Origin of the sequence: Brevundimonas sp., assembly GCF_032017145.1 — a bacterium.
Classification (GTDB): domain Bacteria; phylum Pseudomonadota; class Alphaproteobacteria; order Caulobacterales; family Caulobacteraceae; genus Brevundimonas.
Map to the genome: position 1 here is coordinate 1 of NZ_DALZQC010000008.1, position 51,099 is coordinate 51,099.

Annotated in this window: 78 protein-coding genes and 1 pseudogene (1 of these 79 only partly in view); 39 read left to right on the forward strand and 40 right to left on the reverse strand. The window is 65.2% G+C overall.

Going from position 1 to position 51,099, the window contains the following annotated elements:
- From RTU05_RS02440 to RTU05_RS02455, 4 genes are all read right to left on the reverse strand, one after another.
- Positions 1-717, reverse strand: a 717-nt coding sequence (locus RTU05_RS02440) for an ABC transporter ATP-binding protein (protein ID WP_312595380.1), incomplete at its 3' end; no start/stop codon positions are given.
- On the reverse strand, positions 714-1,703 hold the full coding sequence (locus RTU05_RS02445; RefSeq protein ID WP_312595383.1) for an iron ABC transporter permease: 990 nt from the start codon (positions 1,701-1,703) through the stop codon (positions 714-716). The genes RTU05_RS02440 and RTU05_RS02445, both read right to left, overlap by 4 nt.
- Positions 1,700-2,506: an ABC transporter substrate-binding protein gene (locus tag RTU05_RS02450; RefSeq protein ID WP_312595385.1), complete on the reverse strand. Its 807-nt coding sequence runs from the start codon at positions 2,504-2,506 to the stop codon at positions 1,700-1,702. Before RTU05_RS02450 ends, RTU05_RS02445 begins: the two co-directional genes overlap by 4 nt.
- On the reverse strand, positions 2,503-3,132 hold the full coding sequence (locus tag RTU05_RS02455; protein WP_248116614.1) for a TetR/AcrR family transcriptional regulator: 630 nt from the start codon (positions 3,130-3,132) through the stop codon (positions 2,503-2,505). Before RTU05_RS02455 ends, RTU05_RS02450 begins: the two co-directional genes overlap by 4 nt.
- Before the next feature lie 117 nt (positions 3,133-3,249).
- On the opposite strand from RTU05_RS02455, the gene RTU05_RS02460 reads away from it, so the two are divergent.
- From RTU05_RS02460 to RTU05_RS02470, 3 genes are read left to right on the forward strand one after another with little or no spacing between them, the layout of a single operon-like run.
- On the forward strand, positions 3,250-4,653 hold the full coding sequence (locus RTU05_RS02460) for a glycosyltransferase family 2 protein (RefSeq protein WP_312595387.1): 1,404 nt from the start codon (positions 3,250-3,252) through the stop codon (positions 4,651-4,653).
- A gap of 18 nt (positions 4,654-4,671) precedes the next feature.
- Positions 4,672-5,583: a class I SAM-dependent methyltransferase gene (locus RTU05_RS02465; RefSeq protein ID WP_312595389.1), complete on the forward strand. Its 912-nt coding sequence runs from the start codon at positions 4,672-4,674 to the stop codon at positions 5,581-5,583.
- Positions 5,580-6,389: an RNA methyltransferase gene (locus tag RTU05_RS02470; RefSeq protein WP_312595391.1), complete on the forward strand. Its 810-nt coding sequence runs from the start codon at positions 5,580-5,582 to the stop codon at positions 6,387-6,389. The genes RTU05_RS02465 and RTU05_RS02470 overlap by 4 nt, the downstream gene beginning before the upstream one ends.
- Here RTU05_RS02470 and RTU05_RS02475 read toward each other — a convergent pair.
- Complete coding sequence (locus RTU05_RS02475) at positions 6,386-7,663, reverse strand: MFS transporter (RefSeq protein WP_312595393.1); 1,278 nt, start codon at positions 7,661-7,663, stop codon at positions 6,386-6,388. The genes RTU05_RS02470 and RTU05_RS02475 overlap by 4 nt on opposite strands.
- 58 nt (positions 7,664-7,721) lie before the next feature.
- Positions 7,722-10,154 (reverse strand): ATP-dependent helicase HrpB, encoded by a 2,433-nt coding sequence (gene hrpB / locus RTU05_RS02480; protein WP_312595395.1) that lies wholly within the window; start codon positions 10,152-10,154, stop codon positions 7,722-7,724.
- A 148-nt stretch (positions 10,155-10,302) separates the two neighbouring features.
- Between hrpB and RTU05_RS02485 the strand changes: the two genes are divergently transcribed.
- The gene (locus tag RTU05_RS02485) at positions 10,303-11,847 is read left to right on the forward strand and encodes an amino acid permease (RefSeq protein ID WP_312595397.1); all 1,545 of its coding nucleotides are present in this window, start codon (positions 10,303-10,305) and stop codon (positions 11,845-11,847) included.
- Between the two features lie 109 nt (positions 11,848-11,956).
- Here the strand turns inward: RTU05_RS02485 and RTU05_RS02490 are convergent, their stop codons facing one another.
- The 30 genes and pseudogenes from RTU05_RS02490 to RTU05_RS02630 all read right to left on the reverse strand — a co-directional run bounded on the left by RTU05_RS02490 (position 11,957) and on the right by RTU05_RS02630 (position 24,999).
- Entirely contained in the window at positions 11,957-13,057 is a 1,101-nt protein-coding gene (locus RTU05_RS02490) for a tyrosine-type recombinase/integrase (protein WP_312595399.1), read from the reverse strand.
- Between the two features lie 17 nt (positions 13,058-13,074).
- Positions 13,075-13,233 (reverse strand): annotated as a pseudogene (locus RTU05_RS18270) (helix-turn-helix domain-containing protein); the annotation flags it as partial.
- Positions 13,230-13,649: a thermonuclease family protein gene (locus tag RTU05_RS02495; RefSeq protein WP_312595401.1), complete on the reverse strand. Its 420-nt coding sequence runs from the start codon at positions 13,647-13,649 to the stop codon at positions 13,230-13,232. The gene RTU05_RS02495 and the pseudogene RTU05_RS18270, both read right to left, overlap by 4 nt.
- Positions 13,646-13,978: a hypothetical protein gene (locus RTU05_RS02500; RefSeq protein ID WP_312595403.1), complete on the reverse strand. Its 333-nt coding sequence runs from the start codon at positions 13,976-13,978 to the stop codon at positions 13,646-13,648. Before RTU05_RS02500 ends, RTU05_RS02495 begins: the two co-directional genes overlap by 4 nt.
- The gene (locus tag RTU05_RS02505; RefSeq protein ID WP_312595405.1) at positions 13,975-14,445 is read right to left on the reverse strand and encodes a hypothetical protein; all 471 of its coding nucleotides are present in this window, start codon (positions 14,443-14,445) and stop codon (positions 13,975-13,977) included. Before RTU05_RS02505 ends, RTU05_RS02500 begins: the two co-directional genes overlap by 4 nt.
- Complete coding sequence (locus RTU05_RS02510; protein WP_312595407.1) at positions 14,442-14,690, reverse strand: hypothetical protein; 249 nt, start codon at positions 14,688-14,690, stop codon at positions 14,442-14,444. The genes RTU05_RS02505 and RTU05_RS02510 overlap by 4 nt, the downstream gene beginning before the upstream one ends.
- Complete coding sequence (locus tag RTU05_RS02515) at positions 14,687-15,217, reverse strand: hypothetical protein (protein WP_312595409.1); 531 nt, start codon at positions 15,215-15,217, stop codon at positions 14,687-14,689. The genes RTU05_RS02510 and RTU05_RS02515 overlap by 4 nt, the downstream gene beginning before the upstream one ends.
- 1 nt (position 15,218) lies before the next feature.
- Positions 15,219-15,446, reverse strand: a complete 228-nt coding sequence (locus RTU05_RS02520; protein ID WP_312595410.1) for a hypothetical protein — start codon at positions 15,444-15,446, stop codon at positions 15,219-15,221.
- A complete protein-coding gene (locus tag RTU05_RS02525; RefSeq protein ID WP_312595411.1) occupies positions 15,447-15,632 on the reverse strand; it encodes a hypothetical protein in 186 nt (61 codons plus the stop codon). It abuts the gene before it with no gap.
- Positions 15,633-16,547, reverse strand: coding sequence for a hypothetical protein (locus RTU05_RS02530; protein ID WP_312595413.1), 915 nt, complete (start codon positions 16,545-16,547; stop codon positions 15,633-15,635).
- Positions 16,537-17,007 carry an HNH endonuclease gene (locus tag RTU05_RS02535; protein WP_312595415.1) on the reverse strand — a complete coding sequence of 157 codons (471 nt, stop codon included), beginning with the start codon at positions 17,005-17,007 and terminating at the stop codon, positions 16,537-16,539. Before RTU05_RS02535 ends, RTU05_RS02530 begins: the two co-directional genes overlap by 11 nt.
- Positions 17,004-17,489 (reverse strand): hypothetical protein, encoded by a 486-nt coding sequence (locus RTU05_RS02540; RefSeq protein ID WP_312595417.1) that lies wholly within the window; start codon positions 17,487-17,489, stop codon positions 17,004-17,006. Before RTU05_RS02540 ends, RTU05_RS02535 begins: the two co-directional genes overlap by 4 nt.
- On the reverse strand, positions 17,486-18,334 hold the full coding sequence (locus RTU05_RS02545; protein WP_312595418.1) for an HNH endonuclease: 849 nt from the start codon (positions 18,332-18,334) through the stop codon (positions 17,486-17,488). Before RTU05_RS02545 ends, RTU05_RS02540 begins: the two co-directional genes overlap by 4 nt.
- Positions 18,331-18,567: a hypothetical protein gene (locus RTU05_RS02550; RefSeq protein WP_312595420.1), complete on the reverse strand. Its 237-nt coding sequence runs from the start codon at positions 18,565-18,567 to the stop codon at positions 18,331-18,333. The genes RTU05_RS02545 and RTU05_RS02550 overlap by 4 nt, the downstream gene beginning before the upstream one ends.
- Entirely contained in the window at positions 18,564-18,746 is a 183-nt protein-coding gene (locus tag RTU05_RS02555) for a hypothetical protein (RefSeq protein WP_312595422.1), read from the reverse strand. Before RTU05_RS02555 ends, RTU05_RS02550 begins: the two co-directional genes overlap by 4 nt.
- Complete coding sequence (locus RTU05_RS02560; RefSeq protein ID WP_312595424.1) at positions 18,743-19,126, reverse strand: hypothetical protein; 384 nt, start codon at positions 19,124-19,126, stop codon at positions 18,743-18,745. Before RTU05_RS02560 ends, RTU05_RS02555 begins: the two co-directional genes overlap by 4 nt.
- Positions 19,127-19,250: 124 nt before the next feature.
- The gene (locus RTU05_RS02565; protein ID WP_312595425.1) at positions 19,251-19,436 is read right to left on the reverse strand and encodes a hypothetical protein; all 186 of its coding nucleotides are present in this window, start codon (positions 19,434-19,436) and stop codon (positions 19,251-19,253) included.
- Positions 19,437-19,440: 4 nt separating this feature from the next.
- A complete protein-coding gene (locus RTU05_RS02570) occupies positions 19,441-19,875 on the reverse strand; it encodes a hypothetical protein (RefSeq protein ID WP_312595427.1) in 435 nt (144 codons plus the stop codon).
- Positions 19,875-20,315 (reverse strand): recombination protein NinB, encoded by a 441-nt coding sequence (locus RTU05_RS02575; RefSeq protein ID WP_312595428.1) that lies wholly within the window; start codon positions 20,313-20,315, stop codon positions 19,875-19,877. Before RTU05_RS02575 ends, RTU05_RS02570 begins: the two co-directional genes overlap by 1 nt.
- Positions 20,312-20,779, reverse strand: a complete 468-nt coding sequence (locus RTU05_RS02580; protein WP_312595429.1) for an HNH endonuclease — start codon at positions 20,777-20,779, stop codon at positions 20,312-20,314. Before RTU05_RS02580 ends, RTU05_RS02575 begins: the two co-directional genes overlap by 4 nt.
- Positions 20,780-21,520, reverse strand: a complete 741-nt coding sequence (locus RTU05_RS02585) for a hypothetical protein (RefSeq protein WP_312595430.1) — start codon at positions 21,518-21,520, stop codon at positions 20,780-20,782. It lies immediately after the preceding gene.
- A complete protein-coding gene (locus RTU05_RS02590) occupies positions 21,513-22,163 on the reverse strand; it encodes an HNH endonuclease signature motif containing protein (protein ID WP_312595432.1) in 651 nt (216 codons plus the stop codon). Before RTU05_RS02590 ends, RTU05_RS02585 begins: the two co-directional genes overlap by 8 nt.
- Positions 22,163-22,855, reverse strand: a complete 693-nt coding sequence (locus RTU05_RS02595) for an ERF family protein (protein WP_312595434.1) — start codon at positions 22,853-22,855, stop codon at positions 22,163-22,165. The genes RTU05_RS02590 and RTU05_RS02595 overlap by 1 nt, the downstream gene beginning before the upstream one ends.
- Before the next feature lie 80 nt (positions 22,856-22,935).
- On the reverse strand, positions 22,936-23,172 hold the full coding sequence (locus tag RTU05_RS02600) for a hypothetical protein (RefSeq protein WP_312595436.1): 237 nt from the start codon (positions 23,170-23,172) through the stop codon (positions 22,936-22,938).
- A complete protein-coding gene (locus RTU05_RS02605; protein WP_312595438.1) occupies positions 23,169-23,411 on the reverse strand; it encodes a hypothetical protein in 243 nt (80 codons plus the stop codon). The genes RTU05_RS02600 and RTU05_RS02605 overlap by 4 nt, the downstream gene beginning before the upstream one ends.
- Positions 23,408-23,614, reverse strand: coding sequence for a hypothetical protein (locus tag RTU05_RS02610; RefSeq protein ID WP_312595440.1), 207 nt, complete (start codon positions 23,612-23,614; stop codon positions 23,408-23,410). Before RTU05_RS02610 ends, RTU05_RS02605 begins: the two co-directional genes overlap by 4 nt.
- Positions 23,614-23,916: a hypothetical protein gene (locus tag RTU05_RS02615; RefSeq protein WP_312595442.1), complete on the reverse strand. Its 303-nt coding sequence runs from the start codon at positions 23,914-23,916 to the stop codon at positions 23,614-23,616. The genes RTU05_RS02610 and RTU05_RS02615 overlap by 1 nt, the downstream gene beginning before the upstream one ends.
- Positions 23,913-24,272 (reverse strand): hypothetical protein, encoded by a 360-nt coding sequence (locus RTU05_RS02620; protein ID WP_312595444.1) that lies wholly within the window; start codon positions 24,270-24,272, stop codon positions 23,913-23,915. Before RTU05_RS02620 ends, RTU05_RS02615 begins: the two co-directional genes overlap by 4 nt.
- Positions 24,269-24,679, reverse strand: coding sequence for a hypothetical protein (locus RTU05_RS02625; RefSeq protein ID WP_312595446.1), 411 nt, complete (start codon positions 24,677-24,679; stop codon positions 24,269-24,271). Before RTU05_RS02625 ends, RTU05_RS02620 begins: the two co-directional genes overlap by 4 nt.
- The gene (locus RTU05_RS02630; protein WP_312595448.1) at positions 24,679-24,999 is read right to left on the reverse strand and encodes a helix-turn-helix domain-containing protein; all 321 of its coding nucleotides are present in this window, start codon (positions 24,997-24,999) and stop codon (positions 24,679-24,681) included. Before RTU05_RS02630 ends, RTU05_RS02625 begins: the two co-directional genes overlap by 1 nt.
- 184 nt (positions 25,000-25,183) lie before the next feature.
- On the opposite strand from RTU05_RS02630, the gene RTU05_RS02635 reads away from it, so the two are divergent.
- Entirely contained in the window at positions 25,184-25,429 is a 246-nt protein-coding gene (locus tag RTU05_RS02635; protein ID WP_312595450.1) for a hypothetical protein, read from the forward strand.
- 3 nt (positions 25,430-25,432) lie between these two features.
- Here RTU05_RS02635 and RTU05_RS02640 read toward each other — a convergent pair whose 3' ends face one another.
- The gene (locus tag RTU05_RS02640) at positions 25,433-25,738 is read right to left on the reverse strand and encodes a helix-turn-helix transcriptional regulator (protein ID WP_312595452.1); all 306 of its coding nucleotides are present in this window, start codon (positions 25,736-25,738) and stop codon (positions 25,433-25,435) included.
- Between the two features lie 96 nt (positions 25,739-25,834).
- On the opposite strand from RTU05_RS02640, the gene RTU05_RS02645 reads away from it, so the two are divergent.
- From RTU05_RS02645 to RTU05_RS02735, 19 genes are all read left to right on the forward strand, one after another.
- Positions 25,835-26,044 (forward strand): helix-turn-helix transcriptional regulator, encoded by a 210-nt coding sequence (locus tag RTU05_RS02645; RefSeq protein WP_312595454.1) that lies wholly within the window; start codon positions 25,835-25,837, stop codon positions 26,042-26,044.
- A complete protein-coding gene (locus RTU05_RS02650; protein ID WP_312595456.1) occupies positions 26,041-26,391 on the forward strand; it encodes a hypothetical protein in 351 nt (116 codons plus the stop codon). Before RTU05_RS02645 ends, RTU05_RS02650 begins: the two co-directional genes overlap by 4 nt.
- Before the next feature lie 314 nt (positions 26,392-26,705).
- Positions 26,706-27,026: a hypothetical protein gene (locus RTU05_RS02655; protein ID WP_312595458.1), complete on the forward strand. Its 321-nt coding sequence runs from the start codon at positions 26,706-26,708 to the stop codon at positions 27,024-27,026.
- Entirely contained in the window at positions 27,023-27,262 is a 240-nt protein-coding gene (locus RTU05_RS02660) for a hypothetical protein (RefSeq protein ID WP_312595460.1), read from the forward strand. The genes RTU05_RS02655 and RTU05_RS02660 overlap by 4 nt, the downstream gene beginning before the upstream one ends.
- Entirely contained in the window at positions 27,259-28,242 is a 984-nt protein-coding gene (locus RTU05_RS02665) for a ParB/RepB/Spo0J family partition protein (RefSeq protein ID WP_312595462.1), read from the forward strand. Before RTU05_RS02660 ends, RTU05_RS02665 begins: the two co-directional genes overlap by 4 nt.
- The gene (locus RTU05_RS02670) at positions 28,239-28,490 is read left to right on the forward strand and encodes a hypothetical protein (protein ID WP_312595463.1); all 252 of its coding nucleotides are present in this window, start codon (positions 28,239-28,241) and stop codon (positions 28,488-28,490) included. Before RTU05_RS02665 ends, RTU05_RS02670 begins: the two co-directional genes overlap by 4 nt.
- On the forward strand, positions 28,484-30,055 hold the full coding sequence (locus RTU05_RS02675; protein ID WP_312595464.1) for a DEAD/DEAH box helicase: 1,572 nt from the start codon (positions 28,484-28,486) through the stop codon (positions 30,053-30,055). The genes RTU05_RS02670 and RTU05_RS02675 overlap by 7 nt, the downstream gene beginning before the upstream one ends.
- On the forward strand, positions 30,052-31,035 hold the full coding sequence (locus RTU05_RS02680; protein WP_312595465.1) for an HNH endonuclease: 984 nt from the start codon (positions 30,052-30,054) through the stop codon (positions 31,033-31,035). The genes RTU05_RS02675 and RTU05_RS02680 overlap by 4 nt, the downstream gene beginning before the upstream one ends.
- Positions 31,032-31,958 carry a hypothetical protein gene (locus RTU05_RS02685; RefSeq protein WP_312595466.1) on the forward strand — a complete coding sequence of 309 codons (927 nt, stop codon included), beginning with the start codon at positions 31,032-31,034 and terminating at the stop codon, positions 31,956-31,958. The genes RTU05_RS02680 and RTU05_RS02685 overlap by 4 nt, the downstream gene beginning before the upstream one ends.
- A 499-nt stretch (positions 31,959-32,457) precedes the next feature.
- On the forward strand, positions 32,458-33,162 hold the full coding sequence (locus RTU05_RS02690; protein WP_312595467.1) for a hypothetical protein: 705 nt from the start codon (positions 32,458-32,460) through the stop codon (positions 33,160-33,162).
- Between the two features lie 117 nt (positions 33,163-33,279).
- The gene (locus RTU05_RS02695) at positions 33,280-33,471 is read left to right on the forward strand and encodes a hypothetical protein (RefSeq protein WP_312595468.1); all 192 of its coding nucleotides are present in this window, start codon (positions 33,280-33,282) and stop codon (positions 33,469-33,471) included.
- A gap of 13 nt (positions 33,472-33,484) precedes the next feature.
- Positions 33,485-33,928, forward strand: a complete 444-nt coding sequence (locus RTU05_RS02700; RefSeq protein ID WP_312595469.1) for a hypothetical protein — start codon at positions 33,485-33,487, stop codon at positions 33,926-33,928.
- A 343-nt stretch (positions 33,929-34,271) separates the two neighbouring features.
- On the forward strand, positions 34,272-35,513 hold the full coding sequence (locus RTU05_RS02705; protein WP_312595470.1) for a phage terminase large subunit: 1,242 nt from the start codon (positions 34,272-34,274) through the stop codon (positions 35,511-35,513).
- The gene (locus RTU05_RS02710; RefSeq protein WP_312595471.1) at positions 35,510-36,895 is read left to right on the forward strand and encodes an anti-CBASS protein Acb1 family protein; all 1,386 of its coding nucleotides are present in this window, start codon (positions 35,510-35,512) and stop codon (positions 36,893-36,895) included. The genes RTU05_RS02705 and RTU05_RS02710 overlap by 4 nt, the downstream gene beginning before the upstream one ends.
- A gap of 26 nt (positions 36,896-36,921) precedes the next feature.
- Complete coding sequence (locus RTU05_RS02715) at positions 36,922-38,103, forward strand: hypothetical protein (RefSeq protein ID WP_312595472.1); 1,182 nt, start codon at positions 36,922-36,924, stop codon at positions 38,101-38,103.
- A 1-nt stretch (position 38,104) separates the two neighbouring features.
- On the forward strand, positions 38,105-38,554 hold the full coding sequence (locus RTU05_RS02720; RefSeq protein WP_312595473.1) for a hypothetical protein: 450 nt from the start codon (positions 38,105-38,107) through the stop codon (positions 38,552-38,554).
- Positions 38,555-38,568: 14 nt separating this feature from the next.
- Positions 38,569-39,618 (forward strand): major capsid protein, encoded by a 1,050-nt coding sequence (locus tag RTU05_RS02725; RefSeq protein ID WP_312595474.1) that lies wholly within the window; start codon positions 38,569-38,571, stop codon positions 39,616-39,618.
- 54 nt (positions 39,619-39,672) lie between these two features.
- A complete protein-coding gene (locus RTU05_RS02730; protein ID WP_312595475.1) occupies positions 39,673-40,002 on the forward strand; it encodes a hypothetical protein in 330 nt (109 codons plus the stop codon).
- 3 nt (positions 40,003-40,005) lie between these two features.
- Positions 40,006-40,497, forward strand: coding sequence for a DnaT-like ssDNA-binding protein (locus RTU05_RS02735; RefSeq protein WP_312595476.1), 492 nt, complete (start codon positions 40,006-40,008; stop codon positions 40,495-40,497).
- Here RTU05_RS02735 and RTU05_RS02740 read toward each other — a convergent pair.
- The gene (locus RTU05_RS02740) at positions 40,448-41,014 is read right to left on the reverse strand and encodes a hypothetical protein (protein ID WP_312595477.1); all 567 of its coding nucleotides are present in this window, start codon (positions 41,012-41,014) and stop codon (positions 40,448-40,450) included. The genes RTU05_RS02735 and RTU05_RS02740 overlap by 50 nt on opposite strands.
- 27 nt (positions 41,015-41,041) lie before the next feature.
- Here RTU05_RS02740 and RTU05_RS02745 point away from each other — a divergent pair, with 27 nt between their 5' ends.
- The 9 genes from RTU05_RS02745 (at position 41,042) to RTU05_RS02785 (ending at position 45,013) form a co-directional block, all read left to right on the forward strand.
- On the forward strand, positions 41,042-41,797 hold the full coding sequence (locus RTU05_RS02745; protein WP_312595478.1) for a phage minor head protein: 756 nt from the start codon (positions 41,042-41,044) through the stop codon (positions 41,795-41,797).
- Positions 41,794-42,168 (forward strand): hypothetical protein, encoded by a 375-nt coding sequence (locus tag RTU05_RS02750; RefSeq protein WP_312595479.1) that lies wholly within the window; start codon positions 41,794-41,796, stop codon positions 42,166-42,168. The genes RTU05_RS02745 and RTU05_RS02750 overlap by 4 nt, the downstream gene beginning before the upstream one ends.
- An 11-nt stretch (positions 42,169-42,179) precedes the next feature.
- Entirely contained in the window at positions 42,180-42,539 is a 360-nt protein-coding gene (locus RTU05_RS02755) for a hypothetical protein (RefSeq protein WP_312595480.1), read from the forward strand.
- 224 nt (positions 42,540-42,763) lie between these two features.
- Entirely contained in the window at positions 42,764-43,162 is a 399-nt protein-coding gene (locus tag RTU05_RS02760; RefSeq protein WP_312595481.1) for a hypothetical protein, read from the forward strand.
- Positions 43,159-43,590: a hypothetical protein gene (locus RTU05_RS02765; protein ID WP_312595482.1), complete on the forward strand. Its 432-nt coding sequence runs from the start codon at positions 43,159-43,161 to the stop codon at positions 43,588-43,590. The genes RTU05_RS02760 and RTU05_RS02765 overlap by 4 nt, the downstream gene beginning before the upstream one ends.
- Positions 43,591-43,592: 2 nt before the next feature.
- Positions 43,593-44,015: a hypothetical protein gene (locus tag RTU05_RS02770; RefSeq protein WP_312595483.1), complete on the forward strand. Its 423-nt coding sequence runs from the start codon at positions 43,593-43,595 to the stop codon at positions 44,013-44,015.
- Entirely contained in the window at positions 44,016-44,405 is a 390-nt protein-coding gene (locus RTU05_RS02775; RefSeq protein WP_312595484.1) for a hypothetical protein, read from the forward strand.
- Complete coding sequence (locus tag RTU05_RS02780; RefSeq protein WP_312595485.1) at positions 44,363-44,686, forward strand: hypothetical protein; 324 nt, start codon at positions 44,363-44,365, stop codon at positions 44,684-44,686. The genes RTU05_RS02775 and RTU05_RS02780 overlap by 43 nt, the downstream gene beginning before the upstream one ends.
- A 24-nt stretch (positions 44,687-44,710) precedes the next feature.
- Positions 44,711-45,013, forward strand: a complete 303-nt coding sequence (locus RTU05_RS02785) for a hypothetical protein (protein ID WP_312595486.1) — start codon at positions 44,711-44,713, stop codon at positions 45,011-45,013.
- On the opposite strand, the gene RTU05_RS18275 is transcribed toward RTU05_RS02785, so the two are convergent.
- Positions 44,967-45,161, reverse strand: a complete 195-nt coding sequence (locus tag RTU05_RS18275; protein ID WP_409411587.1) for a ribbon-helix-helix protein, CopG family — start codon at positions 45,159-45,161, stop codon at positions 44,967-44,969. The two genes, RTU05_RS02785 and RTU05_RS18275, sit on opposite strands and share 47 nt — an antisense overlap.
- Before the next feature lie 89 nt (positions 45,162-45,250).
- On the opposite strand from RTU05_RS18275, the gene RTU05_RS02790 reads away from it, so the two are divergent.
- The 4 genes from RTU05_RS02790 (at position 45,251) to RTU05_RS02805 (ending at position 47,184) form a co-directional block, all read left to right on the forward strand.
- Positions 45,251-45,421, forward strand: coding sequence for a hypothetical protein (locus RTU05_RS02790; protein ID WP_312595487.1), 171 nt, complete (start codon positions 45,251-45,253; stop codon positions 45,419-45,421).
- Positions 45,415-45,705 carry a hypothetical protein gene (locus tag RTU05_RS02795; protein ID WP_312595488.1) on the forward strand — a complete coding sequence of 97 codons (291 nt, stop codon included), beginning with the start codon at positions 45,415-45,417 and terminating at the stop codon, positions 45,703-45,705. Before RTU05_RS02790 ends, RTU05_RS02795 begins: the two co-directional genes overlap by 7 nt.
- Complete coding sequence (locus RTU05_RS02800) at positions 45,705-46,244, forward strand: hypothetical protein (RefSeq protein ID WP_312595489.1); 540 nt, start codon at positions 45,705-45,707, stop codon at positions 46,242-46,244. The genes RTU05_RS02795 and RTU05_RS02800 overlap by 1 nt, the downstream gene beginning before the upstream one ends.
- Positions 46,245-46,404: 160 nt before the next feature.
- Positions 46,405-47,184 carry a hypothetical protein gene (locus tag RTU05_RS02805; RefSeq protein WP_312595490.1) on the forward strand — a complete coding sequence of 260 codons (780 nt, stop codon included), beginning with the start codon at positions 46,405-46,407 and terminating at the stop codon, positions 47,182-47,184.
- A gap of 223 nt (positions 47,185-47,407) precedes the next feature.
- Here the strand turns inward: RTU05_RS02805 and RTU05_RS02810 are convergent, their stop codons facing one another.
- Positions 47,408-47,629 (reverse strand): hypothetical protein, encoded by a 222-nt coding sequence (locus RTU05_RS02810; RefSeq protein WP_312595491.1) that lies wholly within the window; start codon positions 47,627-47,629, stop codon positions 47,408-47,410.
- 84 nt (positions 47,630-47,713) lie between these two features.
- Here RTU05_RS02810 and RTU05_RS02815 point away from each other — a divergent pair, with 84 nt between their 5' ends.
- Positions 47,714-50,584 carry a hypothetical protein gene (locus tag RTU05_RS02815; RefSeq protein ID WP_312595492.1) on the forward strand — a complete coding sequence of 957 codons (2,871 nt, stop codon included), beginning with the start codon at positions 47,714-47,716 and terminating at the stop codon, positions 50,582-50,584.
- Positions 50,584-51,099, forward strand: partial view of a hypothetical protein gene (locus tag RTU05_RS02820; protein ID WP_312595493.1) — the 5' portion only. Its footprint extends 111 nt past the window's final position; 516 of the gene's 627 nt are visible here — the first part of the coding sequence; the start codon lies at positions 50,584-50,586; the stop codon falls past the right edge of the window. The genes RTU05_RS02815 and RTU05_RS02820 overlap by 1 nt, the downstream gene beginning before the upstream one ends.

Consider the following 51,099-nt stretch of genomic DNA (forward strand, 5'->3'; position numbering starts at 1 on the left):
CCCCTCGACCCAGCCGCCGTCCAGCCCGAACGTCCGACGCAGGACGTCGGGCGCCAGCGCCTGCATCGGTGCAGCGTCGGCGACCACCCTTCCGTGATCCAGCACCACAATCCGGTCTGCGACGGTCGCGGCCAGCGTCAGGTCGTGCAGGCTGACCAGCACCCCCGCCCCCCTGTCGGCCCGCGCCCTCAACCGATCCAGCACCAGCCGCTGGGCGTCCGGGTCCAGACCGGCGATGGGCTCGTCAGCCAGCAGCAGCGGCGCATCGACCACCAGCGCCCGCGCCAGCAGGACGCGCGCCCGTTCGCCGCCCGACATTTCCGCCACGCCGCGATCCGCCAGATGACCCGCGCCCACCTCCTCCAACGCCGCTCCGGCCCGCGCCAGGGCTTGGGCACCCGACAGGAAGGGCGCGCCAAGGGCCGCCACCTCGACGGCCGGCAGGTTCCAGGCGATGCGTCGTTCCTGCGGCAGATAGGCCGCCTGCTCCGCGCGCTGACGATGGGACAGGTCGGCGATTCGCGTCCCGCCCAGCCTGACCTGACCGCCGGTGGTCGCCAGCAGGCCCACAGCCGCGCGAATGGCGCTGCTCTTGCCCGCCCCGTTCGGCCCGCACAGGGCCACGACCTCCCCGGCGGAAACCGACAGATCGATCCCATCCAGCACGACGGCCTTGCCCAGCCGCGCCTGAACACGCTCCAGAGAAAGCAGGCTCACAGCAGCCACTCCCGCGCCGCGCGCCAGGCGATCAGGGCGAACAGCGGCGCGCCGATCAGGGCCGTGAAGACGCCCAGCTTCAACTCCTGATCCGTCGGCGTCAGCCGCGCCAGCAGGTCCGCGACGACCAGCATCAGTCCACCCGCCAGCGCCGAGGGGGCCAGGATCCGCTTCGCATCGCCCCGAACCGCCGCCCGCACCAGATGGGGAGCAGCTAAGCCCACGAAACCAATGACGCCCGCGGCCGCCACCGCCGCGCCGGCAGCCACCGCCGCCGCGATCAGAGCGAACGCCCTGAGCCGACCCATGTCGAGGCCCGACGACCCCGCGCCCTCGTCGCCCAGGGTCAGCATTCTCAGACCGTCGCCAGACAGAACGGCGAGTACGGCCGAGACGATCACCGCCGGCGTCACCCAGGCCACGTCGATCCAGCTTCTGTTCTGCACCGATCCCAACAGCCACGACATCACCTCGGCCTGTGCAATCGGCGACGGCGACAGGTTGAAGATCAGGGCCGTCGCCGCGCCGGCGAAGCTGGACAACGCGACCCCGAACAGGATCAGCGCTTCCGGCGCCCGCATCGCTCTGGACGCGACGATCAGCAGCCCGCCCGCCAGCGCCGCCCCTGCCAAGGCCGAAACCTCGATCAGGCCGGGCACGGCCGCCGCGCCCAGCACGATGGCCAAGGCCGCGCCCAGCGCCGCCGTCGCCGACACGCCCAGCACGCCCGGATCGGCCAGGGGATTTCGCAACAGCCCCTGCATCACCGCGCCGGCCAGCCCCAGGGCCGCGCCAACGACCAGGGCGCAGACCGCGCGGGGCGCCCGCACCTGCCACAACACTTCCGCCGGTCCCGACGTCGGATCGCCAAAGGCGGCGCCATACTGGGCGCTCGTAAACGCCGTCTCACCCACCAGGATCGCCAACGCCAGGGCCGCCGCGATTAGCAGTCCCAGGATCAGGCATAGTCGCACCGTTCCGCTCATGGCCGCCCCTGGGCCATCATCGCCACCGCATCGGCCGCAAACCAGGCCGGGCAGGTCAGGGTCGCGGCGGGCAGTCGCGCCGCCGTCCGGCCGTCCGCCGCCCGACGAACGACCGGATGCCGGCCCGGTCCGCGCAGGTCGGCCCGCAGTTGATCGAAGAAGCCCAGGATGAATCGCGCCGGCGGGTTCATGGCGATCCGTTCGACGCTGATCGCGCCGAATCCGGGCGCCGTCGTCAGATTGCGGAAACCCGCCGCCCGCATCATGGCGTCCATCAAGGTGCCAGGGCCCGAGGTGAAGCCGCCCGAGGTCAGATAGACCGCCCCCGGCGCCTGGGTCGTCCCTCGCGCGGGCGCGGCATGGGCTAGCTTGGCGTCCATCTGCTGTTGCAGCCTGTTTCCGCGCTCCACCTGGCCTAGCTCGCCGGCCACCGTGCGGATGTTGCGGCGAACGCCCTCCAGATCAACCGCGTCCTCGATGGTGATAACCTTGATCCCGCGGCGCTCAAGCGCCGTCAACAGCCGTGGCTCGCCGCCCCAGTAACGCACCACGACATCCGGCCGAAACCCGACCGCCGCTTCCAGCGTCGGCCGCACACGCAGCCGCCCGGCGGCCTCGCGCCGCAGCCAGGCGTCGGGATCGTCGGCGCGCGGCGACAGCGCCAATTGTTCATCCGGCGCGAGCGCCAGCACATATTGATCCGCACACTGATCAAGAGCCATGATGCGTAACGGCTTGGCCTCCGCGAGACCGGCGACGCCCAGCAGCATCAGGCCCGCCAAGCCCCCCCAGGTCCGCCTCATGGTCTGGGCAGGCCGGCGAACACGGCGTCCAACATCGTGCCGACGAGCAGCTGACGATCCGCCCACGGAAAATACGGCTTGGTGATCATCAGCGACACCACGCCATGCGCTGTCGCCCATATGGCCTGGGCCAAAAGACTGGGGTCGCCCGTCAGCTCGCCCGCCGCCACCGCGTCGGCCACCGTCGCCTGCAACGTCGTGAACAGGCCGGCGCCCAGTTCGCGCGCCATGTCCTGGGCGCCCTCTCGCGCTTCCACCGGCCGCGTCAGATAGATCAGGCGATAGGCGTTGGGATGGGCGAAACCGAACGCGACATAGCCTTCGATCATGCGGCGCAAACGCTGAATCGGCGGCCAATCCTCGTCGGCCACCGCGGCATTGGCGGCGATCAGGCGGGCGAAAGCGTCGCGGCAGATTTCCTGCAGGATCGCGCCCTTGTCCGGGAAATGCATGTAGAGGGCCGTCGAAGACAGGCCGACCTCGTCCGCGATCTTGCGGATGGTGGCGCCTTCATAGCCGTGCTCGACGAAGATTCGCTCGGCCGCCGCCAGGATTTCGCCGCGCCGAGAATGCCCCTCGCCCTTGGGCTTTCGGGTCGTGCGCGAGGATGTCGAGGCGTCGGACAAACGGCTGCTCCAGATCGAGCGTCCTGAATAGCGACAATCCGTCCACGGCGCCAACCGGCTTGCCGAACGCGGTTGTTTGTAATAGCGATTAAAGGTTGAACACGGCGCGGGGGCGAGGTGGCGAAGGACTGGACGCATCCGGGCATCACGCCGCGCACCAGTGGGGCGTGGCGGCGTGCGCCCAGCGGATTTCAAGTCCTGGCGACGACGGTGATCGTCGGCGGCTACGCCTTCGCGGTGATCCGCTGGCCCGAAACCGCCTTCATGGCCGGACTGCTGATCGTTCAGGCGGCCTTCGTCCTGTCCGCCGTGTGGAAGACGGTCGTCGCCATCGCCAGCCTGCGACGCCCCAGGCCCACGCCCGTGCCCCTCGAATGGCCGCGCTACACCATACTGGTCGCCCTGCACGACGAAGCGGCGGTCGCGCCGGACCTGATCGCCAATCTGGCGCGCATCGACTATCCGGCTCATCGGCTGGAGGCTTTCATCGTGCTGGAGGCGCACGACGCCGCGACCTTGGCGGCGGTCGAGGCGGCGACCAAGCCGGCGTGGCTGAAGACCTGCATCGTCCCGCCCGGCCATCCGCTGACCAAGCCGCGCGCGCTGAACCATGCGCTGGCCCAGGCAGGCGGTGACCTGGTCACCATCTATGATGCGGAAGATCGCCCCCATCCACAGCAGTTGCGTCGCGCGGCCGCGCGCTTCGTCGCCCAACCTCGGCTGGGCTGTCTGCAGGCGCCCTTGAGGATCAGGCCCTCGGGCCGCGCGGGCTCGACCTTTCTGGATCGCCAGTTCGCCTTCGAATACGCCGCCCTGTTCGAGGTGACCCTGCCCGGCATGGCGCGCCTCGGCCTGCCCTTTCCGCTGGGCGGGACCAGCAACCACGTCCGCATGACGGCGCTGCGCGCGGCGGGCGGGTGGGACGCGCACAATGTCACCGAGGACGCCGACCTGGGGTTTCGCCTGTGGTCGCTGGGCTGGACGCTGGATGTCATCGATTGCCCGACCTGGGAGACGCCGCCCGGTCCCCTGGACCGCTGGCTGCCTCAGCGCACGCGCTGGCTGAAGGGCTATATGCAGACCTGGGGCGTCCATACCCGAGGTCCGCGCCGGTTAGGGCGGCGCGGTCTGCTGTCGCTGGTCATGACCCTGGGGACGGCGATCCTGGCGGCGGGAGCCCATGCCCCCACTCTGGCGTGGCTGGCCTCTGCGGTGCTGGTCGGATTGCACGCCGGAATCGCCCCGGCGACGCCGGTGGCCTCCATCGCCGTTCTGGCGGCCGGGGTGATCGCCGCCTGGATGGGGTGCGCGGTCGGGGCGCGGCGCGCCGGGCTGGACTATCGGTTGGGAGACATGTTGGCGGCGCCCGCCTATTGGTCGCTGCTCAGCCTGGCCTTCGTCCACGCCGCCTGGCGGCTGATGGTCGAGCCACACGTCTGGGACAAGACCCCGCACGACGGCGAGGTCCAACCGCTGGAACTGGTCGTGATCGCTGACGACGCTGGACGCGAGGTGGCTTGAGCGCCTATCAGCCCGACGATGGCGCCCGTTCTCTCCAAGACCCCCGAAACGCTCGTGACCCGTGGCTGGTCGGACTATGCCTTGCTGGACAGCGGCCACGGCAAGAAGCTGGAACGCTACGGCCGATATACGGTCGTCCGGCCCGAGCCGCAGTGTTTCTGGTCCCCGCGTGATGCCGCCGCCTTCGACGCCGCGACCGCCCTGTTCGATCCGCAGCAGGAGGAAGAGGATTCGGGCCGCTGGAAGTTCGACAAGCACCGTCCCGTCGACGCCTTCCCGCTGAAATGGCGCGACGTGAAGTTTACCGGCCGCTTCACCCCTTTCCGCCATCTGGCCTTCTTCCCCGAACAGGCCGCCAACTGGGAATGGCTGGACAAGCGGGTGCGGGATTTCTCGCACTCAGCCGGCCGCGCCCCCAAGCTGCTTAACCTGTTCGGATACACCGGTGTGGCCAGCCTCGCGGCGGCTGCGGCCGGCGCCGAGGTCACCCATGTCGATGCGTCCAAGAAGTCCGTCGCCTATGCCCGCGAGAACGCGGAACAGTCCGGCCTGGCCCAGCATCCGATCCGCTGGATCGTCGAGGACGCCCGCAAATATGTCGCGCGAGAGGTTCGGCGCGGCTCGAAATACGACGGTATCATTCTGGACCCGCCTAAATACGGTCGCGGACCGACAGGCGAAGTCTGGCGGCTGTTCGAGGACATGCCGGACCTGCTGAAGGACTGCGCCGCCCTGTTGGCCGACGACGCCGACTTCCTGCTGCTGAATGCCTATGCGGCGCGGGTATCCGGTCTTTCCCTGGCGCATTTGATGGCCGAGGCGACCCAGGATCGCGGCGGGCGTATCGACTGGGGCGAACTGGCTCTGTCCGAAGACGGCCCGGACGCCCGCGCCATCGGCCTGTCCTTCTTCGCACGGTGGTCGCGATGAGCGCGCGGGACGAATATCGCGTCATCACCTCGCTGACGAACGACACCATCAAGGCCGTCCGCGCCTTGCATATGCGCAAGGAACGCGACCTGACCGGAACCTTCCTGGCCGAGGGTCTGAAGTTCATCGGCGAGGCGGTGGATCAGGGCCGCGCGCCGAAGATGCTGCTGGTCGGCGAGGACGCCCGCCCCCACCCTCTGCTGGACCGCGCCAAGGCGGAGACACGAAAGGCGGGCGGCGACATCATCATCGTCACCCACGCCATTCTGGAAAAGATCAGCCGGCGCGATAATCCGCAGACCGTGCTGGGCGTGTTCGAACAGGCCTATGCGCCGCTGGACAGCCTGAACCCGGTTTCGGCTCCTTGCTGGGTCGCGCTGGAGCAGGTGCGTGATCCGGGCAATCTGGGCACCATCATTCGCACGGCCGACGCGGCCGGTTGCGGGGGCGTCATCCTGATCGGCGACTGCGTCGACCCCTATTCGGTCGAGGCCGTGCGCGCGACCATGGGTTCGGTCTTCGCGGTCTCGATCACCAAGACGACGCCCGAAGCCTTCCTGGCGTGGCGTCAATCATGGCCTGGCAGCGTGGTCGGCACCCGCCTGGACGCCACGATCAGCCATCGTTCGGCGGTGATGCACAAGCCGGCCCTGATCCTGATGGGCAACGAACAGGCTGGCCTGACCGATCAGTTGGCCGCCGCCTGCGACGTCAACGTCAAGATTCCGATGCGCGGCCGAGCCGACAGCCTGAACCTGGCCATCGCCACCGGCATCATGGTCTATGCGGCGACGGACGAAGCCTAGGGTTTCTCTTCCGGCGCCACCCGACCCATGCCCCACAGGGCGGCGATGGTGATCAGGGCGGACACGGCGAGATAGCCGCCGACCGCCGCCGGTCCGAATCGCTCGGCCAGTTTCAGCGCGATATAGGGCGCCAGCGACGCGCCCAGAATGCCCGCCAGATTGAAGGCCATCGACGCCCCGGTATAGCGCACCGCCGTCGGGAACGGTCGCGCCATGGCCGCGCCGATGGGGCCGTAGGTGCAGCCCATCAGGGCGAACCCCAAGGCGAAGAAGATCAGCAGCCCGGTCAGCCCGCCCCCGAACAGGGCGGTGAACAGAAAGCCGAACAGGCCGATTCCGATGGACGACGCGATCAGCACCCTCACCTGACCGTGCCGATCCGCCAGCAGGGCCGTCACCGGAATGAAGGCGGCGAAGAACAGAACGCCGATCAACTGGATCGGCAGCACGTCGGCCCGCGCCAGCCCCATCCCCGTCGTCGCCCACCCCAATGCGAAGACCGTCATCAGATAGAACAGGGTGAAGGTCGTCACGCCGCTGAAGGTGCCCAGAACCAGTGCGGCCTTGTGATGCGAAAAGAGAGTTACGGCCGGCGCCTTGACCCGCTCGTCGCGGTCCACCGCCTTCTGAAACTCGGGCGTCTCGGTGATCTTCAGCCGCACCCACAGGCCGACGAACACCAGCACGGCGCTGGCCAGGAAGGGGATGCGCCAGCCCCAGCCCTCGAACGCGGCTTCGCTCAGGGTCGAGGTCAGGGCGATGAAGGCGGTGGTGGACAGGAGGAAGCCGATGGGGGCGCCCAGTTGCGGGAACATGCCGAACCAGGCCTTCTTGCCTGGAGGCGCGTTCTCGGTGGCGAGCAGGACCGCCCCGCCCCATTCGCCGCCCAGGCCCAGCCCCTGTCCGAATCGGCAAAGCGCCAGCAGCAGGGGGGCCAGCAGACCCACCTGCTGGTGCGTCGGCAACAGGCCGATGGCCACGGTCGATAGTCCCATGGTCATCAGGGCCGCAACCAGGGTCGCCTTGCGCCCCACCCGGTCGCCGAAATGGCCGAACGCCAGGGCGCCGATGGGCCGCGCGAAGAAGGCGATGGAGAAGGTGGCGAACGACGACAGCAGCGCCGTCCCTGGATCCTCGCCGGGGAAGAACAGCGTCGGAAACACCAGCACCGCCGCCGTGGCGTAGATGTAGAAGTCGAAGAATTCGATCGTCGTGCCGATAAGGCTGGCGAACAGCACGCGGCCGGTGGAGTTCTTGGGCAGGACTTCGGACATGGTTTCGGCTCCCAGCAGTGCCTGCGATGCCCGCAAGGCGGCCATGCCGTCAAGCCGATCAGGTCCCGCGCGGCTTCACCCGGTTCGTCGCCTGCGCCTCGGCCGGGTTCTCGGGCCAGGGGTGGCGGGGATAGCGGCCCCGCATCTCGGCCCGCACCGCCGCCCACGACCCGGACCAGAAGCGCGGCAGGTCCTTGGTCACCTGCACTGGCCGGCGCGCGGGCGACAGCAACGCCAGGGTCAGAGGCACGCCGTTCGCCACGGTCGGATGGGTCGTCACCCCGAACAGTTCCTGCACGCGAATGTCAACGCGCGGCCCGCCCTCGGCCGAATAGTCTATGGCCGCCGATCCCAGCGGCGTCACCAACCGCCCCGGCGCCAGCTCGTCCAGCCGACGCTGCCGGTCCCACGGGATCAGTCCCCGCAGCGCCTCCGCCAGACGCGCGTCGCCGATGGCGTCCAAAGCCTTCGCGCCCTCCAGCAAGGGCCACAGCCAGTCTTCGCGCGCCGCCAGCAGGGCGGCGTCCGATACATCCGGCCAGGCGGCGTCCTGGTCGTGCAGAAAGGCCAGTCGCGCCCTGAGGCCGGCCGCCTGTTCGCCCCACCGCAGCGCGCCGAGCCCCTCGGCCTCCACCTCGGATCGCAGGGCGGCGGCCAGCGTCTTCGCGTCCGGCGCGCCGACAACCTTTTCGTCCAGCACGATGGCGCCGATCCGTCGCGACCGCCGGATCACCGCCCGACCGGACGGTTCGCGCGCCATCCGGTCCTCGGTGGTGATCAGACGCGCCAGCTCGGTTTCCACCTCCTCAGAATCCAACGCCGCCGCCAGCCGCACCCGGTCGCGCACATCACCGCCGCCCAGTTCGGCGACCGCCAGCCAAGGGGCGCGCGCCAGATGATTCGACGCCTCCAGCACGGCGCCGCGTCCGCTGGCCAGCAGGAACTCGCCCGACCTGCCCCGCGCCCGCGCAATACGCTCGGGAAAAGCCTCGGCCAGCAACAGCCCTGGATGGACCGCCTCTCCCGACCCGCCGCCCGCCGCCCTGGCCCAGCGATCCGCCAGTTTAAGCGCATCGCGCGCGCGCGGCGACCGATCCCGCGTCAGGCCGACCAGACGGTCCGACAGATCGACGCCCGATCCGCCCAGGCCCGGCTCGCTCAACACCGCCGCGATCCGCGCGCCCGTGAGGGCGTCGCCTCGGTCCGAGGCGACCGCGACCATATGGGCCAGGCGCGGCGACAGCGGAATCTTCGTCAGCCTCATCCCATGCGCCGACAATCCGCCATCGGCCCGAAGCGCGCCCAGACGGGTCAGCACCTTGCGCGCCTTGGCCATCGCGCCGGCGGGCGGCGGGTCCAGCAGCGCCAGACCCTCGACCGACCGCGCGCCCCACCGCGCCAGATCCAACGCCAGGCCGGTCAGGTCCGCCTCCTGGATCTCGGGCCGCTGGTGCGCGACCAGGCCGCGTGTCTGCTCCTCGTCCCACAGGCGATAGCAGACGCCAGGGCCTGTCCGCCCCGCCCGTCCGCGCCGCTGTTCGGCCGAGGACCGGCTGACCTTGACCGTCGCCAGTCGCGTCAGGCCGCTGGACGGTTCGAAACGCGGCACGCGCGACAGACCGCCGTCGATCACCACCCGCACGCCCTCGATGGTCAGACTGGTCTCGGCCACCGAGGTGGCCAGCACCAGCTTGCGCCGCCCCGGCGCCGCCGGTTCGATGGCGCGGTCCTGCTCAGCTCGGTCCAGCCCGCCGTAAAGCGGGGTGACGTCGACATCAGTCAACCTCAGCCGTTCCTTGACCAGACGCGCGACGCGGTGGATTTCCCCCTGCCCCGGCAGGAAGACCAGGATCGACCCGCTCTCTGCGCCCAAGGCGGTCAGGCAGGCCCGCGTCACCGCCTCTTCGAACCGCTCGGCAGGATTGCGGCCCAGGTATCGGGTTTCGACGGGAAACACCCGCCCCTCGGCCTCGATCACCGGCGCGCCGTCCAACAGACGCGAGACGCCGACGACATCCAGCGTCGCCGACATGACCAGCAGCCGCAGATCGTCGCGCAACAGCCCTTGCGTCTCGCGCGCAAACGCCAGGCCCAGGTCGGCGTCCAGACTGCGTTCGTGAAACTCGTCGAACAGGACTGCGCCCACGCCCTCCAGCCCCGGATCGTCCAGGATCATGCGCGTGAACACGCCTTCGGTGATGACCTCGATCCGGGTCGTCGCCCCGATACGGCTTTGCAGCCGTGTGCGATAGCCGACCGTCCTGCCGGCCTGTTGGCCCAGCGTCGCCGCCATCCGATCCGCCGCCGCCCGCGCAGCCAGCCGCCGCGGCTCGAGCACCAGGATCTTGCTGTCATCCAGCCACGGCTGATCCAACAGGGCCAGCGGCACGACGGTCGTCTTGCCCGCGCCGGGCGGCGCCGCCAGTACGGCCGTATTTCCGGCGCTCAAGGCGGCCTTCAGCGGTTCAAGTACGGCGTGGATCGGCAACATATCCGGCCTGTAGCCGACCCTGGGGCGATCACGAAAGCGTCGTCCGGCCTTTACTGCGCCGTCATGCGCGTTGCGCGCCGTCCCATCCGCCGCTAGCGTCCGCCCAAACCCAGCCGAGGGGCTGGCTTATAATGTGGGGAATAAATCTATGTGGCGCGTCAAATCGTTGGATGCGATTCTCGCATCCGCGGAGAAAAAATCGCTAACCCGAACCCTGGGCCCCGTTCAGCTGACCTTGCTGGGCGTGGGCGCGATCATCGGCACCGGCATCTTCGTCCTGACCTCAGAGGCCGCCCAGAAGGCCGGCCCCGGCATGATGTGGAGCTTCGTCATCGCCGCTGCGGTCTGCGCCGTGGCGGCGCTTTGCTATTCGGAAATCGCTTCGATGGTGCCGGTCTCCGGCTCCGCCTACACCTACACCTATGCGGTGATGGGCGAACTGCTGGCTTGGATGGTGGGCTGGGCGCTCATTCTTGAATACGCCGTCGCCGCCTCGGCGGTCTCCGTCGGCTGGTCCGGCTATTTCATCGGCCTCCTGCAGAGTTGGGGCATAAGCTTGCCACAGGCGATAGCCGTCGGTCCCTACGCCGGCGGCATGATGAACCTGCCCGCCCTGCTGATCGCCCTGGTGATCACTGGCCTGCTGATGATCGGGACCAGCGAAAGCGCGCGCGTCAACGCCGTTCTGGTCGCCATCAAGGTCACGGCCCTGACGGTCTTCATCGTCCTGACCGTGCCGGTGCTGAAGGGGGCCAACTTCACGCCGTTCACGCCCAACGGCTGGTTCGGCGATGGTCATGGCGCGGGCCTTGGCGTCGTCGGGGCCGCAGCTTCGATCTTCTTCGCCTATGTCGGCTTCGACGCCGTTTCCACGGCGGCCGAAGAGACCAAGAACCCGCAACGCAACGTGCCCATCGGCCTGATCGCCTCGCTGGGCATCTGCACCATCTTCTATCTGCTGGTCGCCGCCGGCGCGATCGGCGCGGTCGGCGCCCAACCGCTGCTTGGCCCGAACGGCGAAGTGCTGCACGCCGGTTCCTCTGCCCTGGCCGCGCAGTGCTCCACCTTCTCGTCGATGCAGGAGCCTCTGGTCTGCTCGCGCGAAGCCCTGGCCCACGTCCTGCGCGTCGTCGGTCATGAGCGGATCGGCGACCTGATCGGCATCGCCGCCTTCCTGGCCCTGCCGTCGGTCATCCTGATCATGCTGTTCGGTCAGACCCGCATCTTCTTCGTGATGGCGCGTGATGGTCTGCTGCCCGGCTTCCTGGCCGCCATCCACCCCAAGTGGAAGACGCCGCACATCGTCACCATGATCACCGGCGCGGCCGTGGCCGTCTTCGCCGCCTTCCTGCCCGTCGGCCAGCTGGCGGACATCTCCAACTCCGGCACCCTGTTCGCCTTCTTCATGGTGGCGATCGCCGTCATGATCCTGCGCGTGACCCAGCCGAACCGTCACCGCCCCTTCAAGACGCCCCTGGTGTGGATCATCGCCCCGCTGGCGGTGCTGGGCACCCTGGGACTGTTCTTCAACCTGCCGACGGAATCCAAACTGGTTCTGCCGATCTGGGGCGCCGTCGGCCTGCTGGTCTATTTCGCCTACGGCTATCGCAAGAGCCACGTCGGACGTGGTCTGGTCGAGGTCCACGAGACGGACAACGACGCACCTCCGCCGCCTGTGCCGCCGATCAAGTAAGAAGAAAGGCCCCGGAGCGATCCGGGGCCTTTTTTTACTTTGGTGCGGATGAGAGGACTCGAACCTCCACGCCTCTCGGCGCTGGAACCTAAATCCAGTCGAACAACGCCTAACCCTCGGCTTCCTTGGGATTTTCCGGCGTCACATTCTCGATTGTGCCGTATGCGTGACGCAGAGCGTCGCGAAGGTCATCTCGTGACGTGTGGGCGTAGCGCATGGTCGAGGATATGACCTCGTGCCCAAGCAGCTTCTTCACGGCCGCCAGATTGCCGCCTGTCTTGCGGAGAAGGGTCGTGCCGGCGTGGTGGCGGTCGTCGTGAACGGCCCGGGCCTGAACACCTGAGCGACGATTGGCGGCGCTTGCTGCGGACTGATAGGCGCGCCAGTGGATGGCGGTCAGAGAGCCGTCCTTCATCTCCCTGAACCACACCGTGTCGAGCCCAGCGGCTACCGCCCGACCGATTCGCGCCCGCATCTCGGCGGCGTCCTCTTCCAACAGCGTCACGACGTGGGGGCCGTTCTTCCGAACCGCAGTATAGATGTCCATTGTCTTGCCGTCGTCGTGGACGGCCGAGAGCGGGAAGAAGGCCTCGCGCAGGCGGACCCCATATCGCTGGATGAAGCGCTGGATCGGCTGATGCCAATGGGGCAGATGATCGGAACGAGCCTTGAGCTCTTCATCCGTGAACCAGCGAACGACCTCCCGCGGCTCTTCCAGGCGCAGCTCTGACCAGTCGATCTCGCGCATCTCGACTTCAAGGTTCTTGCGCGCATACCGGATGATCGGCCGAAGGGTGGTGTCGATGATGTCGCGGTTCACCGTCGCGGCGCTGGGCAGCTTGTCGATCGGCTTGCGGTTCTTGCCGCGGCGGATGGCTTCGACCCGGCGCGAGTTCACGGCCTGGGTGACCTTCAGCGGGCCGATGTCAGTCAGCTTCGTGCGCGGCCCGAGATGGCGAAGCATGATCTCGACGCGATGCGCCGTCGTCTTGGCGCTCTTGCGGCCGGCGACTTTGGCGGCGAACCAGAGATCCGCGGCCGCCTCTAGGGTGATGTCCTGGTGTAGACCTCCCATGAGCGCCTTGCGGAACTCACGGTTTTCAATCTTGGCTGCGTCTTCCTTGAGGCGCGCGCCGGTCGAGCCGCGGTATCGCTCACCGTTGACGGTGAAGTCGTACCACCAGATGTCGCCGCGTTTATAGACCGGCACGTCAGGGCCTCCAGATAGGCATTCAGGTCGTCGCGCCTCACGCGCCACTGGCGCCCGATCTTGCCGGCGCGCAGGGAACCATCGGCAATGATGGCGCGCAAGGTGTGCTCTCCTACTTGGAGCTCACGACAGGTTTGGTCGAAGGTCAGAACGAAGTTGTCGTTCGCCGCGCTCATCTCCACACTCCCCTGCGTTCTCTCTGGGCCTGGTCCTCTTGACGCCGGTAAGGGTCTCCGAAGTTCATCTCGCTGATGGCCAGCCCCTCACGGACCAGCTGGGCGCCCAGGTCGCGGCCCCGGACCATGCACACCGCGACATTGCGGCGATACCGATCGATGTCGGTGATTGTGCAGCGGGCGCCGGCGCTGGCTAGCTGACGCGCACGGGCTGCCGCGCCCGAAGCCGTGGAGCGAGCGACTGGCGAGCAGGCCCAGACATCCGGCCGGTGGCGGCAGCGAGTATGAGGTGCGACCTCCCCGGCATCGATCCCAGCCAGGCGCACCCGGTGGCGCTCGCCGTCGGCGGTGACGCACCGCCCGCTGTCCCCGTCGCTCATGAGCAGGGTCGCGCAGATCAGGACGACGGCGCTCATCCCTCCCCCTTCCCATTGCGGGCGAGGAAGGAGCGGGTATCACCGGCCACAAAAGACACCCCAATCGCACACGGATCATCTGAACACAGTCTCGTCCATCCCTCCAGCAGCCCCCTCGCCTCCTTCAGTTCAGCGATCAGGGCCTTGATGGTGGCGGGGTTGGCAGCAGCGATGAAGGCCCGATCTTGAGGGAGAAACTGCCCGAAGTTTTGTCGTCCGAGCAGGTTCTCTTCCGTATACCACGGATCACCAAACGAGCAGCGATCCGCCAGCTTCTCCAGCGCGTCTAGGTCGATCATTGTGGCGGCCTTACCGATATGATCCGTCATGCCGGGCCTCCTGACGGGGCGGCGGGGAGCGGACGAAGGCGACGCGACTTGTCGTTCAGTTGTTCGCGCAGGATTTTCGTCATGCCCTGTCTGGTGTGTGGACAATCGGGATGATCTGGCTCGGGCTGCAAGACGTAGCCAATGTTGGCGGCGATCTCTGTCGCAAGCGCGAACTGTTCATCACACGTCATGTCCTGCCAGCCCTCCGACTTCTTTGCATTTTCTGCAAACAACTCAGGGTTCAGTTCACCGGGAATCCCGGAGGACTGCCCCGATTTCAGTTGTCCAAGATTCTTGGATAACTGACCGGCTTCCGGCAGCGGCGATGCGGGGGCGGCTGCTAGGAGGTTGTTGAGCGTCAGGGCGAGCGGTCCGTAGCCCTCGCAGTCGAGAAGGCCCGCAGCCTCGCTCAGAACGACATACGGCACAGGCACCAGGCGCAGCGCATCGGTGGGGGTCTGGGTCATTGGGGCGTGTCCTTGAAAACGCGCCGCATTGCCTCGAAAGCCGCGCGCTGATTTTCGAAGTATGTGGCTTCGCGCTCTTCGGAGACTTCGCCCTCGCCGTGGCAGGTCGGGCAATCGCGCTCGCCATAGTTTGCGCAGACGCACAGGTCGCCGCCGCAATGGCAGTCAACCGTTCCGTCGCCCTGACAGCGGGGGCATGGAATGCCGTCCGGTTCATAATCGTAGAAGTCATCAGGATCGCTCACGGCTGTGTCTCCTGCTGTAGGGCGGCGCGGTATGGTTCAGCATCCTTCATCATGAAGCCGACCCGCGACCGTAGCTCTGGCTCAGCCGTTCGGTTGTCGATGAATGGATAGTCGAGCCAGGAAATCGCCGCATCCAACTTGCTTGCGATTTCAGCCAGCCTATCCGCTCGGGCTTCGGCGGCTACCCTCGCCTCAAACTCGGAATGAGCATGGGCAGCGTGGCCATCGCGGGAGCCGCGTAGATATTCGACCCTTGCTTCTAGGTCCGCGATCCTGGCTTGAGCGGATGCGGCGGTGACGAGGGAGCGAACCGGGTAACCTTGCTCTTCCCAAAACGCCACATCGTCAGGATCGTTGATCAGAAACCATGAGCCAGAAGGACCGCCTGACTGTGCCTCAAGCCTCACCACCTCCAGCCCCGACGTGTTCGCGTTAGAGGGGGCGGTCTGCTGCGACATAGGGCCGGTCGCGCAAAAGTCGTTGACGTGGTGAGTGTCGCCGCAATGCGGGCAGTCGAACATACTCATCTCACCCACCCCCTTCCTTCGCGGCGGTCGATTTCAGGGCGGCGAACGGGACTTTTTTGATGTCAACCGAGCATCGGTTCATGCCGCGAATAGGGTCCGTGGGGCTGGCAAACTGCCGATGGTAACCGCGCACGGCGTGATCCAAGTACCAGCGGATGCGGTCTTCGCTCACTTCCACGGATGAAGGCACGAAGACGCGCACCTCGTAATAATGGTCACGCTGGGCCATCTACTTCCCCTCCGATTTCAGGGCGGCTACCCGCTTGGCTATCTGGGCGCTGACCCATTCGCTGGCAGCTTCCAGATCGTCGCGGGTGACAGCTTCGTCCCAATCGCCCGTGTTGTCCTCGCCCGCGAGCATCGCAGACAGAGCGTTGTCCATCGCGTTTAGGCGTCGAAGCGTGAGGCGGGCCATCTACTTCCCCTCCGTTTTCAGGGCGGCGAGGGCTTCTTTCAGACCCGCAATGCGTCCTCGGTCCCATGCCCCATGCGTTGGACCCGTCAGGGGTGCATTAATCTCGGCCTTGATCGCCTCGACCGCGATCCGCACCCTGTCTTCATCGGCGGCGGGCGGCGGGGATGAAGGGGCGCGGCGAATGGCGAGGATGGCGTCAGCCGCATGGTCGTGACCGATGAAGTGAACGCCCATGACCTCGATATTCTCGCGTATGGCGCGGATGATCGCTTCCCGCTCCCCCGCCGCCTCTTCGTCCTGCGAGACGTAACGATCTTCTGCCCCTCGGTCAGTGAAAGCCGCAGAGCGCAAATCGTCCTGTTTCGGTGACAGCGACCAATCGTGATGCCATGCAAAGGCGCAATAGGCGGCGACATCACGCGGGTCGCCCTTCTGGATGTGACGCAATAGGTCTTCGATCAGCTTGTCGCGCCAATCATCGGCCTTCCACGCGTCGTCAAAGCCATATTTCTCGCCAGCCGCACGCAGCTTGGCTTTCAGAGCGACCGCAAACCGATCAACCAGATCATCAGTAGCCGCCTCTTCGTCTGGGGCCTCGGCTCGGGCGGGGGTGGTGAGACCGCACACGGCACATGGGTTGTTGCCCGGAGCAGGCTTGTCCTCACAGGCCACACACGAAGGCCATTCGGCTGCTTTTCTATCGGCCTCCCCGCCGCCCTGCTGGCCTCCCAAGGCGAGGTCGAGGATGCGGTCTGCGAGTGCAAAGCAGCCCGCTTCATGGTTCATATTTGCGTCGGTGGTGTCGCCCGGATCAGCGAACAACTGAACACCGCCCGGCATCGACGCATCAGGGAAGCGCTCGTCGAGGAAGTCGTAAATCTCGTGTGCCACCGCCTCTCGTAGGTCATTTTGCATTTTTGATTTTCCTTCTGACGGTCGCTGGATCGATGCCGAACTTGCGCGCTGCGGCGCGGACGCTGACCGCTTTGGCGAAAGAGACGATTGCTTCGTTCTCAGTTTCGCTAAGCCGCCTGTAGGGGCGCACCTCACCAGAGAACCGCCCGCGTTCCCGCGCTTCCTGTTGGTTCTCGCCTCTGCTTCCAGGACGCAAATGATCTGGATTGATGCAGGCTGGCGTGTCGCAGGAGTGCAAAACGTGCTCGTCGTCGCGAAGAGGCCCGTTGTGCGCGATGTAAGACAGGCGATGGGCTAGGGTTTTCCGCCCGTCGATTTTGGCCGAGCCGTAACCGCCTCGACAGTTCTGGCCTTCCCAGAGCCAGCATCCGCTGTTGGCTTCCATCTGAACGCGATGAAGAATCTCCGCGACGAAATCCGACATGGTCTTTTCGCCGCGAGCGCCATGATACCAAGTCATCGCGTCTCTCCGCTCGGTTGGGGGCGGAGGTCTGTCGAGCCGCAATAGCAGTGCGCCATCTCATCAGAGAACGACGTCCCGCCCCAGCATTTCGGACCATGCTCCCGCTCCGACCCGCTCGCTTCGACCGGAGCGGTGGGGGCGAGGCGGAAGGCGACGATGTCGCCCGACCATCCGCTATTGCCCCATCGCAAAGCCTCAGACGGCACCGAAACCGGGAGGGCCCATGTTGATCCCGAACGGCAACGGTATTCAACCGTCGCTCCCGGCACGGGGTTTTCAGCCCAGCCTTGCGAGTTGAAAATCCAGCCGTCAGCGTCAGGACGGCCGATGAAGGTTTCGCCGCCAGAGGCGTCTGGTAGTCCATCCGCCATCAACGTCACGACGGTTCCGTCAATCCGACGCAGCAAATCGCCCTTCACGAGCAGCTTCACGTCATCCCCGCTCAGCGGGCCGGGTGTGGGGGCTTGGGTCGCGGTCATGCTGCTTGGTCCTGCTGAGCGATTTCCTTCGCGCGATGCTCGATCTGCGCGATGGCGAGAATGGCGGGCTTCAGTTCGGCTGGCGCCGTGTCGTAGGCCATGACCCGGCTGGCACGTCCGCCGTTCAGGCGAGGCAGGGCGCCGCGTGGGATAGCGATCCAGTTCGCGGGGTCCGTGTTTGTCCGGTCGCCGTCGAGGGACTTCAGACAATGGCCTTCCGGCACAGGGCCGTTCTGCGCTTCCCAGAGGTGGACGTGCTTGTGAACGTAGCGACGGCCATAGCCGGTGTGAGGGTTCGTCTCCGCAACGCTGATCTCGACATAGCCATCCTTCGACAGCCGTTCATGACCCAGGTGCTTCGTGTTGTGCGGCTCCTGGCCCTTTTTGAACTGCGAGCGTCGCGCGTTCGGATGTCGGCCGCCGACGCCCTCAGGGCAACGCTTGCCCTTGTTCGGGGGCACCTGCCCCTTGGTGAAATGCCCGGTTCTGCCGGTCTTCCATCCCATGCGCTTGCGCAGGGCATGAAGGTTGCTGGGGCGCACGTCCTCGCGCGGGAAAGCCTCGATGAAGGACCGATGATAGTCCGAAATTGGCAGAGTGCTGTTGGCTTCAAGCCAAGCCATTTCAGGCTTGCTGAACTTGCGATGCCTCCCTTTATAACGATCGCCCTCTCGGCCCGTTTTCCAGCCCTTCCGCTTCCGGAGGCTGTGGAGATTCATGGCCGAGATCTCGGGCCGTGCGAACGCCATTTGGAAAGCGGCGTGATAGTCGCTGATGACCATCATGCGATTGGCTTCCAACCATGCCATTTCGGCGGTGCTGTAGATGATGCGCTGGCCTCTCATCGCGGGGCCTCGATCATGGTCAGCTTGTCGTGGAAGCGTTCGCCGTGTTCGGCGATCAGTTCGACGGCCTTGAGGTTCAGGTGTTGGGCGCTGACGATCTGCGCCGCGACGCCAATAATGGCCTTCGACCGCTCAACTTCCTTGTCGATCTGCTCAGCCGTCAGGTCTTCCTCGCCCAGCCGCTCAAGCTGAGCGAACAGGTGGTTGTTCAGGTCGGAAAGCTTGTTCTTCATGCTGCTGCTCTCTGGCTGTCCGCCGCGTCTTCCAGCAGGCAGATCAAGTCGATGGCCGCGTAGAGCATCCGCTCACCGGCCTTCATGGTTTTCATGACGTCGGCGCAGTCGTCCCTGCTCCACGCCCGGGTGGCGGCGTCCCATTCGGATCGCGCCTCCTTGAGGGTCTTGCCGCTCATGCTGCGATCCTGTGACGAGCCGTCCATTCGCGCTCAGCGGCAGCGAACTCGCGGGGGAGAATGACGGTTCGGTGCGCTTCCTTGAGCTTCGCCGTTCGACGCTTGGCCACGACCCAATCAGGGCCGCAGCGCTCAGAGACGAAAACCTCAAGCGGTTTGGGATATGGCGCGAGGCGGTAGGTCTGGCCCAAACCGGGGAACAGGCCGTCTTCACCAGGAACGATCACGCCTTCGTCCGCCATCTTCTGGCAGAGATCAGCGCGCGCAGGGCGGCCGTCTTCGAAGGCCCACGTCGCGCCAGTCGCGGCGTCCTGATCCATGGTCTTGATGAGGCGAGCGCCCGAGAACAGGCGAGCTTCGATCTGAGCGGTGTTGCTCATACGACTTTCCTTCCAACGGGTTTGTTGGTGAAGCAGAACCACGCCTTGTTTCCGACGACGCGGACCTTGCCCGGTGCGTCGCAGCCCGGTTCGCTGCATGGGATTGGCGGTTTGGCGGGAGCGGTCACTCTTCCGGCTCCCATTCGAGGTCACCGCAGCCCGAGCAGATCAGGCGCTCGCGCTGAAGCTCGTTCTGGATGGCGAGTTCGAGCTTGCGACGGCCGATCACGTCATCAACATCCACGTTGACGCCCGACACCTCGACCGCGCGCCGCAGCGCTGCGAGAACCGCTTCGGATGACACGCCCATCCTCTCAGCCCTCCCTGTTGGAGGAAGAGGCGGCGCCCTGATGTTCGGCGTAGAGCCGATCAGCGATCTCGAAGGGGTCGCGGTCCAGGGCCGACCAGAACCGGGCCTCGCTCATCGAATGCTGCTTGTCGTGGCAGACGCGGTTCAGCGGCACGGCGAACCGGTCGGACGGCTTGACTTGCATGCCTGTCGGCAGCTTGCCGCGCTCCGGGCTGGCCATGCGGATGTGAGCCGCATCGCTGGGCGCTGGCGCACCGCATCCGCAGGCGCACGGCTGGCGACGCAAAAAAGCCAGATAGCCGGTGTCGCGCTCCCTGCCCCGGCTGGCCTTTCCGCCCGACTTGCGAGCGGCCGCGATCTTCATGCGGATCTCGCGGTTCTTCGTTCTTTTGATCTCGGCGGCCTTGCGCAGGATGATGCGCTCTTGAGCGGTGACCATCACGCGGCCTCGCTCTGCTGGGCGCCGGTGTCGTTAGCGGGCGCCATGTCGAAATGCTCGACCGTCAGGCCGTGCTGGGCGGTCCAGGCGAGGATCAGCTCCAGCAGTTCGGAAAACTCGGACTTGGTCAGCTTCGACGATCGCAGGCCCAGCGGCAGCATCGACGTGCCGTCGAGCGTCGGCACGAAGCGGACCTCGCGGCCCAGCGCGTGCATGAAGAGCGCCTTGTAAGTCTCGGCATCCATCTGGACGCCGTTGTGCTCTGGGCGCTGCTTCACGATCTGCCCCAGCAAGGACCAGAGCGCCGCGTTCTGTGCGTCCGAGCGCTTTCCGTCGCGGACTTCCATCACCATGCCGAGACCTTCGCGGCAGGCCTTTTCGATCCAGGCATGGGCGCGCTCGCGGGTGAAAGCGTTCAGGGGGATTGCGAACCGGCTCATACGACATGCCTCCACGTCTTGCGGAGGAGAAGCTGCATGATGGTGCCTTGGTCCACGCCATAATGACGGGCCAGCGCACGCTGATTTGCATGCTTGCTGTGCGGAACATACGCCGCGCGGATGGCGCGAACGTCTGTTTCCGTCAGGCGCGATCCTGCGACCTTCTCTCCCCGCGCCATCCGGCCCCGATCAACGGCGTCGCGGCTGTTTTGCGCAGGGGTGCCGATCACCAAATGATCGGGATTGACGCACGCGGGCGTATCGCATCGATGTCGGACTAGATGGCCCGAGGCTGCCCCAACGCCGTGGCGGGCCTCATAAGCCAACCTATGCGTCAGCAAGGTCCGGCCGTTCGGCCTGACGCAACCGTAGCCATCAGGCATAGCCCCGGCCGACCAAAGCCAGCAACCGGATGGAGCGCCGACCTCAATGCGGGATTCATAGCGAGAGAAGAAATCGATCATCTAGAGAACCCGCTCTTCGGTGATCGCCACGCCGGGGATCATCGAGCCGCGGCGGCCGGCGCGGACGTCGGCGTCGACCATGCTCTGGACCAGACGGCGGAACGGGCCGTCGTCCTGGCACCAGTAGAACTTCACCGCCTCGTTCAGGTCGATGATGGTCCCGACGTGCTTGGTGCGTAGGCCCATGGCACGCTCGCCGCCGGTGGCATGGGCGCGGTCGTTCGCTGCGATCTTGGCGGTGCGCTGGGCGTCCTCGGCCTCGCGGATCTTTTCTTCGGCAGCCTCGCGGGCCTCTAGGTTGGCGGCGTCGGCTGTGCGGATCGCCTCGGCGGCGGCACGGGCAGCCTTTTCCGCTTCCTCGCGAGCGATGCGCTCCTTCTCCCGCTTCTCGTCGTCCAGCTTGCACAGGTACGGCGCCAATGTGGCTTTCAGAGCATCGACAGCTTTCCACACCTTGCCGGGCGTCTTGTTTTTGCGATCTGCAATCCACGCTCCGTAGCGGGTCTGAATAGCGTTCACCTGCTCGTCGAGCGGCTTCTTCTCTTCAATCCGGGCATCATCCAGCGCTTTGGCATGTTTGTTCAGCCCGTCGATGATCCGAGACACCTGATCGGCCTGGGCCTGGTTATTCACAGCATCGCCGTCGGCGAAGTTGCGAGCCTCGACCAGAAGATCCTCGATACTTTCCGTGATCAGGTCGTAGGGGCGAGAGTTCTGGATTTTTGCGGTGCCATCAGCCATTGGACGCACCTCCAAAGTTCGGTGCAGCGAACGCGCCCCAGGTGGCGACAGCCGCTGCGTCATATGCTTTCGCGGCTTCCTCCGGGGTGTCGAATAGGCCCAAATGCCGGTCCTGAATCGTCGCGCGCCAGCGTCCGGTCGAACGATGCAGGCTCACTCCCTTGAGGCCGCTCTTACCGATGGACCGGTGGCGATTGGCTTGGTTCTGTCCTGCCGTAGCCAGACGAAGGTTGACGATGCGGTTGTCGGTTCTGTCGCCGTTGATGTGGTCGATCATGCCGTCTGGCGCGCTGCCGTAATGCAGTTCCCACGCGAGACGGTGGACCGTTATGGCTCGCCCGTTGAACCGAACCACCACATAGCCATTCAGTCCGACCACGCCGACGGGACCGGTTTGACCGCGTCCGCGTTTCAGCGGCCGGGAGACAGCACCGGTCTCAGGATCGTAGGTGAAGCAGTCGGATAGACGCTCAGAAGCGCGTCTCGCAGCGTTTGCCTGAGCTTTTCCCGCCCCCATGCAGATGCGGTCGCAGTAAAGCGGCTTCTCGGCTGCTGCGGCTGCGATGACGCGGTCGGCCCGCTTCTCCACGACTTTGCCGCAGAAAGCACAGGACACGGGGGCTGTTCGGATCACCTTGCCCATCAGGCGGCTTCCTTTTGATCGAAGGGGGTTTCGTCGCCGGCGGGCTTCTCCGACGGAGCCTCGGCGAAGCGCTTGGCCTCGGTGCGCATGACGCCGATGACGTGGGCGTAGTTGCCGTCGTCCAGCGTCTCGCGCAGGCCGGTCTTTTGGCCCTCCCAGAAGTGGGTGAACTCTTCCTTCGTCTTGGCCTGGCGCAGTTGGTCGGCGGCGTATTGAGCAGCGGCGCTGGGGAAGTCCGGCTCGCGCTGCTGCTGTTGATGCTGCTGGCGCGGGGCCGATGACGCGTTGCCGTCGTCGTCTTCCGGCGCGGCGCCAGTCATCGCCAGCAGGGAGTAGCGGCGGCCATAGGTGATGGCGGAGCCGATGCCTTGGGGGTCGTTCTTCACCGGACGCAGGCGCAGGGTGCTGCTGACCGACGATCCACTTTCATGCAGAAGCGTGGTGGTGATCGACACCCACTCGCCGTCGTTCACAGCATTCTGGATCACGCCGATGCCGTGCTCGTTCAGGGCAGGCACGACCGCTTCAACGACCTCGGCCAGATCGGCATACTTCGTCTTGAAGTGATCGTTCTTGGCGGCCTTCTTGATGGCCTCCATCGACTTCTGGGCAGCGACGTAGGCCTTGGCGACGGCAGGCCGCTCGCCCTCCCAGATCAGGCCATAGTCGCGCTCAACAGTCAGGGTCGTCATGGATTGCTCCGAAGGTTCGGCAGCATCCCGGAGGGCTTCTTGGGCCACTCCGGTCTCTGCTGCGGGGAAAGGGGTGTTGGTCAAAACGGAATGCTCCGGTCTTCAGGCTCCAAGGGCGTCCAGCGAGGGCCGGGCTTGGGCAGGCAGAAAGCGCCAATCGTGGCGACCACCATGAAGGTCTGCCCGGGGTGCTTCTCCGCCAGACGGCGGGCCTCATTGGTCGCTGCCTCCTGATCGTCATGCCGGTAGGTCGGCGGGCCGCCAGCGGGGTTCCAGACGAAGTATCCAGCGGAGTTGAGTGCGCGGGGATCGGTCACGGCAGGCGGTCCCACAACAGGGCCAGCGCGGCAACTGGAGCTATGCAGGCCAGCAGAGCGGGGACCAGAGCCAGCAGCCGAAAAGGCGTGACGCTGGCGTCGAATGGCGCGGTGCGCGGATCGCCCCAATGCCCGACCGAATCGGAACAGCCGACGACAGGCATGGAGCGGTCGCGGTTGCCGGTGGCGCGGGCAGCGGGGAACAGCGGATCGGCCGTGGTGATGCGGATGTCGGTCACGCGGCGCCCTCCACAGGGCTGTAATCCAGCTCCTTCGGGTGGCAGGGCATCGAAAACTTCAACCCGTCGAACACGACGTGGACGTAGTTGTCGTAGGACTTCTTGCCTGCGATCTTGCCGAACTTTCCGGTCACTGTGTGCCGGACGCGCGCACCGGGGACTGGGTTCACACCGCAGGCTTGCTTCACATATTCGTAGGCCATTACGCTGCGGCTCCCATGCTCTCCGGAACAGCCAGGGCCGAACCGGAAGGGTCAGTGTCAGGGGTGGCGAAGTCGTCGTTCGCGCTGATCGCGAGGGCGATGCAGGCCGACAGCTGGGTCGCCATTTCGAGGTTGTGGGCGATCATCGTCTCGGCGAGATCGGGGCGGGTCGGCTTCAGCTTGCGCTCTTGGACGTCAATGTCGTCGAGGTAGAACCGGCGCTGGGCCTCGGCCCGCTCGACCGTCCAGACCTTGCCGCCAATGGTGACGATACGGCCTGCGAAGTGGCGATAGGCGATCATGCCGCACCCCTGGCTTTGGCGATGGCAGCACGCGCGTCTTCAAGCTCGCCCTGGATCGGCAGTCCGCCGAACTTGGCCACGCCCTCCAGCGCAGTCAGTGCCTCCAGCAGATCAGCGCTGATCTTCATGGCGGCCTCAGCGCGTTCCCATTGCGCGCGGCGGTCCCGCTCCGCAGCGTCCAGACGTGAGCGAATGTTAAAGCTGGCGTTATCGCTGAGGTAATCCTGCACGGCCTCCAGCGTCGCGCCGTAAAGCTGGTTCACAGCCTCCTTCATTTCACGCTCAACGACGGGACGGATTGCGTCGAGAACACCGCTCGCCACGGCTTCAAAATCGACTTCCGGGTTCGCGCTCATGCCGCCACCGCCGTCGAGAACATTGCGGCCTTGGCGACGGTCAGCTCACGGCGCCATTCAGCAGCCTTGCGCTCACCGATCTCCTTGCGGGCCAGCATGGCGGTCAGGGCATCGCCCTTGGCGACCGAGATCAGATAGTCGAGGTCGGCGTTCGGCCTGCACTCTTCCATCGCCTGAAGGTCGTAGAGCGCGGCGCGGATAGCGCTGTCGCCGACTTCATTCCGGTGCGGGCCGAAGTCGCGCAGGGCGGCGGCGGACGATCCGGCATGCAACGCCATCTGGCGGGCGGTCGCGGCGGCGGGGCTGGGCGAACCGGCCCAGACCTGATCGGCAATCTGTGCGCCTTCCGGCAGCAGGCGAAGCGCGGCCTCGTGCTTTCCGGGGCGGCGCTGGGTGGTGGCGGCCATCACGCGGCCTCACGTTCGGCGATGGCGACAGCGCAGGCGGCGCGGCCCGCTTCAGCGCGCAGCAGCTTGCGGACGGCGGGGCCATCGACGGGCGGTTCATAGCCCATGGCGATCCGCCACAGGTCGGCCTTGCTGGCGACGTTGGCGAAGACGGCGCCGGTGGACATGCCCATCTCGTCGGCGATCTCGCGGATGCCGATGGCTTCATAGGTGCCGGGTTCAGCCCACAGCCTGCGGGCGGCGGCGATCAGCTTGGCTTGCGTGGCGGCCTTGGCGATCTGGCGCTTGTTCGGGGTTTCGGTCGTGGTGGGAAGCGACATGTGTCTGTCTCCGTGGTGTGGAGAGAGTATGCGCACATCATACTTTTGCCTGCAACAAGAAATATGGCCGTGGCATACTTTTCTCGCCGCGACCTACGCCAACTTCGGACGCAGGCCAGATCCACAGGACTCGACTCCTGCGCAAAACCGGCGATTCGTTAACGGGAGAGAGAGGAGGCGGTAGATGGCCAGAAAGACGATCTATTGCGCTCAGGCGTTCTGGCGCCGGGGCGGCCGGCTGGTCGGCGGCGAGGTGCGGCAGTTCTTGAATGAGGACCGAGCGCGGGCAGGCGCAGAGATACTGCTGACCGGAGCTGATGGCGTCGCGGTGTTCAGCCTGGAGGGCCACCCCGACGAAAACCTGTGGGATGAGCCAAGGATGATAGCGGCTTGGGGCGACACGCCGCCTGGTGACGCTCGGGCCGCCTGATCGTCAGCCTTCGGTGCCGGTTCGCTTAAAGCTTTCCAGCACCTTCAAGGCCTGCGGCTGATCCTCGGCGGCGATAGCGGCCCAGGTCTCAAGCACGCTGGTCGGCAGGTCGTTAGGATCGTGATCTAGGAGCATGCCCGGCGTCGTCCCAAGAACCGGCGCGATCTTCAGCAGCCATTTATGAGACAGGCTCATACGGCCCACTTCAAGCTGCTGAACGGTCGCCTTCGTTGAGCCAATGGCGTCCGCGACCTCATCGAGGGTCATGTGGCGGAATTTCCGCCAAGCACGAAGGTAGTTGTTCTCCATCCATACATTGTGCGCTCGGCGGGCGCGGATGTCGTTTCGCCCACAGCATACTTTTTGGCTTGCTCTGAGGTATGGGAATGGCATACCTTGCGCTTCATGAAAGTCGCTCAGAACATCAAGGCCGCCGACCTCCAGCGCCTCGGCGTCAGCAAGCCCTACTCGCACCAGCTTCTCGCGGGCGGGAAAACGCCCTCTCTGGCGCTGGCGCAGAAGTTGGAGCGCGAACTCGGCATTTCGACGAGCGTGTGGCCCTTGCCGCCCAAACGGCCAGCCAATGACACCCAACCGCAAGGCGAAGTGGCATGACGATCTACAGTATCTACTTGGCCATCGATCCGGATGGGCGCGGCTACGTCGGCTGCACTCGCCATAGCGTCAGGCACCGCTGGTTCCAGCATGTTCTGCCGCCCCGTCAATGGCCCGGCGTGGCGAAGGCCTGCGTGTCCGACGGCATCAAGAAGTTCGGCCGGGAAGGGTTCAAGGTGTTCCACATCGCGTCCGCGATGGGCGTGGAAAACGCCGCCGCAGTCGAGCGTGACCTGATCGAGCAGTGGGGAACCCGCCGCCCCAGCGGCTACAACGGCAACATTGGTGGCGGCGGCCTTACCCGGTCGAGAAACAGCCATCCGTTTGAAGTTTCGGAGGCCTTCTAAAATGGCCTTCGCTCCCATTTCGCGACCCTCCGATCCCCACGTGGTCGCGAAAGCTCCGGCGGGGGTCTCCCTCCCCCGTCTCCCTCGCCGGAGCACCCCATGCTGAGCAGCGACGATCTCCAGATGATCCGCGCCGTCGTCCGCCAGGAACTGACCGGCCTGCTTCATCCGAGCGTCCAGCGGACACCCGCCCCCGTCCCCGCCAACGATCATCCAACTCAACCCGATCAACCTCCGCCTTCGGCCGCATAGCTAAGCCTAAGCCGGTGGCGGGTCACCCGAACAAGCAGCCCGATCATTTCAGGAACACGCGCATGAGCGTCCCCGTCATCAAGGCCATCGGCCCACGCGCCACGCCCGCTCAAATCGCCAAAGCCCTCGGCCGTTGTGAAGCGGATGTGCGCGCCATCATGTTCCCGGAACGAGAAGAGCCCGCGCCTCCGCTCGCCGCGCCAAACCCCGCCGCCCTGCGCTCCTGGACCGACACCGACATGTCCATCCTTCGGCTGATGTATTGCGAGGCCGGCGCAACGGCCGATGCCTGCGCCCATGCACTGAACCGCACACCCGCAGCGACCAAGACGCAGATTCGAAAGCAGGGGCTGCAGCGCACACCAAGGTCGGTGGCGGCATGAACGCCATTGTCCAGTTTCCAGAGCGCGCCGGCAGAGACCTGACCAAGGACACCGCCGTTGGCGTCGCTACGATCAGCCGCAAGGTGGATCGCATCATCGCGGATCACACGCCACATGGCCAAGCCGCACGCCTGACGGTGCGGTTCGCCGTTCTCGCCGCACGACTGCACGTCCCGAAGGCCGAGCTGATCAACGGGCTGCAGGACCTGATCGCCGAAGTCGAGGCACAGCCATGAACATCCCTATCGACCAAATCTCTACCTTCGACCGCGTGCGTCAGGCGTCCCGACCCCAGGTTGACGCCCTCGTCGCCAGCATCCGCGAAGTCGGGCTCTTGAACCCGATCACAGTGGCGCCGACCGATGTCGGGTTCGCCCTCGTCGCGGGGATGCACAGGCTGGAAGCTTGCCGCATGCTGGGCATGACTGCGGTCCCCGCGATCACATTGGACCTGGACGCTAATCAGCGGATCATCGCCGAGTGCGACGAGAACCTGTGCGCACCGACGTTGACCGCGTCCGAGCGAGCCGAGTTCACCCGGCGCCGTAAGGCGGCCTATGAGGCGCTGCACCCCGAGACCATACACGGAGCCATTGGCGGCGGTCATGACCAGAGTCGCCAACTTGGCGACTCTGCAAAGGCCCCTCGCTTCACCACCGACACAGCCGCCGCAACTGGCCAGTCCGAACGTGCTGTTCAGCGCGACGCCGAGCGAGGCGAGAAAGTCTCGGACGAAGCCCTGGGCATGATCAAGGGCACCCGCCTGGACACTGGCAAGTACCTTGACAGCATCAAGAACCTGGCACCCGAGGATCAGGTCGCCAGAGTCGAGGCCGATCTCTCGCCCTCAGAGCCCAACGAAAAACGGGACACAGCGCCAGACGCTCCCGTCGATCCCGAGCGCCGGAAGCTGGCCAAGCTAACGACGGACGCCCTCATCGACGAAGTGTTGGGCCTGCGCGCCCATCTCGCCGACGAAAAGGCAAAGAGCGCCCGCCTGAAGGATGAACGAGAAGACCTGACCTCCAAGCTCACTGAGGCCACCAGCGGCGAGCAGGGCAAGGTGATCGGCAACCTTCAACGCCAGCTGCATCAGCTCAAAGGCCGCATCGCCGAGCATCAGACTGCTGCCAAGCGCTGGGAGCGGAAAGCCGTGAAGGCTGAGGCCCGCGTGAAGGAGCTGGAGAATTTGCCGATCGACATGGGTGCGCTGTGAGCATTCTCGCCCGCATCCAGGCCCACGGCGGGCAAATCGTCCGCGCGGAGTGGCGGTTTACCCTCAAGCCCGGCCGCCTGTCGCCCGCCGCCCTGACTTGGCTGAGGGCGCACTGGCGCGCGGCCTGTGCTGAGTCGTGGCCGGCGCTGGACCGATGGGAAGAACGTGCGGCGATCCGCGAGTATATGGGGGGGCAGTCGCGCGCCGAGGCCGAGGCTGCCGCCTATGCGGAGGTCGCGGGATGCTGACCTTCCGAGACCCAAAGGATATTGTGCTGCGTCCGTACCAAGACGCAGCCGTCGAAGGATTACGAGACGGCCTGCGCGATGGCCGAAAGCGTCTGATCCTCTGCGCACCGACCGGCGCGGGCAAGACGGTCTTGGCGGCGCACCTTCTGAAGCAGGCTGATGAGAAGGGCAGCTACGCACTCTTCCTCGTGGATCGTGTCGCCCTGGTGAACCAGACGAGCGAGACGCTGGACGAATACGGCGTCAACCACGGAATCGTGCAGGGCATCAACCGTCGCTGGGCCCCCCGCGAGAACGTTCAGGTCTGCTCGGTCCAGACCCTAGCTCGCCGCTCCCTGCCCCGTCGTCCCTCGCTGATCGTCTACGACGAGGCCCACTGCCAATACGCGGCGACGTTGAAGTTCATCGCCGATCACCCCGACGCCGTCGCGATTGGGCTGACCGCCACCCCCTTCACCGCCGGCATGGCCGATCATTGGGAGGGCATGGTCAACGTCACCACGACCCGGACACTGATCGACGACGGCTTTCTGATGGAGCCGAAGGTCTATATCGCCAGATCGCCGGATGAGAGCGAATACGGACGCAACAGCTTCGGCGAGTTCTCCGACGAGAGCGCCGCGTCCGCCGGCATAAAGATCGTCGGTGACGTCGTGGCGGAATGGATCGCCAAGACGTCTGAACATTTCGGCGGCCCCGCCAAGACCATCGTTTTCAGCCCGACCGTCGAGCATGGCCGCGAGCTGTGCGCCGCCTTCGCTGCGGCCGGTTTTAACTTCCAGCAGATCAGCTATCTGGACCGCGACGACAACGAGCGCGCCGAAAAGATCGCCGAGTTTCGGCGCCCTGACAGCCTGATCCATGGGTTGGTGTCGTGCGGTGTGTTGACCAAGGGCTTCGATGTCCCTGACGTGTTGGTGGGCATCTCGTGCAAGCCTTACCGTAAGAGCCTGTCGAGCCACATTCAGGAAATCGGCCGCGTCATGCGGACGCATCCGACGAAGAGCAAGGCGCTGTGGCTGGACCACTGCGGCAACTTCGAGCGGTTCGCCGTCGAAATGTACGACGTTTGGGACAACGGCGCCGGAGAACTATCGTCGGCGACCAAACGCGATAGCGTGGCCCGCGAGACCGAGGCCAAGACCCGCGAGCCGCTCAAATGTCCTGAGTGCGGCGGCGGCATGCGGGGCAACACCTGCACGGCCTGCGGCTGGGAGCGTCCGGCACGCTCGGACATTCAGTCGGTCGCGGGCGAACTTCGCGAGTTTGATCCGTCCGCTTTCGGCATGCAGGCGCGCGGGGGCCTGAGGGCGGACTGCCTGAAGCGCCCGAAGGACGTCTGGCACGCCGCGTTGAACTACTGCGCCGCCCACACACGGCAGGGCGAAGATCACGCGCGTCGCTGGGCCTATGGTGTCTTCCGTGGAATCTATCCTGGCGCCAAGCTGCCGACTGGTTGGTATGGCGCTCGCATCCCCGCCGTCGCAGATCCGGCTGCCTATGGCCTGATCGAGCGTGAGACCGCTCGTTTCCGCAAGAAGTCACCGATGAAGAGGGCTGCATGACAGCTCTCTCGCTGGATGACGCCATGCGCCAAGCCTGCGACGCCGTAAGGGTGGCGCCGCCCAAACGCCGTTGCGCGCCTGGCCGGTGGACCCGCACGGATTCCCTAGGCAAGAACGGCAAGAACGACGCGGCGGTGTTGATCGACGACGATCAGCAGGGCGGCTTCGTCTATTGCGAAGGCCTTGGCAGTCTGGCACAAAAGGCGAACGCGCGCCGGGCGCCAACCCGAACGCGCGCTCTAACCAGCCCCACCTGTAAGGAGGTCGAGATGGCTGAGAAGCGCATATGCGCCGTCGAAGGCTGCTGCAAGTCTGTAAGCGTCAGGGGCTTCTGCCCGGCCCATTATCAGCGGTGGCGAAAGTACGGTGACCCGACCGCCAAAGCATCACCGCGCGAGCCGAAGCCAAAGCCGAGCTGCGCCGTGGAGGACTGCGACTTGCCTTCCGTCGCGCGCGGATGGTGCGAAAAGCACTACTGGCGCTGGCGCCGCAACGGCGGCCCTCTTGAGCAAAAACACGCTTCACCGGGCGAGGCCATGCGCTGGCTTTCTGAGGTTGCACTGCCGTTTGACTCTGACGCCTGCCTGACGTGGCCATTTGCGACCAGCGCTGGCTATGGACGCATTTGGCACGACGGGGCCGTAACCTACCCGCACAGGCTGATTTGCGCCGCCGTTAACGGCCCGGCGCCCGAGGGTCAGGAGGCGGCTCACCTTTGCGGGAACGGCCATCTTGGATGTGTGAACCCCGCGCATCTCGTCTGGAAAACCCGCGCCGACAATCTGGCGGACAGGCTTGTTCACGGAACCCACAATCGCGGGGAGGCGCACCCGGCAGCCAAGCTGACAGAGGGTGAGGTCCGGTCCATCCGCAAGCTGCTGGGGACCATTCCCATGCGAGCAATCGCCGAGCGCTTCCAGGTGTCTGTGGGGACCATCGGAAGCATCGCCTACCAGCAGAACTGGGGCTGGCTGGAATGACCACCCTGCAACAAGCGCTGTCCGATGCCTGTTCCGCTGTCGGGGTTGAAATGCCTCGTCGTCGTCTGATGCCTGGCAAATGGGTGCGCAGCGACACCAAGGGGCGCCACGGTAAGGATGATGCCTCCATCCTGATTTTCGATGATCAATGCGGCGGGATAGTCTGGAACCATCAGACTGCGATCAGTCACCGCTTCCGCGTCGATGGCGCGAACGACAATCGCCCGGCCGATCCGATGATCGAAGCCCGCCGGCGGGAGCGAGACGCCGAGCGGGAGACCGAGCGTCGGCACGTCGAGCGCATCTGTGCCGACCTCGTGCAGGGATGCAGGACCGACGTTCACCCCTACCTGAAGTCCAAAGGCTTCCCGGACGAGCTAGGCCTGGTCTGCGACGACCCACGACAATTCTTCCCGTCCGGCCGGTTCGGCGACATGCTGGCCCACGCCTTGCCCGAGGGCCAGGGCCCGTTCCTGATCGTTCCCGGCCGCGTCGGCAAGGCGATCACGACGGTTCAGTTCATCACACCTGGCGGCGCCAAGAAGAATATCCTTCGGGGCGTCATGTCCGGGGCCGCCCACCGGATCGCCTCAGGGCGCGACACATGGGTTTGTGAGGGCATCGGGACCGCCATGACTGTCAGAGCAGCCCTGCGCCTCTTGGGGGCCTCGGCGACGGTCCTATCGGCCTTCTCTGCGTCCAATGTCGGGCAGGTGGCAGAGTCCATCCCAGGATCGCGCATCGCAGCTGACCACGACAAGCCTGTCGAGACGCTGGAGTGGAAAGGCGCGGGCGAGTTCTACGCCCGCCGCTCGGGTCGTCATTGGACGATGCCCAAGCAGATGGGCGACGACTTCAACGACCTGCACCAGCGAGAAGGCCTTCGGGCCGTGGCGCTGCACCTTAGGGAGGCGCTGGGATGATGAAGAGACCCCGCGCTCTTGGAGAACGCGGGGCCGGCCTGGCGGACGGTTTGAAGACAGTGGCGCCAGACACCGGAAGCCTACCACGGGGCGGAACCCCAGGCGAAGCGCAGTCCGAAAGAGTGAAGCGCGGTTCCCGGCACGATGACCAAGGTGTCGCAAGTAGCACTCGACGATCCGGCGATAGTCACTCGACCAGATCGGCCCAAGGCGGCGGCTCGGCTCGGCCAGCAAGATCGCACGGGGCATGGACCGGCTCTGGTGTTTCCTCGGAGACGCCAGGGCTGGTCGTCCTATGCCCCCGACAACGACTCTCTCAACCAGCAAATACAAGACAGATCATAGAGATAGAGATGAACGTGACCCGCGAGGAAATCGAAGCCGCCAGAACATCGGCAGGAGGCTGGACGCGCCGGCAGCTAGAGGCGTGGGGAGTGCCTTGGCCACCACTCAAGGGCTGGAAACAAACCCTGATCTCAAAGCACAAAGGAGAAGCAGCATGAGCCGGAAGAAGAAGGGCAAGATTACCTTGCGCAAGATCGGTCAGCCCGAACCGCAAGCCGCGCTGGAGGTGTCTAACGCCTTGCTCCGCGAGCGACGGGCTGAAGCCGCACGGCTGAAAGCTCAGGGTGCGGACGTGAACGCAGACAAACGCTCGGGGGAGATTCTGGGCGCCTGGCGCCGTGATGTGTTCACGATCCTCCGCAACCGCCACGGCAAGCCGAGCGATGGTTTCCCTAAGGGGCGCCCGGCGTTGTCGCAGAGAGCCTATGAGGCCTTCCGGGGCCATGAGACCGACATCCACCTGTCAGAGGGTGCGTCGAGCGGCGACCGCCGGCCCGATTTCATCCGCGCATCCGTCGAAGGCGCCCCAGGCCAGAACGTCACCCAGGAAGCGATCGACGCGGCCGGACGGGTGAAGAAGACGCTGCTGGGCCTATCCCCGACTGACGCCCGCCTGCTGACCGCCCTGATGACCGGAGAGAAGGCGCTGGCGCGAAACTGGCGCCAGACCGTGGAGGCGGAGACGGGAGAGACGGCTGACGAGAGCCAGGCTTCCCGGATCCGCGCCCTGGGCGAGAACCTGATCCACGCGCGCGGCGTCGCCACGGCGAAGGCGGTCCAGCCCGCGAATGACCGGCCGCCGCCCCAACCTCATCAGCAGAAGGTGACGTGGTTCAGAGGCTCGGACTTCGGTCGATAACTTGGGGCTTTTCCGACCGGTCGAAGCAGGGTACATAAATGCAAGGTCGCTTCGCGCGGCCAGAAGATCAGGCCCACGGGAAACCGGCGGGCCTTTCTTTTTGCTCGGAGGGTGCGGATGGCGGCTGACGTCGGCGGCATCCTTGCTGAAAGCCAGGCGCGCGATGCGGAATGCACGATCTGCGCCTCATACTGCTGGCCCAAGATCGTCGAGCGCACCACCCGCAATGCGGACCACTTCGAACGGCTGATCTGCTCGACCGAGGGATCGCACTTTAGGCGGGTTTGGATCGGCGGGTATGCCATCTAGTCGGGAGGCAGGGATGTCCAAGGCTGATCGGTTCTACGTGTATGTCGTTCGTATCAACGGACAGACGCGTTACGTCGGCAAGGGCTCGGGCAACCGCTACCGCATTCACTTGACCCGCAGTCACAACGAAACGCTGCGGTCCGAAGTGGAGACCGCGAAAGCGCAGGGATGGCCTGTGCGGGTTAGGATCATATCCTCGGACTTGTCAGAGCGCGACGCCTTCCGTCTGGAGCGCCGTGCGATCTTCAAGTGGTCGCGAAAGACCGTCAACATCTCCATGGGAAGCCATACCGAGATGGAGCGGATAGCGATGCAATGCCGCGCCAGCCTCTTAACGCTGAAGAGCGAGGATCGCGTTCGGCAAGAGGGCGTATGGATGGGCGCCTCGGTCGAAGAGCGCCTGTGTGCGCTGCGGAGCATCCGCGAAAGGCTGACGCGCTTAGCCGAGGCTGCCTGAAAAACAATCAACGGAATCAAATCATGGCCGCACGAGGTGGCGCTCGCCCCGGCGCGGGCCGTAAACCCGGCAAGGTGTCTCAGGCCAAGCGGGACATTGCCGAGATGGCGAAGGCATATGCAGCGGGAGCCCTGGGGGTTCTGGTTGAGGTGGCCAACGACAAGGCGGCCCCTCAGTCCGCCCGAGTATCGGCCGCTACAGGCATTTTGGACCGGGCTTATGGAAAGCCCCGGCAGTCAGTCGAACTTGACGGCGTGTTCAACGGCGCGCTGACCGTAACCTATGTGGGCGCGTCCCCTGGTCCCGTCCCCGCTCCGAGCGAGGAGGATTACGAGACGGCCGAGTGATCTACGAACCGATCCCGGCTTTCCGGTTCCTGACCGCGAAGCCCCTCGGCTCATATCGCTTCCGCGCTGCCCACGGTGGACGCGGCTCGGCGAAGTCCTGGTCGGTCGTGGATGCCGCGATCTTCCACACGGTCACGACCGTTCGGCTTCGTGTCGTCTTCCTCCGGGAGGTGATGGCGAACCTGAAGGAGTCTTCGCTGGAACTAGTTCGCACTCGGCTCCAGCACTTCGGCCTTCTCGGCACCTACTTCCGCGAGGTGGACGGAACGTTCGTCGGCCTCGGCGGTCAGAAGATCATGTTCATCGGCCTCTGGAAGGGCGGAAAGCCAGAGGGCATCAAGTCTTTGGAAGGTGCCGGCCTGACCATCCTGGAAGAGGCCCAGGAGGTAAAGCAGGCATCACTGGATGTTCTGATCCCGACCGTCCTCCGCACCGTGATCTCTGAGTTGTGGGCGATCTGGAACCCGCGTCTGGCGACCGATCCGATAGACCTGTTCTTCCGCGGCCCGGTGAAGCCGAAGCGCGCCATCGTCCGCAAGATCAACTTCGACCAGAACCCGTTCTTCCCTGATGCTCTACGCGAGCTGATGGAGTTGGACTTCCTGAAGGACAAGCTGCGGGCGGCCTGGATCTGGCTCGGTGCCTACATGCCGTCGGTCCAGGGCGCTATTTGGAACCGCGAGGCGCTGGACGAGGCGTGGCGTGAGGGCCGGAATGCCGCCGAGGGCGATTGGGGCCGGGTTGTCGTAGGTGTTGACCCATCGGGCGGCGGTGACGACGTCGGCATCGTGGTCGCCGCTGAATACGGCGACGGCGCCATCATCCTCGAAGACGCCACCTGCCCTGCCACCTCGCCGATGGCCTGGGCCACCGCCGTCGCCAAGTGCGTCGATCGCTGGAATGCGGACTGCGTGGTCGCCGAGAAGAACTTCGGCGGCGACATGGTCGAAAGCACGCTTCGCGCCGGCGGCGTCAAAGCCCGCGTCGTCATGGTGTCCGCCAGCCGAGGCAAACAGGTCCGCGCCGAACCCGTCGCCGCACTCTATGACCAGAAGCGGATCAGGCACCGCGAGCAGTTCCCGCTGATGGAGGCCGAGATGCTGATGACCACCCCGGCCGGCTATCAGGGAGACCTCTCGCCGAACCGCATGGATGCGCTGGTCTGGGCGGTGACCAACCTGAAGGTCGAGCCGCAATCGACCGTCGCCATGTTCCTGAAGAGCCGGCACCGCGGATGAGCGCGCGTCACCTTCTGGCCAACGCCGCGACGCGGTCGATCCAGGCCATGTTCCCCGGCTTCTTCTTCGGCGCCCAGAAGCACAACCACGCTGCCGACTTCGGCTATCCAGATCAGGTCAGCTTCGAGCTCGCCTTTGACGCCTACTGCCGCAACCCGCTGGCCCGCGCCGCCGTGGACAAGACGGTCGGCAAGACCTGGGAAGACAATCCTTACCTGCAAGAGTTCCAGCGGGACGGCACCGAAGGCGGCGACCAGGGCGAAACGGGGCTTGAGGCCGACATCCGTCAGCGCTTCGCCGATCTGCGCATCTGGCAACATCTCGCCGAGTGCGATCGCCGTAGCCTGGTCGGCTGCTACTCTGGACTGATCCTCCGCTTCGCCGACAGCAAGGCGTTCAAGGAGCCCGTCGACACGGTGTCGGGCGGCCTCATGGGGCTGGTCGAGGTCATCCCCGCATGGGAAGGCCAGCTGACCGTCAGCACCTGGGACACCGACGAGAAGTCGGAGGGTTATGGTCAACCGACCATGTTCAGCTTCGCCGAGTCGGCCGTTGGCCAGCAGAAGCAGCCGCGCACCTTCGAAATCCACCCCGACCGCGTGATCGTCTGGTCGCCCGACGGCACCTTGAACGGACGTTCCGCCTTAGAGCCCGGCTATAACGCCCTGCTCGACATGGAGAAGATCCGAGGCGGCGGCGGCGAGGGCTTCTGGAAGAACGCCAAGTCCGGTCTCAGCCTGGAAATCGACAAGGACGCCAAGATCGAGAACATGGCCCAAGCCATGGGCGTCCCCGTCGCAGAGGTCGTGGACAAGATCGACGAGCAGGTCGAAGGCTTCAACAAGGGCTTCGACAAGTCGCTGCTGCTGTCCGGCATCAAGGCGACGCCGATGCAGGTCAACCTTCCCTCGCCCGAGCACTTCTTCGCCGTGGCGGCGCAGTCGTTCGCGGCATCATGGTCGATCCCCATGAAGGTGCTGATCGGCTCTCAGACCGGCGAGCGTGCCTCGACCGAGGACAGCGAAGAGTGGGCCAAGGTAAACATGGGCCGCCGGACTAACCAAGCCGTCCCCGCCATCATGACCTTTGTCAACCGCCTGGAGCGGGTGAAGGTGCTGCCGCAGAAGGACTGGTTCCTGAGCTGGACCGACCTGACCGAAAGCTCGATGGGCGAGAAGATCGACCGGGCCGTGAAGATGGCCGACGTCAATTCCAAGCAGCCGTCCGGCGAGATCGTCTTCACCGGCGACGACATCCGCGCCGTGGTGGGCATGGAGCCGCTAAGCGACGCTGAACGGTTCCGCGACGAGGCTGACCCCGCCGAAGAGCAGGACGCCCTGGACCTGCCCCAGACCGAAGACCAGCCGGCTCCGGCCGCCTGATCCACCCACAATCGAAGGAGGCCCGCGTGTATCAGCCCGCAGCGCCGACGCGCGCCTTCCTGGTCAACAAGGGCCTCGCGGCCGGTGATCAGGTCCGCGTCAACATCCGCACCCTAGCCAACTCGGCGGCGATCAAACGCGAGAAGCGCAACGGTCGCGACGTGATCATCGTCCCCTCGGCGACGCTGCCCGATGATGTCGTCATGAATGACATCCTCTATCCTGCCGTCGAGATCGCCAAGTCGTTCAAGACCCTGGAGCGGACACCTGCCCCTCTGGGTCACCCATCGGTCAACGGCAAGTTCCTCTCGGCCCGCGACCCCGAAGGCCTGAACCAAGGCTGGATCGGCGCCTGGAATGAGAACGTGCGCCAAGAGGGCGGCCGCGTCCTGCTGGACAAGGTGATCGACGTCGAGCGCGCCAACCAGTCCGAGGGCGGCAAGCGCGTGCTGGCGGCCATCGACGCCGGCGACCCGGTCCACACCTCGACGGGCCTTCTGGCCATCATGGACGCCGCCAACGGCGACGTTCCCTACAAGTTCACCGCTCGCGACATCGAGTTCGACCACGACGCCATCCTTCTGGACGAAGACGGCGCCGCCACTCCCGACCAAGGCGTCGGCATGATGGTCAACTCGGCGGGCAAAGAGATCCAGGTCGTCAACTCGGTCTTCAGCGATGAGGCCGAGCGCGAACTTGGATGGGCGGTCGAAAGCGCCGTCCGCGCCATCGAGAAGGTCCGAAAGGCCTCCCTGATGGAGCGCGTAAAAGCAGCCCTTATCGAGGCCCTTTCCGGCTCCGAGCGGGACCAACCCTCCACCAACACATCGAAAGACGAGGAAGACATGGACAAGGTCCAGTTTGACGCGCTTTCCCAGAAGGTTGACGCCCTCTCGGAGAGCATGAAGCCCGATGCCCTGGCCACGGCCATCGGCAACGCGGTCGCGGCGGCGATGAAGCCGATCAACGACCAGCTGGAGGCCCAGGCCAACAGCGCCAAGGCGACGGAAGAAGCGGAGCTTAAGACGCTTCGCGAGAAGATCGTCGCCGGCAACATCATGGATGAGGCCGCCGCCGGCGAACTCACCCTGAACGCCGCCCGCGCCCTGGCCCCCAAGGCTGAGCCGGGCAAGGCCGCGGCAATCGCCAACGGCTTCACGCCGCGCACCGAAACCAAGGGCCACGTCGCCCCGAAGGCGGTGAAGTAAGATGGCCCGCTTCAACAAGATCTACGCCGGCCCGGTCGATCAGGTTAAGCCGCAGGTCCAGGAACGCATCTGCGACACCTCGGTCCTGCCAGGCACCCTGGTCGTAGAGTCGGGCGCCAAGTTCGCCCCGGCCGGCGCCAACTCGGGCGAGAAGCTCTATGTCGTCCAGGACAACTATCTGGCGCTGAAGGGCGTCGATGATGCTTGGCCCGCCGGCGACACCATCGTCGCGATGGAGTTGCTGGACGAGCAGTTCTTCAACGTCCGCGTCCCGTCCGGCGTCAATGTCGCTCGCGGCGCCAAGCTGACCAGCAACGCGGCAGCCAAGCTGTCATTGGCCACCACGGGCCAGAACATCGCCTTGGTCTCCGAGGAAGCCTTCAACAACAACACCGGTTCCGACCAGCTCGTGCGTGCGCGCGTGGCCCGTCGCAACACGGCCGTCGCCTAAGGAGGGGTCGGACCATGCGCTACTTCGATGAGAACCTCATCGCGAACTCCCGGCCCCACGCCGAATGGTGGGATCAGTTGGGGGTCTCGCGGGACTACTTCCATCACGTCGAGGACCACTTCGCCTCGTTCCAAGCCAATGCCTCGGCGGTTCTGCCGCGCGACGCCTGGCTGGAGCTGGACACCATCACCACCCGCGTCATGCGCGACGACGGCGGTCAGGTGTTCATGACCGACCTGATGGCTTTGGCCAAGCCGGTCAACATCGGCACCATGGCTCACCTGAGCCGCGTCGCCTCGGACACCAACAACCCCGTCCACCGCTCGCTGTCCGGTCAGGTGCCGGTGGCGATGGACAAGACCATCTACGACTATCGCGGGACCGTCGTGCCGATCTTCTCGGACGGCTATGGCCGGGAATGGCGCGAGTGGAACACCTTGCAGGCCGCCAACTTCGACGCCCTGGCGGACGATCAGGAGGGCGCGCTGGACAAGATCAATCGCAACATGGCGGATTACGCGCTGGACGGCGACGCACAGATCAAGTTCCAGGGCTATACCGCCTACGGTCTGCGCAACTCGCCCCTGACCAAACTGATTAACCTCGGTTCGGGCGCCGGCGGCGTGAACATCGACCTCACCACGGCGACGTCGGATCAGCTGGAGGCGTTCTTCGTGGGGCCGTTCGGCGCCATGCTGGACGCCAACCTGATCACTGAGGCGGTCAACCTCTACATCAGCCCCGATATCGCGCGCGCCTGGGACAAGTCCTATTCGAACGCGGCCGGCTTCAAGGACGGCACCATCCGCGAGTTCATCGCGCGGAACCGCCGGATCAAGAAGATCGAGGTGACGTGGAAGCTGACGGGCAACCAGTTCTTCGGCTTCGTGCCGAACGCTCGGTACGTCCGCCCGCTGATCGGCATGGCCGTCAACACCACGGCGATGACCCGCCTGAACCCGACGGACAACTACCAGTTCCTCGTTATGGGCGCGATGGGGATCGAAGTCCGCGGCGACTACAACGGCAAGTCGGGCGTGTTCGCCTCGACCGTCATCAACTAAGGCGTCGGGGCTGGGCTCCGGCCTGGCCCCTTCCCTCAGAGGAAGGAGCGCAACATGCGCATCAAGATCACCGCCGGCGGCATCCACGATGGCGAAGGCAAGGAAATCCCGGTCGGCACTGAGATTTCGGTCGCTGATCACGACGACGGCACCCCGCACCCCTGGGCGGGCCGCTTCGAAGTCATCTCGGGCAGCCAGAAGGGTAAGAAAGGCGCCAACAACGACGGCGCCCTGAAGGCCGAGCATCACGGCGGCGGCAAGTTCAACATCACGCAGGGCGAGCAGGTCTTGCTGGAAGGCCTCTCGAAGATCGACGCCGACGCCTTCAACGCTATGTCCGACGAGGACAAGCAGGCATTCGTCACCTCTCAGGCCAAGGCCTAAGACGTGGCAGGCTACGGTTCAGACGAAGGGTTCACCGAGTGGGCGGCCGAGAACGGCTATTCCACTTCGACCGGAGACCTGACCGTAGCCCAGCTGCGCCAGCGGGCCAGCGACTACCTCGACGGCCTCTACGGCGTCCGGTTCCGTGGTGAGCCGGCCGGGGGCATCGACCAGGAGCGCGCCTGGCCTCGCATCAATGCTCTGGCGTGGAGGACGCCGGTCGCCGCCGACGTGATCCCACGCAACGTCATCATCGCCAGCTATCATGCCGCCATCCAGGAAGCGCTGAAGCCCGGCTCGCTCTCGATCTCCGCAGCCAACTCCGGCGCCCTGAAGCGCAAGAAGGTGGACGTGATCGAGAAGGAATACTTCGAGGGCAGCGGCAACGCCGTCACCGACAACACCCTAAGGCTGAGCGCCGTTGAAGGCCTGCTCGCCCCGTTCATCATTCCCGAGAAACCTCCGGCTGGCCTCGGCCTATGGGCGGTTGGCTGACATGCTGACCTGTGCGACTGTCCCGTCCGTGACCCGCCGCATCGATCATGACGATCCGCGCCTGACTGCGCACCGTGAGCCGATGGACCTCGCTGACGCGGCGTTCAGCGCTATGCTCGACAGTGCGGAGGCCATGATGCTGTCGGTCGCCAAGCATGAAGGCCAAGCGGCCATTCTGCACCATCGCCAGCAGGCCCAGGCCAAGTTCGAGGCTTATCTTGATCTGATGGCCGAGGCTGGCCACCACGCCGGACAACTGAAGCCCTAAACTGACATGGCAAAACGACCGTCTCAGCGACGGCTCTTCCGAGAGCTGGCGGCGAAGTTTGGCGTGGAAGTCGCCGAAGCCTTCATGGCAGCGATCCGCGATCTGACGCGTGGCGTCGAGTTTCACCGCCTGGAGCAAGCCATACGGCGAGGCGACTTCGAAGACGCAATCGCGGCGCTCCACATCAACCGCGGTGCCTTCCAGCCGGTCGAAGCCAAGCTGGTCGAAGCCTTCACCGCTGGGGGCCAAGGCGCTGTCGCAACTATGCCGGCCGCCGTGTCGATTGGCTTCCGCTTTGACCCAGGCAATCAGCGCGCCTCCGCGATCATCCGCGAGACGGCCGCCACCCTCATCACCCGCCTGACGCAGGGCGAAATCGACCAGGCCCGCGCCTTCCTCGCCGACGGCATGGCGCGCGGGGTCGGTCCCCGGTCTGTGGCGCTGGATCTGGTCGGCCGGATCAGCCGGGCCACCGGGAACCGCGAAGGCGGCCTGATCGGTCTGTCCGGCCCCTATCGAGAATATGTCGCCACCGCCCGCGCCGAACTGGCGTCGACGGACCCTGCCCTGCTCCGCAACTATCTGACCCGGAAACAGCGCGACCGTCGCTACGACCGCGCCGTGACCCGCGCGATCCAGACCGGCAAGCCTGTCCCGCCTGAGACAGCGCACACCGCCGTCACCCGCTATTCCGCCCGCCTGGTCCGCCTCCGTGGCGAGGTCATCGCGCGCACCGAGGGCCTCCCCGCCATCCGCGCCGCGAAGCATGAGGCGTATCAGCAACTCGCCGATGACGGCCGGATCGACGTCATGGACATCGTGCGCGGCTGGTCCACCACAGAGGACAGACGTCAGCGCGACACCCACGACGCCATGAACGGGCAAGAGGTGCGCGGCTTGGACATGCCGTTCACCAGCCCGAGCGGTGCGCAGATGTTGTTCCCCGGCGACACCTCGCGTGGCGCGCCGGCCTCCGAGATCGTGGCGTGCCGCTGCGACGAGTTCATTGCGATCAGGAAGTGGCCTCTATGAGCATTCTGGATGGCGTCGCGCAGGAAACTTTCGACGACTTCGGCGACGACTTCGAAGACGGCGCCCTGACGGTGCCCGGCGCGCGTGTCCCGGATGGCCAGGGCGGTTTCAAGACTGGCCCAGCGACGGTCTATCCCTGCCTCGTCCTGCTGACCGACTACAGCGACTATCGCCGGCAAGCCCTCGGCATCCCCGCCACTGACCGCCAGGTGCTTGTGCTAGGCGCATCCCTGCCCTCGGGCATCATCCCAGCCGCCGGGCACAAGATCACGGCCCCAGACCCCGCCAAGGGCCTGCTGCCCTCGACGTTCAATGTCATCGCCAAGACCGGCGATCCGGCGGCGGCCCTCTACAAGCTTCAAGTTAAATAAAGGCGATAGCTATGAGCAAGTCGAACTACGATCTGATGCAGCACGTCGATAGAGCGGTTGTGGAGAGGGAGGTGGAGGTCGCTCTGAACAACCTGACCCTAGCGACGTGTCGTTACGAAGGAGCGCGAGCGGTTTACCTGAAGTTCTTCAAGCCAAAGAACGACGTGGAGCCCAGGGTCGCGTCCACCTTCAACGGCGTCGCGGTTATGGACGAGAAGTTCTGGGAAAGGTTGTCGGAGACAGTCGCCCGAGCGGCCGCGCCATCAGGCCCGCCTATCGGCAAGGCTGATCTGGCAATGAGAACGGCATGGTGGACGAATTATTTCCAGCGCCAAGAACTGCTGAAGCCCCTTGAGGACTATCAGGGGTAAGCACCCGTTCTCAAATACGGCATGCTATTTTTCGGTTGCTGATCACTGCGAAGCCCTGCTAAAAATTCACTGCTATCTGGCGGTCGCGCACGACCCACAACAGCCATCATGTAGGGCGCGGGTCTCGACCCGCTTGCGCAAGGGGGCGGTGGCTGCCCCGACCCTTCAAGGTCATCGCCAGATAGCCATCGCCCAGCCTAAATCTGTCTGCCAGCGAGGCCGCCATGGCGAAAGTCACGCTAGACCTCGGCGCCATCGACGCCATGTCGGATCGAGCCGCTGAAGGCGGGCTGAGACAGGCTCTCGGTGAATACGAACGCATCCTCAAGACCGACGTGCTGAACCGCGCTGGGACCGGGAAGCAATACGGCAAGCATCAGGCATCCGCGCCCGGAGAGCCCCCTGCCCGCGACCTGGGCAATCTGGTCGCCAACACGAACGCCGATCCGATCATCCGCGACGACGGTGACGACAAGGTCGGGACGGTCTCCGCCAATGCCGCCTACGCCCTGCCTCTGCACAACGGCACCGAGCGTATCGCCGCCCGTCCCTTCATGGATGTGCCGGCGAAAGAGAACCAACGCGAGCTGACCGAGGCGTTCGTCAGGGGGGCGAGAGAATGAACAGCACCGCCGCCATCTTCGCCCACCTGAACGGTTCGCCGTCGATCATCGACCGCCTCGACGTCTTCGAAGGCCGCGCCGCCATCTTCAACGACCGCGCCCCCGACGACTTCCAGTTCTCAGGCAAGGCGGCTCTGGTGATCGCCGCGCCTTCGGCTGACATCGACGCCAGCACCTTCTCCGAGACCATCCGCGACATCACCCAGGACGTCCGCCTCTATGCCCGCGACACCGGCTCGACAGCCGCCATCGACGCGCTGGGCCGCGACATCCGCGACCTCTTCCACCTCCAGGCCTCACAGATCGAGGTCGAGGACGGAACCTGCCCTCTCGCGACCGCTACCGGGCCGGTTGCAGCGCCGACCACTGACCCCTCGCTGGTCGGTCGGCGGGTTCAGCTCCGGATCCAACTGAAAAAGGACCTCTGACCATGCCCACCTTGGCGCAAGGCTATATGAAGCTGCAGGTGGACCTGTCAGCCACCGGCACCCCCGACTGGACCAACATCCCCGGCGTGACCGTCGCGAACGGCTTGGGCTTCTCGGAAAACCGGATCGACGTGACCGACTTCGACACGGCGCCCGGCTCGACCGAGAGCATTTCCGGCCCGCGCGCGAATACGCCGCTCACCGCCACCATGCATGACGAAGCTGCCGACGAAGCGCAGATCGCGATGCACGAGGCCTCGGACGACAACGAGGCCATGCAGTTCCGCCTGATCCGGGGCACCAAGGCGCAGATCTTCACCGGCGTGCCGGTGCTGAACCTCGCCGCTCCGGTCAACGGCGTCGTGACCTACAGCCTGTCGATCACGCCCGACGCCAAGCCCGACCGCGCGACGGTCACCCCGTAAATGAACGACGCCCGCTTCGGCATCTCGCGCCTCCCGCTCCATGATGGGCGGGAGGTAGCGCTGCGTTTCACCTGGTCCAGGATCGACGCCGTCGGCAGAGACTGGATCGTCGAGCGCTTCCAGAGCGTCATTTCGGGCAAGCCGGGCTGTCAAGCCGCACTGGTCGAACTGCTGGTTCTCGCGTCGGGCGGCGTCCTGACGGCATCCGATATGCTTTCGGAGGACATCGAGCCCATCCCATTCGAGGAAGGGTTCAAGGCGCTGGAGGAAGCCTGGTTGCTGGCTCGCTTCGGCCCATCGAGAAAGGCGGACGGTCAACCCGCAAACCCTCCGAAGAGCCGACGGACTTGGTGGAGGCGCTTCTTTCCGCGACCGTCGGCGCCGGCCTAGACGAACAGCAGTTCTGGGACAGCACGCCCTATCAAACCGGCCTTCGGCTCAAGGCGGTCGGCAAAGCCCGTCGCGAGGCCTTCCTTCTCACCGGCTGGATGGCTGAGCGTTTTGCCCGAGAGGAAAGCCTGTCAGGCCCAGCCTTCTATCTGCGCCAGTTCTTCGACCCTCAAGGGTCCGAGGCTGATGCAGAAGCGATGGCCGATGCTGAGTTCTCCCGCATCGCCCGCGTTTTTGGTGCCGAGATCGTGGAGCTCGACGGAAACGAGGGGGTTGCGTAGGCTCGGGCGACTCAGGAGTGACGAATGGCCGAGACAGGGAAGAAGCCTGACGACATCAGCACCATGCCAATTGCTGGCTGGGGCTGGTGTATCCTAGGATTGGTAGGGCTCGTTTACGGGGTCACTTTCGACGCCACCGTTGAGTCCTCCACATCGTATCTTGACGACAGGATATTCAACCTCGGTCAGTTGGCGACGAAGTTCATGATCCTAGGGGCCGGTTCGCTGTCCCTTCTTGGCGGGATCGCAGTGCTGTTGGCCTATGGGGTCCGCAAGGACATCAGGGCGTTTGCGGGTCGAGACCCTTCTCCACAAGACGCCGAATAGCTTCCGGTCGGGAAGGAAGATCGTCCTGAGACCGGCGATAGGCGTCAATCGCTTCTAGCTGCTCTCTTGGCAGCCGCACGGTGACCGGCTCGGTATCCACCGCCGGGCGACCTCTTTTCGATTTCTTGCCATCATCATTTGACATCATGACTTTACGATGTCATATAAGGCGGACCGAAGCAAGGGCGGCAACCCGCGCTTCGGTCCTAAACCGCAACCGATCCAGGAGATCAGGTCATGGCCTTCCCGGCCCATAACACGCCTGCCCGGCTTAACCCAACCTGGGTGCCCGCCCCCTACCCGCTCGGCGACCTCGCCCGCTTCTTCAACGGTCGCGGCAGCGCCCCGGCCATCGTCGCCAACGTCCCGGCACGTCCGGCTCCCGCAATGGGACTGGTCGAATGTTGAGCCGCCGTCACCTTTTCTCGGCCCCGGCCGCCATTGCCCTCGCTGCGATGCCTGTTGCGGCCCAGGCTTCGGCCCCTGAACCGTGGGACACTTTCATTGCGGCGATGGAGGTCATGCACCCTCGGCTGGGCGTGGCGGCCCGCGAGGCTCGCGCTCGCGGCTTCGAAATCTCGGAGTGCTACTGCATTCAGAACGTCGAGGGCTGCGCTCCTGCACTTCTGTTCCGCCGCTTGTTCAACACCGAAGAACAGCTGACCACGTTCCAGAACGGAGGGCTGAACTGATGGCCGCCGCAGCAAAGAAGACTGACATCACTGGCGCTGAGCTGGTCAACGACGCTGCGCGTCGCGCCCTCGCCGACGCCGGGGGCGATGTGCGCGAGGCGGCTCGCATGTTGGAGATCGCCGCACGCTCGACACTTCCGTTGCGAGATGCCCTGACCGACGCCCTCGTTGCCGGTGCATGCTGGGATGCCGTGAACGGGCAGGTGAGAAAGGAGCGCCAAAGGATTTGGTCAGCCCCTCGGGCTGTTGAAGCCGCGCCCAATCGGCAGTCCCAAGAGCAGGCATCGCGCGTCGTTCATTTGGCTTCGGGCACCTTGAAGATGTTTCCATTGCCGGGCGGCAAGCGTCTGGGCGAGGCGACACGATCCGAGATCGCTGCTGCTGCTGGGTTTTATGAGCGTCAGGCGGGCGACATGGCGCACAAGGCGCGCTGGTTGCAGTTGGTCGCTCAGTCGGTTCCCGAAGGGAAGACGGCGGGCCAGGCGCTGACAGACGAACGCCTTGCGGAACTCCAGGCCGAGGTCCGTGATGCACAGTGAGATTTCAGAGATCCCGGCTTCGGCCGGGGGAGCAGGACCGACCAGTGATATGGTGTCCGAGAGGACCATCCGCAGCATGTCGCCTGCTCCAACTATCCCCTCGCAAGAGGGGGCGACGGGAACGACCAGTATTGCCAGGTCCGTTAGGACCATTCAGGAGTTGTCGCCCGTCGCAAACCATCCCGGTAACGGGAGCGGGGTCGGCCAAGCATGCGATGCCTTTTTAGGCCACGGAGTTGGTGCCGATCCCGCAATCATTGCGGAAATCCGCGAACAGTGGCGCCGTCGTCAGGCATGGCACCGCGCGGAGAAGTCTCTGACGCTCCAAGCAAAGGCGCTCTGCCGGCGTCTCGCTGGCGGCGAAATCAAAGACGCGGACAAGCTGTTCAACGCCGCACATGGCAAGGGCTCGCACCCACTGGCAGACGTAGCTTTCGCCGCAACCTTCCCGCTAATCGAAGCGCGGAACGCGGTGTCAAAGCACAGAGCGGCCGTCGAAAAACGACTAGCCAAACTGGCGAAAAACTTGCCGGTAGCCCCATGGGTTGAAGGCGTTCGGGGTGTCGGACTGGCTTCTCTGGCTGCAATCGTCGGCGAGGCAGGAGATCTGTCTTGTTATCCCTCCCCCGCCCATCTTTGGAAGCGAATGGGCTTGGCGGTGATGAGTGATGGCCGTCAGCGCCGCGTCACGGGAGCTGCGGCCCTCGATCACGGCTACTCGCCAGGACGACGCGCGGTGATGTGGAACATCGGGTCTTGCATCATCAAGGCTGGCGGGCCGCTGAAGGCGAACTACGACGCTCGAAAGTTGATCGAAGCGGAGAGGGTCGAGACAAAGGCGCACGCTCACAATCGGGCGCAGCGCCACGTCGAGAAACAGTTTCTGCGTCAGCTTTGGCGGGCGTGGATCGGCAATGGCCTGCCTTCTTCTGTCCAGTAGGACCAAAGCAGATGTGCCACAGGGCGATCCTCACGGGTCGCCCTATCCACTTCAGGAGATCACAATGCGCACCATCCAAGGCCAGCAGAGCTACGACCCCCGCGCCGAGGTCCAGCTTCTACCGAAGGACCGATGGAACCTGGCCCTATCCGACGATGGGCGCCGCATCCGCGCGGGGATTTACGAGTATCCGCCCGGCTACCGCCACAGCGTGATGGTCGCCCTAGCCGACCTTCCGAGCGATCTCATCAGTCTCGACGATCTTGACCGTTTCGGCGTCAATGTAGTTGGCGGCCCAGCCGTTGGTCAGCCGGAAGCTCTTTAGGCCCTCGGTCTGGCTCGGCCCGTCGAAGCTCGACGTGTCGATATATTCTTGAAGCACCGTGACGGTGTATTCGCGCCCCGCGTCAGTGCGGACGACGAAGCGATCAATCTCTTTGATCATGATTTCCCTCCCGTGAGGGTTGCGACCCTGCCCTACGGCGTTTGCGCCGTCACCCCGAACACATCGTGAATCCACGGAGGTCGCATGACTGACAGCCCCGTTGTCGGCTCGGCCGCCTTCGAACTCCGAGCGTCGAAGGACAAAATCCCCGCCGACTTGGAAGATGCCAAGCGCATCATTCTAGAGAGCGCGAAGAAGACCGAAGCGGACCTGGGCGAAATCGTCGGCACCGGCACTGAAAGGGGTGCGAAGAAAGCCGCCGCAGCGCTGAAGGAGCCCCAAGCCGCTGGCGTCGAGGCTGGCAACGCCATCCGAGACTCCATGCAAAAGGCCGGAGCCGAGATCGGCGAGGCTGTTGCGAAAGGCGCCGGGAAGGCCAAGGCCGAGCTTGAGCAGTTGGCCCAGAAGGCGCGCGAGGTCCAGCAGATCAAGCTGCCAACGCCGACCATTCCGACCGAAGCCACGCACACACTCACGACGAACCCGATCAATGGGGTTCAATCCTGGGCGCCTAACGATCTTGCCGGCCCTCGCTCGGTGCGCGAGCCCAGCACTGCTGGTGTCACGGCACCCGAGCTGAAGCAGACAGCTGAGGCCGCGAAGGAAACCGCAGAGGCTGTGGCGGACATTGCCCCTGCGGCAGATAGCGGTGCGGCGGGCCTCGGGCGGCTGGCGGGCGGATCGGCTGTGGCCGGATTGGCGGCAGGCGCCCTGATCGGCGGCGCGGTCCTGGTGACGAAGACCCTGTTCGACATGGGCCGCGCCGCCATGCAGTCAGCGGGTGAGATTTCCGACAGTGCGAAGAAAATCGGCGTTTCGACGGACCTGCTCCAAGAGTTTCGCCACGTCGCCGTGAGCATCGGGGAAGACGCAGGCGCGGCCGATCAGGCGCTCGGGTCGTTCGCCGATAAGCTGGCGGCGGCCGGGTCTGGCCTGTCGAAGGAAGCGGTGAAGGACTTTGCCGCTCTTCGGATCACGCCAGAGCAGATCAAGTCGTTCAAGACGACTGAAGAGGCCCTCGACTTCGTCATCGATCGCATCGAGGGCCTGAAGTCGGAGACGGATCGCGTCGATATTGCCAGGCGGCTCGGGCTCGGTCCTCTAGCGGTTGCGCTGAAAGGGAATGCGGGGGAAATCGCGCGTCTTCGAGACGAAGCGCAGAAGCTCGGTGTTGTGATGGATGCTGAGTTGGTGCGGCGCGGAGCCGACGCCCAAGCTCAGTTTGAGACACTGTCGAGGGTCATCGACATCAGCCTGAAGGGCGCGTTCCTGGATCTGGCTCCGGCCATCGTGGCGGCCATCAGTCTGGTCGCACAACTCGCGAGAAGCCTTTCGGACGCGCTGGACCAATGGCGCCAACTTGATCGTCGAACAGGGCGCGGACTCGGAAGGCAGGATCAAGTTCTATCTGCCGAACAGAAGGCGCTGATCGACCTCTATGGATCGCCCGATGCGATGCGGGGGCAGATCGTTCAAGCCCGCAAAGTCGAAGGTGCGGAATACAGCCGTCAGAATCCTCTGACCGCCATCGCCAACCGTCCGCGCCTACCATCAGTCGGCGGCGGGTTTTTGCCGGACGTGTCCTTTGGTGAATACGTCGGCGGCGTCGTCAACAATCTCGCTCGCCCGGTCCAGGGGGTCGATGCTTACGAACACTTCCAGGCCCTAAACAGCGCCCGGACGGACAATGCGAACCGCAGGGTGGAGATTGCGACCAACGACGCCGCCCCGCCCAGACAGGACCGGGCGGGCGGCACAAATCTCGTAACACCGCCAGGGCGCGAGCGCGTAGACCGATCTGCGGAACGGGAGGCCCGCCGTGCGGAGCGTGTGCAGGAAGAAATCAACCGCCTGAAGTCGCGCGAGTTGCAGATCGCTCAAGACGATCTTCTGACGGTCCAACAGCGATACGATCTCAGAGAACAGGAGCTTCGTCTGGCCCGTGCAGGCGAGGACGCGGACCTGAAGAGCCGCCTCGCTCGAAAGGATCTGAACCAGTCCGAGTTCGATCAACTGACCTCTCAGAACACGATCAACCGGAACCTTGAGGACCGGATCGGAAGCGACCTTCTGGGCCGCGACCTCGCGGACGAGAGACTGGCGCAAGAGCGCGCCCTCTCCGACCTGACAGCGGACCTGCTGTCCCTTCAATCGGGCGCGGCGCGAACGGCGGGAGAACGGCGGCGTATCGAGATCGAGATGCTGGAGATGGCGCAGGAACAGCGCCGCAAAGACCTAAAGCTGAGGGCCGAACGGGAGCAATGGTCGCCGGAACGACTGGCGGAAGCCCTCGGGAAACTCGACCAGATCGACCAGGGCGAGCGCAAAGCCACCAACAAGGCCACGATGAGCCCGCTGGAGGAGTGGCGCGACCGCTCGCTGAACGACGCCAAGGAAGTCGAGGAAGCTTATGAGCGCATCGCCGCCAACGGCCTGGATGCGCTGAACGACGGCATCGTCGATGCGATCATGAACACCCGCAGCCTGGGCGAAACCTTCTCCCAGGTCGCCAAGCAAATCCTTGCTGATCTGCTTTCGATCCAAGTTCGCCGAGGGATCACTGAGCCGCTGGCGAATGCATTGTTCGGCGGCGGCTCACCGACGGGCGGCGCAGGCAGCAGCATGTTCGCAGGCTTCGGCAGTTGGCTGAAGGGCAAAATCCCCGGCTTCTCCAGCGGCATTGAGAACTTCGGCGGCGGCCTCGCCTACGTCCACGCGGGCGAGGTCCTGGCAAACCTGCCCAAGGGAACGGACGTGATCCCGGCCCATGCTGTGCAGGGAATCGGAAGTCGCGGCGCCGGCAACAGCTACACCATCACCGGCAACCTCATGACGCCGGAGTTTTGGGCGATCATCGAGCGCCAAGTCGCCGCCGGCGAAGCCCGCGTCCGTGGCGACGTTCCTGGCCTTGCCGTCAACGCAGTTCGCGATGCCCAGGAAAGGTTCGCCTACTGATGGCCATCACCTTCCCCAGGCCCATGCTGCCCTATGGTCTGAACGTGCAGACGTTCGAGCTGGACCGGGTCGACTACATGTCTCCCACGGTAGGGGCCGGGATCGGGGGCGTGACGGCAGGGTCGCCGCTGTGGTCCGCAAGCTGGTCCCTCGCCGGTATGTCGGAGGACCGGATGGAGGAGTGGCGGGCATGGCTGACCAGCCTGCGAGGTTCGCAGAGGACATTCTTCGGCGGCGATCAGCGGCGCCGCGTCCCGCGCGCCTACCGTGCGACCGGCCTCCCCTCGGGCTTCAATGGCGACGCCACCGGCTGGTCGCTGAACAATGACCGCGATGTCCTGACCATCAGCATGCCGAACGGCTTCACGCTGCTGACCGGCGACTATGTTGGGTTTCGCTGGGGATCGAACGGACGGACCAAGGCGCGCCTGCTCGAAGCCAGAGTCGGAACCGCTGCTGTTGCGATCGAGCCTCCACTTCCGACTCTCGTTCCTGGCAACGCCATCGCCTACGTC

Bases quoted from the DNA above. Each gene is read 5' to 3' on its own strand.
- RTU05_RS02445 (WP_312595383.1), bottom strand. From the start codon at position 1,703: ATGAGCGGAACGGTGCGACTATGCCTGATCCTGGGACTGCTAATCGCG.
- RTU05_RS02450 (WP_312595385.1), bottom strand. From the start codon at position 2,506: ATGAGGCGGACCTGGGGGGGCTTGGCGGGCCTGATGCTGCTGGGCGTC.
- RTU05_RS02465 (WP_312595389.1), top strand. From the start codon at position 4,672: ATGGCGCCCGTTCTCTCCAAGACCCCCGAAACGCTCGTGACCCGTGGC.
- RTU05_RS02470 (WP_312595391.1), top strand. From the start codon at position 5,580: ATGAGCGCGCGGGACGAATATCGCGTCATCACCTCGCTGACGAACGAC.
- RTU05_RS02475 (WP_312595393.1), bottom strand. From the start codon at position 7,663: ATGTCCGAAGTCCTGCCCAAGAACTCCACCGGCCGCGTGCTGTTCGCC.
- hrpB (WP_312595395.1), bottom strand. From the start codon at position 10,154: ATGTTGCCGATCCACGCCGTACTTGAACCGCTGAAGGCCGCCTTGAGC.
- RTU05_RS02485 (WP_312595397.1), top strand. From the start codon at position 10,303: ATGTGGCGCGTCAAATCGTTGGATGCGATTCTCGCATCCGCGGAGAAA.
- RTU05_RS02495 (WP_312595401.1), bottom strand. From the start codon at position 13,649: ATGAGCGCCGTCGTCCTGATCTGCGCGACCCTGCTCATGAGCGACGGG.
- RTU05_RS02500 (WP_312595403.1), bottom strand. From the start codon at position 13,978: ATGACGGATCATATCGGTAAGGCCGCCACAATGATCGACCTAGACGCG.
- RTU05_RS02505 (WP_312595405.1), bottom strand. From the start codon at position 14,445: ATGACCCAGACCCCCACCGATGCGCTGCGCCTGGTGCCTGTGCCGTAT.
- RTU05_RS02515 (WP_312595409.1), bottom strand. From the start codon at position 15,217: ATGAGTATGTTCGACTGCCCGCATTGCGGCGACACTCACCACGTCAAC.
- RTU05_RS02520 (WP_312595410.1), bottom strand. From the start codon at position 15,446: ATGGCCCAGCGTGACCATTATTACGAGGTGCGCGTCTTCGTGCCTTCA.
- RTU05_RS02525 (WP_312595411.1), bottom strand. From the start codon at position 15,632: ATGGCCCGCCTCACGCTTCGACGCCTAAACGCGATGGACAACGCTCTG.
- RTU05_RS02530 (WP_312595413.1), bottom strand. From the start codon at position 16,547: ATGCAAAATGACCTACGAGAGGCGGTGGCACACGAGATTTACGACTTC.
- RTU05_RS02535 (WP_312595415.1), bottom strand. From the start codon at position 17,007: ATGACTTGGTATCATGGCGCTCGCGGCGAAAAGACCATGTCGGATTTC.
- RTU05_RS02540 (WP_312595417.1), bottom strand. From the start codon at position 17,489: ATGACCGCGACCCAAGCCCCCACACCCGGCCCGCTGAGCGGGGATGAC.
- RTU05_RS02545 (WP_312595418.1), bottom strand. From the start codon at position 18,334: ATGAGAGGCCAGCGCATCATCTACAGCACCGCCGAAATGGCATGGTTG.
- RTU05_RS02550 (WP_312595420.1), bottom strand. From the start codon at position 18,567: ATGAAGAACAAGCTTTCCGACCTGAACAACCACCTGTTCGCTCAGCTT.
- RTU05_RS02555 (WP_312595422.1), bottom strand. From the start codon at position 18,746: ATGAGCGGCAAGACCCTCAAGGAGGCGCGATCCGAATGGGACGCCGCC.
- RTU05_RS02560 (WP_312595424.1), bottom strand. From the start codon at position 19,126: ATGAGCAACACCGCTCAGATCGAAGCTCGCCTGTTCTCGGGCGCTCGC.
- RTU05_RS02565 (WP_312595425.1), bottom strand. From the start codon at position 19,436: ATGGGCGTGTCATCCGAAGCGGTTCTCGCAGCGCTGCGGCGCGCGGTC.
- RTU05_RS02570 (WP_312595427.1), bottom strand. From the start codon at position 19,875: ATGGTCACCGCTCAAGAGCGCATCATCCTGCGCAAGGCCGCCGAGATC.
- RTU05_RS02575 (WP_312595428.1), bottom strand. From the start codon at position 20,315: ATGAGCCGGTTCGCAATCCCCCTGAACGCTTTCACCCGCGAGCGCGCC.
- RTU05_RS02580 (WP_312595429.1), bottom strand. From the start codon at position 20,779: ATGATCGATTTCTTCTCTCGCTATGAATCCCGCATTGAGGTCGGCGCT.
- RTU05_RS02585 (WP_312595430.1), bottom strand. From the start codon at position 21,520: ATGGCTGATGGCACCGCAAAAATCCAGAACTCTCGCCCCTACGACCTG.
- RTU05_RS02590 (WP_312595432.1), bottom strand. From the start codon at position 22,163: ATGGGCAAGGTGATCCGAACAGCCCCCGTGTCCTGTGCTTTCTGCGGC.
- RTU05_RS02595 (WP_312595434.1), bottom strand. From the start codon at position 22,855: ATGACGACCCTGACTGTTGAGCGCGACTATGGCCTGATCTGGGAGGGC.
- RTU05_RS02610 (WP_312595440.1), bottom strand. From the start codon at position 23,614: ATGGCCTACGAATATGTGAAGCAAGCCTGCGGTGTGAACCCAGTCCCC.
- RTU05_RS02615 (WP_312595442.1), bottom strand. From the start codon at position 23,916: ATGATCGCCTATCGCCACTTCGCAGGCCGTATCGTCACCATTGGCGGC.
- RTU05_RS02620 (WP_312595444.1), bottom strand. From the start codon at position 24,272: ATGAGCGCGAACCCGGAAGTCGATTTTGAAGCCGTGGCGAGCGGTGTT.
- RTU05_RS02625 (WP_312595446.1), bottom strand. From the start codon at position 24,679: ATGGCCGCCACCACCCAGCGCCGCCCCGGAAAGCACGAGGCCGCGCTT.
- RTU05_RS02630 (WP_312595448.1), bottom strand. From the start codon at position 24,999: ATGTCGCTTCCCACCACGACCGAAACCCCGAACAAGCGCCAGATCGCC.
- RTU05_RS02635 (WP_312595450.1), top strand. From the start codon at position 25,184: ATGGCCAGAAAGACGATCTATTGCGCTCAGGCGTTCTGGCGCCGGGGC.
- RTU05_RS02640 (WP_312595452.1), bottom strand. From the start codon at position 25,738: ATGGAGAACAACTACCTTCGTGCTTGGCGGAAATTCCGCCACATGACC.
- RTU05_RS02645 (WP_312595454.1), top strand. From the start codon at position 25,835: ATGAAAGTCGCTCAGAACATCAAGGCCGCCGACCTCCAGCGCCTCGGC.
- RTU05_RS02650 (WP_312595456.1), top strand. From the start codon at position 26,041: ATGACGATCTACAGTATCTACTTGGCCATCGATCCGGATGGGCGCGGC.
- RTU05_RS02655 (WP_312595458.1), top strand. From the start codon at position 26,706: ATGAGCGTCCCCGTCATCAAGGCCATCGGCCCACGCGCCACGCCCGCT.
- RTU05_RS02660 (WP_312595460.1), top strand. From the start codon at position 27,023: ATGAACGCCATTGTCCAGTTTCCAGAGCGCGCCGGCAGAGACCTGACC.
- RTU05_RS02665 (WP_312595462.1), top strand. From the start codon at position 27,259: ATGAACATCCCTATCGACCAAATCTCTACCTTCGACCGCGTGCGTCAG.
- RTU05_RS02675 (WP_312595464.1), top strand. From the start codon at position 28,484: ATGCTGACCTTCCGAGACCCAAAGGATATTGTGCTGCGTCCGTACCAA.
- RTU05_RS02680 (WP_312595465.1), top strand. From the start codon at position 30,052: ATGACAGCTCTCTCGCTGGATGACGCCATGCGCCAAGCCTGCGACGCC.
- RTU05_RS02685 (WP_312595466.1), top strand. From the start codon at position 31,032: ATGACCACCCTGCAACAAGCGCTGTCCGATGCCTGTTCCGCTGTCGGG.
- RTU05_RS02690 (WP_312595467.1), top strand. From the start codon at position 32,458: ATGAGCCGGAAGAAGAAGGGCAAGATTACCTTGCGCAAGATCGGTCAG.
- RTU05_RS02695 (WP_312595468.1), top strand. From the start codon at position 33,280: ATGGCGGCTGACGTCGGCGGCATCCTTGCTGAAAGCCAGGCGCGCGAT.
- RTU05_RS02700 (WP_312595469.1), top strand. From the start codon at position 33,485: ATGTCCAAGGCTGATCGGTTCTACGTGTATGTCGTTCGTATCAACGGA.
- RTU05_RS02710 (WP_312595471.1), top strand. From the start codon at position 35,510: ATGAGCGCGCGTCACCTTCTGGCCAACGCCGCGACGCGGTCGATCCAG.
- RTU05_RS02720 (WP_312595473.1), top strand. From the start codon at position 38,105: ATGGCCCGCTTCAACAAGATCTACGCCGGCCCGGTCGATCAGGTTAAG.
- RTU05_RS02725 (WP_312595474.1), top strand. From the start codon at position 38,569: ATGCGCTACTTCGATGAGAACCTCATCGCGAACTCCCGGCCCCACGCC.
- RTU05_RS02730 (WP_312595475.1), top strand. From the start codon at position 39,673: ATGCGCATCAAGATCACCGCCGGCGGCATCCACGATGGCGAAGGCAAG.
- RTU05_RS02750 (WP_312595479.1), top strand. From the start codon at position 41,794: ATGAGCATTCTGGATGGCGTCGCGCAGGAAACTTTCGACGACTTCGGC.
- RTU05_RS02755 (WP_312595480.1), top strand. From the start codon at position 42,180: ATGAGCAAGTCGAACTACGATCTGATGCAGCACGTCGATAGAGCGGTT.
- RTU05_RS02760 (WP_312595481.1), top strand. From the start codon at position 42,764: ATGGCGAAAGTCACGCTAGACCTCGGCGCCATCGACGCCATGTCGGAT.
- RTU05_RS02765 (WP_312595482.1), top strand. From the start codon at position 43,159: ATGAACAGCACCGCCGCCATCTTCGCCCACCTGAACGGTTCGCCGTCG.
- RTU05_RS02770 (WP_312595483.1), top strand. From the start codon at position 43,593: ATGCCCACCTTGGCGCAAGGCTATATGAAGCTGCAGGTGGACCTGTCA.
- RTU05_RS02775 (WP_312595484.1), top strand. From the start codon at position 44,016: ATGAACGACGCCCGCTTCGGCATCTCGCGCCTCCCGCTCCATGATGGG.
- RTU05_RS02785 (WP_312595486.1), top strand. From the start codon at position 44,711: ATGGCCGAGACAGGGAAGAAGCCTGACGACATCAGCACCATGCCAATT.
- RTU05_RS18275 (WP_409411587.1), bottom strand. From the start codon at position 45,161: ATGATGTCAAATGATGATGGCAAGAAATCGAAAAGAGGTCGCCCGGCG.
- RTU05_RS02790 (WP_312595487.1), top strand. From the start codon at position 45,251: ATGGCCTTCCCGGCCCATAACACGCCTGCCCGGCTTAACCCAACCTGG.
- RTU05_RS02795 (WP_312595488.1), top strand. From the start codon at position 45,415: ATGTTGAGCCGCCGTCACCTTTTCTCGGCCCCGGCCGCCATTGCCCTC.
- RTU05_RS02800 (WP_312595489.1), top strand. From the start codon at position 45,705: ATGGCCGCCGCAGCAAAGAAGACTGACATCACTGGCGCTGAGCTGGTC.
- RTU05_RS02810 (WP_312595491.1), bottom strand. From the start codon at position 47,629: ATGATCAAAGAGATTGATCGCTTCGTCGTCCGCACTGACGCGGGGCGC.
- RTU05_RS02815 (WP_312595492.1), top strand. From the start codon at position 47,714: ATGACTGACAGCCCCGTTGTCGGCTCGGCCGCCTTCGAACTCCGAGCG.